The organism is Methanosarcina sp. KYL-1, from assembly GCF_024372725.1.
Classification (GTDB): Archaea; Halobacteriota; Methanosarcinia; order Methanosarcinales; family Methanosarcinaceae; genus Methanosarcina.
In genome coordinates, this window is record NZ_VOUA01000014.1 from 1 (window position 1) to 56766 (window position 56766).

General features: G+C 47.0%; 55 protein-coding genes, 2 tRNA genes and 1 other RNA gene. 32 read left to right on the plus strand and 26 right to left on the minus strand.

Annotated features, from left to right (window positions below):
• Positions 1–343: 343 nt before the first annotated feature.
• From FTO70_RS10415 to FTO70_RS10450, 8 genes are all read left to right on the plus strand, one after another.
• Positions 344–727 (plus strand): ferritin family protein, encoded by a 384-nt coding sequence (locus tag FTO70_RS10415; RefSeq protein WP_255335694.1) that lies wholly within the window; start codon positions 344–346, stop codon positions 725–727.
• A gap of 478 nt (positions 728–1205) precedes the next feature.
• A complete protein-coding gene (tnpB, locus tag FTO70_RS10420; RefSeq protein WP_255335695.1) occupies positions 1206–2318 on the plus strand; it encodes an IS200/IS605 family element RNA-guided endonuclease TnpB in 1113 nt (370 codons plus the stop codon).
• A gap of 216 nt (positions 2319–2534) precedes the next feature.
• The gene (locus FTO70_RS10425) at positions 2535–3194 is read left to right on the plus strand and encodes an NAD(P)/FAD-dependent oxidoreductase (protein WP_255335696.1); all 660 of its coding nucleotides are present in this window, start codon (positions 2535–2537) and stop codon (positions 3192–3194) included.
• Between the two features lie 420 nt (positions 3195–3614).
• Positions 3615–4397, plus strand: coding sequence for a dihydromethanophenazine:CoB--CoM heterodisulfide reductase subunit HdrE (gene hdrE / locus FTO70_RS10430; protein WP_255335697.1), 783 nt, complete (start codon positions 3615–3617; stop codon positions 4395–4397).
• Between the two features lies 1 nt (position 4398).
• Positions 4399–5628, plus strand: coding sequence for a dihydromethanophenazine:CoB--CoM heterodisulfide reductase subunit HdrD (gene hdrD / locus FTO70_RS10435; protein WP_255335698.1), 1230 nt, complete (start codon positions 4399–4401; stop codon positions 5626–5628).
• Positions 5629–5752: 124 nt separating this feature from the next.
• Positions 5753–6388 carry a DUF116 domain-containing protein gene (locus FTO70_RS10440; RefSeq protein WP_255335699.1) on the plus strand — a complete coding sequence of 212 codons (636 nt, stop codon included), beginning with the start codon at positions 5753–5755 and terminating at the stop codon, positions 6386–6388.
• Positions 6381–7001 (plus strand): DUF116 domain-containing protein, encoded by a 621-nt coding sequence (locus FTO70_RS10445; RefSeq protein WP_255335700.1) that lies wholly within the window; start codon positions 6381–6383, stop codon positions 6999–7001. The genes FTO70_RS10440 and FTO70_RS10445 overlap by 8 nt, the downstream gene beginning before the upstream one ends.
• 333 nt (positions 7002–7334) lie before the next feature.
• Complete coding sequence (locus FTO70_RS10450; RefSeq protein ID WP_255335701.1) at positions 7335–8459, plus strand: geranylgeranyl reductase family protein; 1125 nt, start codon at positions 7335–7337, stop codon at positions 8457–8459.
• 43 nt (positions 8460–8502) lie between these two features.
• Here the strand turns inward: FTO70_RS10450 and rnpB are convergent.
• Positions 8503–8865, minus strand: an RNA gene (rnpB, locus tag FTO70_RS10455) — RNase P RNA component.
• 371 nt (positions 8866–9236) lie between these two features.
• Between rnpB and FTO70_RS10460 the strand changes: the two genes are divergently transcribed.
• The 5 genes from FTO70_RS10460 to FTO70_RS10480 all read left to right on the plus strand — a co-directional run bounded on the left by FTO70_RS10460 (position 9237) and on the right by FTO70_RS10480 (position 14388).
• The gene (locus tag FTO70_RS10460) at positions 9237–10376 is read left to right on the plus strand and encodes a methanogenesis marker 9 domain-containing protein (protein ID WP_255335702.1); all 1140 of its coding nucleotides are present in this window, start codon (positions 9237–9239) and stop codon (positions 10374–10376) included.
• Entirely contained in the window at positions 10363–11454 is a 1092-nt protein-coding gene (locus FTO70_RS10465; RefSeq protein WP_255335703.1) for a triphosphoribosyl-dephospho-CoA synthase, read from the plus strand. Before FTO70_RS10460 ends, FTO70_RS10465 begins: the two co-directional genes overlap by 14 nt.
• 110 nt (positions 11455–11564) lie before the next feature.
• On the plus strand, positions 11565–12188 hold the full coding sequence (locus FTO70_RS10470; RefSeq protein ID WP_255335773.1) for a DUF447 domain-containing protein: 624 nt from the start codon (positions 11565–11567) through the stop codon (positions 12186–12188).
• 164 nt (positions 12189–12352) lie between these two features.
• Positions 12353–13072: a dihydromethanopterin reductase (acceptor) gene (locus FTO70_RS10475; RefSeq protein ID WP_255335704.1), complete on the plus strand. Its 720-nt coding sequence runs from the start codon at positions 12353–12355 to the stop codon at positions 13070–13072.
• Between the two features lie 242 nt (positions 13073–13314).
• The gene (locus FTO70_RS10480) at positions 13315–14388 is read left to right on the plus strand and encodes a transposase (RefSeq protein ID WP_255335705.1); all 1074 of its coding nucleotides are present in this window, start codon (positions 13315–13317) and stop codon (positions 14386–14388) included.
• 470 nt (positions 14389–14858) lie between these two features.
• On the opposite strand, the gene FTO70_RS10485 is transcribed toward FTO70_RS10480, so the two are convergent.
• The 7 genes from FTO70_RS10485 to FTO70_RS10515 form a co-directional block, all read right to left on the minus strand.
• Positions 14859–15551, minus strand: a complete 693-nt coding sequence (locus tag FTO70_RS10485; RefSeq protein WP_255335706.1) for an ATP-binding cassette domain-containing protein — start codon at positions 15549–15551, stop codon at positions 14859–14861.
• The gene (locus FTO70_RS10490; RefSeq protein ID WP_255335707.1) at positions 15542–16579 is read right to left on the minus strand and encodes an ABC transporter ATP-binding protein; all 1038 of its coding nucleotides are present in this window, start codon (positions 16577–16579) and stop codon (positions 15542–15544) included. Before FTO70_RS10490 ends, FTO70_RS10485 begins: the two co-directional genes overlap by 10 nt.
• Positions 16576–17550 carry an ABC transporter permease gene (locus tag FTO70_RS10495; protein WP_255335708.1) on the minus strand — a complete coding sequence of 325 codons (975 nt, stop codon included), beginning with the start codon at positions 17548–17550 and terminating at the stop codon, positions 16576–16578. The genes FTO70_RS10490 and FTO70_RS10495 overlap by 4 nt, the downstream gene beginning before the upstream one ends.
• Positions 17550–18497, minus strand: a complete 948-nt coding sequence (locus FTO70_RS10500; RefSeq protein ID WP_255335709.1) for an ABC transporter permease — start codon at positions 18495–18497, stop codon at positions 17550–17552. Before FTO70_RS10500 ends, FTO70_RS10495 begins: the two co-directional genes overlap by 1 nt.
• Positions 18498–18664: 167 nt before the next feature.
• On the minus strand, positions 18665–20482 hold the full coding sequence (locus FTO70_RS10505; protein WP_255335710.1) for an ABC transporter substrate-binding protein: 1818 nt from the start codon (positions 20480–20482) through the stop codon (positions 18665–18667).
• Between the two features lie 19 nt (positions 20483–20501).
• Entirely contained in the window at positions 20502–20981 is a 480-nt protein-coding gene (locus FTO70_RS10510) for a hypothetical protein (RefSeq protein WP_255335711.1), read from the minus strand.
• A 380-nt stretch (positions 20982–21361) separates the two neighbouring features.
• Positions 21362–22369, minus strand: a complete 1008-nt coding sequence (locus tag FTO70_RS10515) for a PHP domain-containing protein (protein ID WP_255335712.1) — start codon at positions 22367–22369, stop codon at positions 21362–21364.
• Between the two features lie 340 nt (positions 22370–22709).
• Between FTO70_RS10515 and FTO70_RS10520 the strand changes: the two genes are divergently transcribed.
• From FTO70_RS10520 to FTO70_RS10535, 4 genes are all read left to right on the plus strand, one after another.
• On the plus strand, positions 22710–23177 hold the full coding sequence (locus FTO70_RS10520; protein ID WP_255335713.1) for a hypothetical protein: 468 nt from the start codon (positions 22710–22712) through the stop codon (positions 23175–23177).
• A gap of 391 nt (positions 23178–23568) precedes the next feature.
• Entirely contained in the window at positions 23569–23925 is a 357-nt protein-coding gene (locus FTO70_RS10525; protein WP_255335714.1) for a hypothetical protein, read from the plus strand.
• A gap of 55 nt (positions 23926–23980) precedes the next feature.
• Entirely contained in the window at positions 23981–25345 is a 1365-nt protein-coding gene (locus tag FTO70_RS10530; protein ID WP_255335715.1) for a DNA double-strand break repair nuclease NurA, read from the plus strand.
• Positions 25311–27416: an ATP-binding protein gene (locus FTO70_RS10535; RefSeq protein WP_255335716.1), complete on the plus strand. Its 2106-nt coding sequence runs from the start codon at positions 25311–25313 to the stop codon at positions 27414–27416. The genes FTO70_RS10530 and FTO70_RS10535 overlap by 35 nt, the downstream gene beginning before the upstream one ends.
• A 288-nt stretch (positions 27417–27704) precedes the next feature.
• On the opposite strand, the gene FTO70_RS10540 is transcribed toward FTO70_RS10535, so the two are convergent.
• The 5 genes from FTO70_RS10540 to FTO70_RS10560 form a co-directional block, all read right to left on the minus strand.
• Positions 27705–28133: a hypothetical protein gene (locus FTO70_RS10540; protein ID WP_255335717.1), complete on the minus strand. Its 429-nt coding sequence runs from the start codon at positions 28131–28133 to the stop codon at positions 27705–27707.
• Between the two features lie 226 nt (positions 28134–28359).
• Positions 28360–28434 (minus strand) — tRNA-Pro (locus FTO70_RS10545).
• Positions 28435–28662: 228 nt separating this feature from the next.
• Positions 28663–29214 (minus strand): UbiX family flavin prenyltransferase, encoded by a 552-nt coding sequence (locus FTO70_RS10550; protein ID WP_255335718.1) that lies wholly within the window; start codon positions 29212–29214, stop codon positions 28663–28665.
• Positions 29215–29595, minus strand: coding sequence for a hypothetical protein (locus FTO70_RS10555; RefSeq protein WP_255335719.1), 381 nt, complete (start codon positions 29593–29595; stop codon positions 29215–29217).
• 203 nt (positions 29596–29798) lie between these two features.
• Positions 29799–30995 (minus strand): HD domain-containing protein, encoded by a 1197-nt coding sequence (locus FTO70_RS10560; RefSeq protein ID WP_255335720.1) that lies wholly within the window; start codon positions 30993–30995, stop codon positions 29799–29801.
• Between the two features lie 117 nt (positions 30996–31112).
• Here FTO70_RS10560 and cofD point away from each other — a divergent pair, with 117 nt between their 5' ends.
• From cofD to pscS, 8 genes are all read left to right on the plus strand, one after another.
• Entirely contained in the window at positions 31113–32036 is a 924-nt protein-coding gene (cofD, locus tag FTO70_RS10565; protein ID WP_255335721.1) for a 2-phospho-L-lactate transferase, read from the plus strand.
• Between the two features lie 371 nt (positions 32037–32407).
• Positions 32408–33532, plus strand: coding sequence for an FmdE family protein (locus tag FTO70_RS10570; RefSeq protein WP_255335722.1), 1125 nt, complete (start codon positions 32408–32410; stop codon positions 33530–33532).
• A 539-nt stretch (positions 33533–34071) separates the two neighbouring features.
• Complete coding sequence (hpt, locus tag FTO70_RS10575; RefSeq protein WP_255335723.1) at positions 34072–34641, plus strand: hypoxanthine/guanine phosphoribosyltransferase; 570 nt, start codon at positions 34072–34074, stop codon at positions 34639–34641.
• Positions 34622–35629, plus strand: a complete 1008-nt coding sequence (dph2, locus tag FTO70_RS10580) for a diphthamide biosynthesis enzyme Dph2 (protein WP_255335724.1) — start codon at positions 34622–34624, stop codon at positions 35627–35629. The genes hpt and dph2 overlap by 20 nt, the downstream gene beginning before the upstream one ends.
• Positions 35630–35711: 82 nt before the next feature.
• Complete coding sequence (locus tag FTO70_RS10585) at positions 35712–36302, plus strand: METTL5 family protein (RefSeq protein WP_255335725.1); 591 nt, start codon at positions 35712–35714, stop codon at positions 36300–36302.
• A 575-nt stretch (positions 36303–36877) separates the two neighbouring features.
• The gene (locus tag FTO70_RS10590) at positions 36878–37801 is read left to right on the plus strand and encodes an exosome complex RNA-binding protein Csl4 (RefSeq protein ID WP_255335726.1); all 924 of its coding nucleotides are present in this window, start codon (positions 36878–36880) and stop codon (positions 37799–37801) included.
• A gap of 78 nt (positions 37802–37879) precedes the next feature.
• Positions 37880–38158 (plus strand): DNA-directed RNA polymerase subunit L, encoded by a 279-nt coding sequence (locus FTO70_RS10595; protein ID WP_255335727.1) that lies wholly within the window; start codon positions 37880–37882, stop codon positions 38156–38158.
• A 270-nt stretch (positions 38159–38428) separates the two neighbouring features.
• A complete protein-coding gene (gene pscS / locus FTO70_RS10600) occupies positions 38429–39589 on the plus strand; it encodes an O-phospho-L-seryl-tRNA:Cys-tRNA synthase (RefSeq protein ID WP_255335728.1) in 1161 nt (386 codons plus the stop codon).
• A gap of 402 nt (positions 39590–39991) precedes the next feature.
• Here the strand turns inward: pscS and FTO70_RS10605 are convergent, their stop codons facing one another.
• Entirely contained in the window at positions 39992–40339 is a 348-nt protein-coding gene (locus FTO70_RS10605) for a winged helix-turn-helix domain-containing protein (RefSeq protein WP_255335729.1), read from the minus strand.
• Between the two features lie 91 nt (positions 40340–40430).
• On the opposite strand from FTO70_RS10605, the gene FTO70_RS10610 reads away from it, so the two are divergent.
• Positions 40431–40985, plus strand: coding sequence for a ferredoxin domain-containing protein (locus FTO70_RS10610; protein ID WP_255335730.1), 555 nt, complete (start codon positions 40431–40433; stop codon positions 40983–40985).
• A 234-nt stretch (positions 40986–41219) separates the two neighbouring features.
• On the opposite strand, the gene FTO70_RS10615 is transcribed toward FTO70_RS10610, so the two are convergent.
• The 3 genes from FTO70_RS10615 to lysA all read right to left on the minus strand — a co-directional run bounded on the left by FTO70_RS10615 (position 41220) and on the right by lysA (position 44736).
• Positions 41220–41882: a hypothetical protein gene (locus FTO70_RS10615; RefSeq protein ID WP_255335731.1), complete on the minus strand. Its 663-nt coding sequence runs from the start codon at positions 41880–41882 to the stop codon at positions 41220–41222.
• Positions 41883–42586: 704 nt separating this feature from the next.
• Positions 42587–43141 (minus strand): hypothetical protein, encoded by a 555-nt coding sequence (locus FTO70_RS10620; protein ID WP_255335732.1) that lies wholly within the window; start codon positions 43139–43141, stop codon positions 42587–42589.
• A gap of 332 nt (positions 43142–43473) precedes the next feature.
• The gene (gene lysA / locus FTO70_RS10625; protein ID WP_255335733.1) at positions 43474–44736 is read right to left on the minus strand and encodes a diaminopimelate decarboxylase; all 1263 of its coding nucleotides are present in this window, start codon (positions 44734–44736) and stop codon (positions 43474–43476) included.
• A 468-nt stretch (positions 44737–45204) separates the two neighbouring features.
• Here lysA and FTO70_RS10630 point away from each other — a divergent pair.
• Positions 45205–45276: transfer RNA gene (locus tag FTO70_RS10630), tRNA-Gly, on the plus strand.
• 57 nt (positions 45277–45333) lie between these two features.
• Here the strand turns inward: FTO70_RS10630 and FTO70_RS10635 are convergent.
• Positions 45334–45738, minus strand: coding sequence for a PaaI family thioesterase (locus FTO70_RS10635; protein WP_255335734.1), 405 nt, complete (start codon positions 45736–45738; stop codon positions 45334–45336).
• 140 nt (positions 45739–45878) lie between these two features.
• On the opposite strand from FTO70_RS10635, the gene FTO70_RS10640 reads away from it, so the two are divergent.
• A complete protein-coding gene (locus FTO70_RS10640; RefSeq protein ID WP_255335735.1) occupies positions 45879–46568 on the plus strand; it encodes a ribonuclease III domain-containing protein in 690 nt (229 codons plus the stop codon).
• A gap of 319 nt (positions 46569–46887) precedes the next feature.
• On the plus strand, positions 46888–47601 hold the full coding sequence (locus FTO70_RS10645) for an isoprenylcysteine carboxylmethyltransferase family protein (RefSeq protein ID WP_255335736.1): 714 nt from the start codon (positions 46888–46890) through the stop codon (positions 47599–47601).
• Positions 47602–47688: 87 nt separating this feature from the next.
• On the opposite strand, the gene FTO70_RS10650 is transcribed toward FTO70_RS10645, so the two are convergent.
• The 5 genes from FTO70_RS10650 to FTO70_RS10670 all read right to left on the minus strand — a co-directional run bounded on the left by FTO70_RS10650 (position 47689) and on the right by FTO70_RS10670 (position 51943).
• Positions 47689–48288: a 4Fe-4S binding protein gene (locus tag FTO70_RS10650; RefSeq protein WP_255335737.1), complete on the minus strand. Its 600-nt coding sequence runs from the start codon at positions 48286–48288 to the stop codon at positions 47689–47691.
• Positions 48289–48567: 279 nt separating this feature from the next.
• Positions 48568–49257, minus strand: coding sequence for a hypothetical protein (locus tag FTO70_RS10655; RefSeq protein WP_255335738.1), 690 nt, complete (start codon positions 49255–49257; stop codon positions 48568–48570).
• Positions 49258–49352: 95 nt separating this feature from the next.
• Positions 49353–50387, minus strand: coding sequence for a phosphotransferase (locus tag FTO70_RS10660; protein WP_369694364.1), 1035 nt, complete (start codon positions 50385–50387; stop codon positions 49353–49355).
• Between the two features lie 139 nt (positions 50388–50526).
• Positions 50527–51018, minus strand: coding sequence for a GNAT family N-acetyltransferase (locus FTO70_RS10665; protein ID WP_255335739.1), 492 nt, complete (start codon positions 51016–51018; stop codon positions 50527–50529).
• Positions 51019–51436: 418 nt separating this feature from the next.
• On the minus strand, positions 51437–51943 hold the full coding sequence (locus tag FTO70_RS10670) for a MarR family winged helix-turn-helix transcriptional regulator (protein ID WP_255335740.1): 507 nt from the start codon (positions 51941–51943) through the stop codon (positions 51437–51439).
• A 221-nt stretch (positions 51944–52164) separates the two neighbouring features.
• Between FTO70_RS10670 and FTO70_RS10675 the strand changes: the two genes are divergently transcribed.
• Positions 52165–52608: a rhodanese-like domain-containing protein gene (locus FTO70_RS10675; RefSeq protein WP_255335741.1), complete on the plus strand. Its 444-nt coding sequence runs from the start codon at positions 52165–52167 to the stop codon at positions 52606–52608.
• A 218-nt stretch (positions 52609–52826) separates the two neighbouring features.
• Here FTO70_RS10675 and FTO70_RS10680 read toward each other — a convergent pair whose 3' ends face one another.
• The 3 genes from FTO70_RS10680 to FTO70_RS10690 form a co-directional block, all read right to left on the minus strand.
• Positions 52827–53369: a cysteine hydrolase family protein gene (locus FTO70_RS10680; protein ID WP_255335742.1), complete on the minus strand. Its 543-nt coding sequence runs from the start codon at positions 53367–53369 to the stop codon at positions 52827–52829.
• 41 nt (positions 53370–53410) lie between these two features.
• Positions 53411–53578 (minus strand): hypothetical protein, encoded by a 168-nt coding sequence (locus FTO70_RS10685; protein ID WP_255335743.1) that lies wholly within the window; start codon positions 53576–53578, stop codon positions 53411–53413.
• Positions 53579–53676: 98 nt separating this feature from the next.
• A complete protein-coding gene (locus tag FTO70_RS10690; RefSeq protein ID WP_255335744.1) occupies positions 53677–54507 on the minus strand; it encodes a hypothetical protein in 831 nt (276 codons plus the stop codon).
• A 379-nt stretch (positions 54508–54886) separates the two neighbouring features.
• On the opposite strand from FTO70_RS10690, the gene FTO70_RS10695 reads away from it, so the two are divergent.
• Together FTO70_RS10695 and FTO70_RS10700 are read left to right on the plus strand one after the other, a co-directional pair.
• Entirely contained in the window at positions 54887–55570 is a 684-nt protein-coding gene (locus FTO70_RS10695; protein WP_255335745.1) for an isoprenylcysteine carboxylmethyltransferase family protein, read from the plus strand.
• Between the two features lie 133 nt (positions 55571–55703).
• Entirely contained in the window at positions 55704–56360 is a 657-nt protein-coding gene (locus FTO70_RS10700; RefSeq protein WP_255335746.1) for a DUF2284 domain-containing protein, read from the plus strand.
• Positions 56361–56766 lie beyond the last annotated feature (406 nt).

Sequence of the window (56766 nt, forward strand, 5' to 3'; positions counted from 1 at the left end):
AATTAGAAAGAATGGCCTGAATGCCATGGATGCTATTATAGCGGCGCTCAATGGAGCGCCGCTGTTATCCTGATAATTGCAGATTTTGCTCAAAAAATACTTTTTTAGCAGTGGGCTGAATAGTTACTTTTATTCTTTTTATTTATCCAGAAATCTTATTTATCCCCCTCAATATATTAGTATTAAGTTCTGCCGGATCACATGGGGAAGTAAACCGCAAACTTCGGGTTTTGCATCTGTCGGCATTGCGGTTTAAATGCAGGTTTGAAAAAAATTATACTCCCAGGTTAATTAGACGCCTGAGTTATATGTATGATTATTTTATAGAAGAAACGGTGATTTCATGAGTCTTGAAAAGATTTTAAAAGACACGTTTAGAGGAGAGACCACTGAAGTTGGGTGGTACCTGGCAATGTCGAAGGTTGCTGAACAGGAAGGGCTTGCAGATGTTGCAGTCTATCTCCGGCAGATCGCCATGGATGAGGCCTGGCACGCCACGGAAGTGGCCGAGATCCTGGGGCTGGTTAAGAGCACGACCCTTGAAAACCTGGAAATGATGCTCGAGGGAGAGAGCAAGGCCGAGGTAGAAAAGGCCGAAGCTGCAAAGATCGCCAGGGACGAAGGCAACACCCGGGCGGCCCTTTTCTTTGAGCGTGCATCCCTTGACGAAGCCAGGCACAAGGCAGGCCTGCAAGGCTTCCTTAAGCGGCTGAAAACTCAGCAGTAATGGCAGAGAATGGATCTTTGGATCCATCTTTTCCATTTTGAGCTCTTGTGCTCGATATAATTATCATTTATTTAATATAACATACAATTATATCTCCCTGAACCTATATTGGTTTGAGTTGGATTAAGTTTGAGTTCGGATATACGGTCTGTTTCCAGAATGTTGCCGAGACGAGGGGTATAGTTTCTGGCTTTCTGGGGTCTGGATTTCACAGGAACCGATTTTATAGGAGCCTGATTAATGTGGAGTTTGAGCTGAATTCCTGATTTTCATAGGGGAATTTTGGGCCAGCTTCTTCTCCTTATGTAAGATCATCCTGTAAGATTTGTTTATCTCTTAAGGCGAGAAGACCCCCTTCCTCGCTAGTTCCGGCTTTGCCGGAAATGGCAGGGAGGGGATGAAAGCCGTCCACTTCCCAGCACTACGATTAGTTAACTTGCCTATATACATATAAATTCGTAAAACGTTTGGTAATATGATGTTAAAAGCCTATAAATTCAGGTTGTATCCTGCCGCCGAACAAAAAACCATGATAGCTAACCATATCGAGAGCTGCAGGTTCGTCTATAACTGGGCTTTAGAACAGAAAATCAAATCTTACGAGCAGGAAGGAAAATCCCTCTCCCAGTATGACCTGAACAAACGGCTTCCTGAACTGAAAAAAGAGCATGAATGGCTTAAGAAAGTAAATTCTCAGTCATTGCAGGGAATGACGAAAAACTTAGATTCCGCTTTTACCAGGTTTTTCAGGGAAAAGAATGGTTTTCCTAATTTCAAATCAAGAAAGAACCCCATACAGTCTTTTCCTATCCCTCAACACTACACTGTCGATTTTGAGAATAACGTTGTCAAACTCCCTAAAATCGGTAAAGTTAAAGCAGTTCTCCACAAGAGGTTTGAGGGAAAACTAAAAACAGCAACTGTTTCCAGAACCTCCACTGAAATCTACTATATCAGTATTCTTGTGGATAATGGTGAAGAGTTGCCTGAAAAACAGGAATTTTCGGCTGATACAACTGTAGGGGTTGACGTGGGTATCAAGGATTTTGCAGTTCTCTCAACAGGAGAAAAAATAGAGAATCCTGAGTACCTGAAAAACTCTATGAAACGCCTGAAAGTCCTGCAAAAAAGAGTAAGCAAAAAACCGAAAGGCTCAAAGAACAGGGAAAAAGCCAGATTAAGGCTTGCCAAACTTCACGAAAAAATCAGCAACCAGCGAAACGATTTCCAGCACCAACTTTCCTCTAAACTTATACGCGAGAACCAAGCAATAGCTGTGGAAACGTTAAACATTTACGGTATGCTTAAAAACCATCATCTTTCACAGGCAATAAGTGATTCTTCATGGAGCAGTTTTGTTACAAAGTTAGTGTATAAAGCTGAATGGTTCGGGAAAACCCTGTTAAGGATAGGGATGTTTGAGCCATCAACAAAGCTTTGTAACGTTTGCGGGTATCACAATTCAAACATAACTCTGGATGTTAGAGAATGGGAATGCCCTGTGTGTAAAACAAAACATGACAGGGACATAAATGCCGCTATTAATATCAAAAAATTTGCACTTCAAGCTCAAAATCTGATTGTAACTTGACACCTGCGGAACGTGGGGAAGAGCCTGTGGACTTGCGGAGCTTACTCCGGGGAATGAAGCAGGAAGCCCCTTCCTCAAAACCTGAGCCGCAAGGCGAAGGTTTTAGGGAGGGGTAGTTCACTAGATTCTGAAAATGATTCAATTCTTAATAGCAATTAATTTCCAAAATTGCGATTAAATTTTAAATTATATAGAATGTTGGGAGGAGTATGATATATGAAAGGCGACATTCCTGAGAAAGGAGCAATTGTACAGAGAGACGGTGAGACCTATGCAATTGCCCCCCATATTCCGGGGGGAATTGTATACCCGAAGACCCTTAAAAAGATTGCTGAGATTGCCGAGAAATACGGGGCTGCAGCCCTGAAGCTCACATCTGCCCAGAGGGTTGCAATCGTGGGGTTAAAGGAAGAAGACCTGGATTCTGCTTGGGCGGAACTGGACATGAAGCCCGGTGCAGCAATCGGGCTTTGCGTAAGGAGTGTCAAGCTCTGTCCCGGGACGACGTTCTGCAAACGAGGTAAACAGGACGCAGTCGGGCTTGGCCTGAAGCTTGATGAAAAATACCACGGCATGCAGCTTCCTTCCAAGTTCAAGATGGCAGTCTCCGGCTGTCCGAATTCCTGTTCGGAACCGATCATAAAGGATGTAGGGATCATGGGCACGGCAAAAGGATACACCCTGACAGTCGGGGGCAGTGCGGGGCCCAGCCCTAGGCTTGGGGACGTAGTGGCAAAGGAGCTTTCGGAAGAACAGGTGCTGGACCTGGTTGAAAAGATCATAAACGTCTACAAAGGGTATGGAAAGCAAAAGAGGCTTGGAAAGGTTATAGATGAGGTCGGGCTTGAAAAATTTAAGCAGGATATCGGACTTTAATTCTTTTCCGATTTTTCCGATCCTTTTTTCATCCTCTTAATTTTTTGGCTATAATCCGGGTACTTTTTTCCTTTTTCCTTCCTTTTCGTGAGTATTCTATGAATTTGATTATATAACTTCTTAATTATAATACTCTATATTTCTGCTGTTTTTTTTCTTTTTTCTTTTCCTTTCTTTTGTAAACGGGCTCCTTATTTTTTGGGCTCCCGAAGGCTTTTCGATCTATGAAAAGTTAAAGATAACGTTTAAATATAATAGATACAAAGACTATGCAAACCTTATGCAGACAGTCTCTACGGCAGTCTCTCTATCTTTACTGTTATCTATATCCTGTAACAATACTAATAACAATTCTAATAAAGCAGTATCAGTTCTCAGTTTTTGACCCATACATAGGAGGAATAAATTATAAGTAGCGAAATGGCTTACTTTTCTGGGCTTTCGGATGCACTCAGGCTCACGTTTGTCCAGATAATGATACTCAGTACAATCGCCATCGTTGTTTTCTTGTACGGCATGATCCTCAACTTCCAGAAATGGGGTGCCGGGGTAACAGGCTATGCCCTTGAACCCGCCCCCGGAAGCAAGGGAAGTGCGATCAGGTTCTTGAAGACCTGGTGGGAACAGGTCACAGAAGAGTCTCACCACGGGCATGGAAAACCCATTCTTGAGGTCCTGATCCTTGATATCGTCTTCCAGAGGCGGATCCTTAAGAGAAGCCCTGTCCGCTGGTTCATGCACTTTACTATTGTTTTCGGCTGGATGGCCCTTTTTGCCCTCTCTGGTTTAATGTTTGCAGTGGAAATGACCGAAAAATTCGGAATCGAACTCCCCTTCACCCCCGCAGAGTTCAGAGAGTTCCTCTCTCTCCCGAACTATATCTTCGGCTACATCCTGCTGGTCGGTGTAATCATCGCAGTGGTCAGGAGACTCCTTGTCTCGGATGTCAGAAACGCTTCTATCATGTATGACTGGGTTCTTCTCGGTGGTGTCTTCATTGTTACGATTTCCGGTTTCATTGCTGATGGTATCAGGACCGGATTTATCTGGAGCTTTGGGCTTGACCCCTCAACAGCACCCCCTGCAGCTCTTTTCCACTCCGTGATTTCCCTGCTTTTCTGTATTGCATACATCCCGTACAGTAAGTATATCCACGTAATCGCCACCCCGCTTGCAATCCTTGCAAACAAGGGAGGAGAATAAAATGGCAAAACGAACCCCCTCTATCGACACCAAGAACCTTACGGCAGTCCAGCTCATGGAGCTCGACTCCTGCACCCGCTGCGGTGAATGTGTGAAGTGGTGTCCGACTTATGCCGCTTCCGGCGAGAAGCCCGGGTTAGCTCCCAGGGACAAGATCCTGCGCTGGAGGCAGTTCATGAACAAGTCCTACGGGCTTAAAGCGAAACTCTTCGGCCCCTCGGAAATCCCCTCGTCCGAACTCGAAGAATTCAAAGACGATGTGCACGGCTGTACCACCTGCGGTATCTGCGCAACTGTTTGTGAATCCGGTATCAACACCGTGGAACTCTGGGAATCCCTCAGGACAAACCTTGTCAAGAAAGGCATCGGCCCCTTCGGAAAACAGGGCATGTTCCCAAAACTCATCGGGCAGTACCACAACCCCTACCTGCTTGACCAGAAAGACAGGCTTGCCTGGGTCCCCGAAGATGTTAAGATTGCAGACAAGGCAAACATCGTCTACTTCACCGGCTGTACTGCAGGGTACAAGCAGCTCGCTCTTGCCTTTGCCACCTCCCGTGTACTGAATAAGCTGGGCATCGAGTTCACAATGCTCGGGGAAGAGGAATGGTGCTGCGGCTCCGCCCTTATCAGGACCGGGCAGGTTCATGTTGGTGACGTGGCCCGCGAAACTGCAAAGCATAACGTGGAAGCAATTAAGGCAAAGGGTGCCACTAAGGTCCTCTACGCCTGTGCAGGCTGTTTCCGTGCCTCCAAGGTTGACTGGCCGAGGCTTATCGGAGAAGAACTGCCCTTTGAGGTAATCCACATCACCGAGTTCCTGGCTGACCTCATCAAGAAAGACAAGGTTAAATGGGAAACTTCCATTGACAAGACCGTCACATACCACGACCCCTGCCACCTTGGCCGCCACGTAGGCGTCTACGATGCTCCCAGGTTTGTGCTTGAACACATCCCCGGCGTTAAATTTGTTGAGATGGGCCGGGTCAAGGAATTCCAGCGCTGCTGTGGAGCCGGCGGTGGTGTGAAGGCAGGTATCCCCGATCTTGCCCTGGGGGTTGCCGAGTCCAGGGTTAAGGATGCCCTTGAAACCAACGCAGACATCCTTTCCAGTTCATGCCCCTTCTGTAAGAGGAATCTCATGGACGGCCGTGACTCCCTCAAAGCCGACATCGAGGTTGAGGACGTAATTGTACTGGTTGCACAGGCCCTGGGCCTTAAAGTAGAGTAAACAAAATATATGAGTAATGATGAGGGATGGCTGATTCTCAGTCCTTCCTCATTTCTATCTTTTTTAGTTCGTTTTCTTAATTTGTAGTAACGCTTAAATATAGTATTTGACCCTTTCTGAATATATGCAGATCCCTTACGAATTTCTCGGAAAAGTATTCATCTATATGTTGCTCTTTGCCCTTGCCGGTACGGGGCTTGCCCTTATCATTGGGGCCTATTCCTTCAAAAAGCACAGGATCATTTTTCCGAGCTTCGTGCTGTTTACTCTCTACCTTTTCTATTCCCCCGCAAAATTGCTCTGCAGGGCTTTTCGGATCCGTGACACCCTTGTTGATGATATCCTTATCGATGTCCGGAATGCGGTCATGCTTGAGGATTTCGTGCATGTAAAGGACAGGAGGGTTGTGTTTCTTCCCCAGTGCCTGCGTCATCCTAACTGTAAAGCTCGCTGTGACCCTGTTCATGGTTACGAATGCAAGCGCTGCGGGCTCTGTGATATTGCAAAGGTATGTGAGGCAGGGGACATGTATAACTTCAAAATTTTTGTGATTCCTGGGGGCAGTTTTGTCAAAAAGATTTTCAAGGAGTACGGGCCGAAGGCCTGCCTGGGAGTTGCCTGCTACAACGAGCTTTCTGAGTCAATGCAGGAGGTCTCTTTTATCCCCGTCCAGGGGGTCCTTCTCCTCAAGGACGGCTGTTTCAATACGGAAGCAAACATTGAGGAAATAATTCAAAAAATGGAGTTGTGCGATGTATAACTACATTGGAAAGGCATTGTTTTTCTTCATCATCATATCCCTTGTCCTCTCGACCACAGCCCTGGTTGTCAGCCGCAGGAGCCTTTCCGGGAGTGTCTGGCTGGCAGGCTTTTTTGCAAATGTGCTCGACTTTTTTTATTTACCCATCAGACAGCTTTTCCTCAAGTTTTCGGATACCCGCATCCTTGACAAGTGGATGTCTTCTCTTAAAAATGAGGCACATGAATCTGCTTTTGCAAAAACAAGACGGAGGATCATCCTGGCTCCCCACTGCATGCGTGCCCTTGACTGTCCGGCCTATTCAACACAGACCGGAATACAGTGCAAGTCCTGCGGGAAATGCGTTTTTACGCAAATAAAAAAAGATGCTGAAAAATACGGGTATAAGGTGTTTATCCTCACCGGCTCTTCCTATGTAAAGCGCATCCTGCAGATGGAAAAAGCCGATGGTGTGCTCCTGATAGCCTGCGACTATGAGATCAACAAGGTCATGAGAGCCCTGAAAGGTAAAAAAGTGGTGACTTACGGGGTCCCCATGGAACGGGACGGCTGTTTCGGAACAGAGGTTGATTACCAGAGTGTCCTTAATGTTTTCGAAACTTTTAAAAATTGAATCTTTGTCCCGTATGGAAAAGCTTTCATTCTTTTTCTTCTCTTCTTCTCTCTCGTTTTTCTCTTCTTCTCTCTCGTTTTTCTCTTCTTCTCTCTCGTTTTTCTCTTCTTCTCTCTCGTTTTTCTCTTCTTCTCTCTCGTTTTTCTCTTCTTCTCTCTCGTTTTTCTCTCCTTTTCTCTTGTTTTTCTCTCCTTTTCTCTTGTTTTTCTCTTCTATATCTTTTTTACTCGAATCGTTATTTTGAATTAAGATCGACACTTTAAATTAGCCCCTTGTCAATTAGTATGAAACTCATAATTTAGTTGTAAATCTTTTTAAAAAGGTGTCCTTCTCATGTATGACGTAATCATTGTAGGTGGCGGCCCTTCCGGAGCCTCGGCCGGAAGGAGGGCGGGAATGCTCGGCTTGAATACACTGCTGCTTGAAAAAGAAGATTTTCCGAGGTACAAGCCCTGCGGAGGGGGGCTTTCAGACCATGCAATTTCTCTCCTCGATTTTGAACTTCCGGAAGAGGCCATAGAATGGGAAATCACGGGAGCAAAGGTCTTTTTCAATGGCCATATGATTGAGGCCCACAAAGATTACAGGCTATCAGTCCTGGTTTCCCGTGACGTGTTTGACAATCTCCTGCTCGAAAAAGCAAGGGAAAGCGGTATAAATGTCCGTACCAGAGAAAAGGTCATTGGCTGCAGGGAAATGCCTGACTGTGTGGAAGTGGAAACCGAGGAGAATACTTACCTGGCCAAATTTGTGATTATTGCAGAAGGGGCTCACGGACTCCTTAAGACCTGCGTAAGGCCTGCGGATACTAAAGAGGAGTATGGGATCTGCATGGTCACCGAAGTCCCTGCAGAGGAAAAGGAGATCGAAGAAAGGCTGGGGAGGGCAATTGAACTGCACTTCGGTGTTGCAGGTGGGGGATATGGCTGGATCTTTCCACATAAAACCTACTATTCTGTCGGAATTGGCGGAGTCGTTAAAGACTTGCCCCACCCAAAAGAGACAATGCTTGAGTTCCTGAAGGCAAACGGCTTTACAGGGAAGTACAAATTGCACGGGCACAAGATCCCCTGGGGCGGGATTAAGCGAAAAGTTTCTGATTCGAGAATTCTCCTTTGCGGGGATGCAGCCGGGTTCGTGGACTCGTTTTCAGGAGAAGGCCTGGCTTATGCCATCCGTTCAGGGCAGCTTGCAGCCGAGGTGCTCGCAGGAGTTTGCCTGGAAGGGGGAAAGATAAAAGATCTCAAAAAATACGAATCCCTATGCCAGGCCGATTTCGGGACCCACCTTAAGTATTCCCTTATGTTTTCAAGGGTAATGCACCGCTTCCCGGAGAGGACTTTTAAGGTCTTCACCTCAAGTGAAAAAATGATTGACAAATACCTGGAAGTAGTGGATTTCAAGATGGATTATAAAGACTACCTGCGGTGGGCACTTCTGAATTTCAAGCTCAGATAACTTAAAGAGTAGTATTTGAAAAACGGTTTAGTAATTTTGATGCGAGTGAGGCACGTAAGCTCCCTTCTGTTCCTGCAATATTTCCCTGCCACCCGTCAGTGGTAGGGACGGTCCCGAAGGACTCTTGCAGTGACGGCATTCGGCTAAGCGTTACCAAAACCAATCGGGACGATTCCGGACTGCTCGTTACTTCCCGATTTCCAACTTGCACCCACGAGGGTTCACCGTTTCATCCGTTCTCCCTGCGACCTCAGCTTTTGGCATCATCGCATTTGCAGGGTGCGGTTTTCGTTTCTGTGCCAGAGCCCGGGCTCTCGCCCGACACCCTTCACAGGTGTTCGTGTGTCCGGAGCGGTGGGGAGACTTTCCTCAGACTCGAAGGTCCGGCAGCCGTCCAGCCTCTCTCGCATGTTAATATTGATTGGGGTCTCTATATATTTTTTAAAGCTATATATATTTTGGGGTACGCTGTCTCTGCAAACTGGTGAGACGGTGGAAAGCCCGGAATGGCCGGAAATTATTTCCTCGATAAGGTTTCAGGAGCCTTATTTCCTTAATTCCTGCTCTGCAGGTGAACGTTTTCCTTCTGCTTCTTTTATTTTTTTTGAATTGGGCATGCGCCCAAATATTAATATATATGCATTGTAATCGATAACCTGTGGAAGGTGTTTTGTTTCGCTTCCCGTGATTATCTGGAATAAATTATCGTTACTTTAATATGTGACTATAAGTATCATTTTTGTATTCAGTTTCCAGGCTTATTTTAAGAGGTAAAACATGAGTGATGATCTGTTCAATCTGCATATTGGATATGTTTGTTTTAAGAATCCTATCGCACTGGCTCCCATGGCAGGGATTGTCGACAGTGCGTTTGCCAACCATTATGCAGGTGATGCCGGGCTGGTAGTGCTTGGGGCATTTAACATTGATGAAGGCTCCATTTCAGTTGCATCCCAGCTTGCAGCCCGGGGTAGAAAAGAATTCATTTCCGATGAGCCCATGGAGCTTATAAAAAAGGAAATCCGGGCTGTTACGTCCGGGAGTGCAGTTGCTGTCAATGTGAGGAGCACCACGCTTGACCCCCTCATCGAACTTGCAAAGCTCGTCAGGGATGAAGGTGCGATCCTTGAGTTAAACGCCCACTGCAGGCAGCCCGAGATGCTTGAAGCAGGGCTGGGGGAAGCTCTCCTCCGCGACCTTCCCAGGCTTTCCAAATGGATCCGGGCGATCAAGGAAACGGGGGTTGTGCTTTCCGTAAAGGTCCGTGCAAATATTGTTGACGATGCCGAGCTTGCCCGGGTTATAGATAAGGCCGGGGCGGACATCATCCATGTGGATGCCATGCTGGAAGGATTCGGTCCGGACATGGACGCGATCCTGACCTACAGGGACGCCACCAGGCTCTTTCTCATAGGGAACAACTCCGTTACGGATTTCATAGCTGCAAAGGAGATGTTTTCCCGGGGTGCGGATATGGTTTCCGTTGCCAGGGGAGCTATGGATGACCCCGAACTTATCCGGAAGCTTGTAGAAAGTGTGAACTCTTACCAGGAAATCATAGGCTGGTATAATGCCCCAAAGCATGTCTGCAGTGATGGGGACTTCAGGGCCCTTGCTTTCTGCTGCATGCCCGTAAAGCCCTGCCCTGTTCATGAGAAGTTCAAGAAACTTGGGTACACGGCCGAGGAGTTTGCCCGGACAAAAATGGAATTCGCAAGGGGTACCTTGCTTGAATTTGGGGAGGACACCTGTTTCGGGAGCCTTGTCTGGTGCTGCAAAATCACAAAGCCCTGCTGGATCAGGGACGGGGCGTTAAATGCGCTTGATCTCTCTGATTCGGAGTATATGAGACTCAAGGAGCAACTGGCAAAATATATATTGGACCATGCGAGAATCCCGGTAAATGAATCCCGATAACGCAGATATCCCCGGCTTTTTGCCCTCAGGAGCTTTTGCTTCTCCCGCATCCAGCCATATCGCCCGCTGTGCCCAGCTTGCCATGCTACTTGAGGTCTCGGCCTCCCCCAAGCCCGGGAACGTGGACCGGGAACATGACTATCCTGATACCTGTTTTGAGCATTTCGTGGCTTCCTCCGTGGGAGTTTATCCGGCGCTTGAATTTGCTGCAAGGAGCAGGGAAGGGGTAGGAGCCCTGATTAAAGCGGCGGTATCCGAAAGTTCGGCATGGCAGCGGGGTGGAAATACCCATTTCGGGGCTTTTTTGCTTCTGGTCCCACTGGCAATGGCTGCAGGTGAATTCTTTGGAATAAAGGCTTCCGGAAACGGAAGTTTTGGCCAGGAAAGTTTCAGCCAGGAACGTTTCGGATACGAAAGTTTCATACTCAAGGCCTCGGACTTTGAGGTTCTTGCGTCTCGAGCCCATGCTTTTGTCCGGGCAACGGATTCCGAAGACGCTGTCGAGTTCTACCGGGCATTCGGGGCTGCAGGAGTCCGGGTAAACAGCGTGGAAGAGTTCGACCTGGAAGACCCCGAAGCAACTGCAGAGCTCAGGGAACAGAATATAACGCTTTACGACCTTATGGAAATTTCAAAAGGTTACGACCTTATCGCAAACGAGTGGACCTCGGGCTTCGGGCGCTGCCTTGAAGGGGCAAGGTGCATCCTCGATTTCATGCAGGCCCGGAATGGCGGAGCGGAAAGTTCCGTTCGAGGCTCTTCTCCGGACTGTTCGGGCACCGGGATCAATGAAGCCGTGGTTTATGCTTTTATTAAGCTGCTTTCCAGGCACAGGGACACCTTCATTCAGACCAAGTTTGATTCAGAGACTGCAGATTACGTCTCTTCCCGGGCCCGGGAGATCCTTCTTGCCCGGGAGGACGGCTCAGGGCCTGCGAGCCGGGCTTTTTCCTCATTGATCCCTGCGATAAGGGAGTTTGATTCCGAGCTTCTTGAAAAGAGGATCAACCCAGGTTCAACTGCAGATATCATTATTGCCGGGCTTTTCATTGCCCTTCTTGGGGGGCTGCGCTTTTGACCGAACCTCTTATTGAATGCAAGGAATTAAATGAAGATAAGGAATGCAAGGAATTAAATGAAGATAAGGAATGCAAGGAATTAAATGAAGATAAGGAATGCAAGGAATTAATGGAAGATAGTGGGTGCAGGAATACGGTTCTTGATATCGATCTCTCCTCTTTCGGAATTCTTGAAGGGATTTCCGAAACAATTGTCAGCACGGGCTTCGAGTTCCCGAATGCGGCCCCCATAGGGATCATACGGAAAAGCGGAAGGCCTTTTGTCCGGCTCTTTAAGGGCAGCCATACTTGGGCAAATGTCTCGAAAGAAAAGTACCTGGCCGCAAACGTGGTGTACGACCCCCTGCTCCTTGTGCGTTCCACTTTCTTTGACCTCGCCATTTCCGAGTTTGAGTTCGTTCCCGCAGGTGGGCGAAGCTTTCCGGTCCTGAAGGAAGCTTCCGCTTGGGTGGTCTTCAAATGCGTCAACATAAAGAATACGGACCAGGCCCTGGTGGCAGAACTGGTGCCGGTAGAAGCGGGCTTTAACGAAGCGAATATGAAATTCCTTCCTGTCCCCAACCGGGGCTTCAATGCCGTGCTTGAGGCCACTGTCCACGCAACGCGCTACCAGCTTTCCAGAGATGAAAAATACCTGGAATGGATCCTGCACTACGAAGAGCTTGCTTCCAAGTGTGGAGGCGAAAAAGAAAAGCAGGCAATGGAACTGCTTTATAAGGTTCTGGGGCTCTGAATCTTTTTTCCAGGGCTGGGAATTTTTCATCATGTCTGGTTCTACACATTTCCATTTTTTTCTCTTTTAACCTTTTTTTGTTCCTCTTTCAGTCCTCTTTTAGCCCTCTTTTTTGCTTTCTTTTTAGAAAATTATATTATCCCCCTTGGGCATGAGTTCTTTCTATGACTTTTCAGAGAATTGCATGGGGCATTACGGGAGCCGGGCATTTCCTGGACCGGAGCTACCAGGTCTTCAAGGAGCTCAAGTTAAGAGACTCCGAGCTTTCCGTAAACACTTACGTTTCCAGGGCTGCCGAGGAGGTGCTGCGGATGTACGGGCTTGAGCAGAAACTTGTGAAAATCTCAGGCGGGGATTACCTGGAAGAGGTCTTCAGGGAAAGTGAGCAGGGGTCCAGTTCCCCAAAAGTCGGGCGCTTCCTCCTTGAAAGATACGATGCCCTCTTTGTTACGCCCGCAACCTCTAATACGGTCTCGAAAATCGCCTATGGGATCGCAGACTCCCTGGTTACGAATGCCGTTGCCCAGGCCGTGAAGGGAAGGGTCCCGGTCTATGTGGTGCCTGTGGATATCGAAGGCTCGATAGTCTCTGAGATGCCCTACAATATAGACCGGAAACAGTGCCGGCACTGTGAGGACTGCCCTCCGCGGGAAAACTGCCCCCACGGCGCAATCACCGAAAGGAACGGTGCAACGGACCAGATCGAACTCCTTAAATGCAAGGGATGCGGGATCTGCAAGGAACTCTGTCCCTACAATGCCATCAAGGGCGGCCCTGTGGAGGTCCTGGTCCGGGATGTTGACATGCGCAACGTTGAGATCATGAAAAGCCTGCAGGGAATAACCGTGCTTGAAAGTCCCGAAGCGATCCTGAATCTTTTCTAAGTTTTTCGGTTTTCGGCACCTTTTTTCCTTTCATTTTCTTTTCCTTTCCTTTCTTCTTCTCTTTCTTCTTCTCTTTTTTTAATTCGGAAGTTAAGCAAACTTTCAGATGGAGCTTCACGACCTATAAGGCAGGATGCTTGCCACTTTAGTGGCGAGAGGAATGCCGTCCACTTCCCCTAATACTTGTTATTGAGCACATAGTATATAAAATCCAGAACATATTCTTCTACAGGGGATGTTATATGCTTCTAACGGTAAAATCTAAATTAACTACAAATCATGAACAACATGATAGCCTATTGAAAACTATGGAAAAGTTCAATGAAGCATGTAACTACATCTCTGTTTTTGCATTTAAGAAAAAGACTTTCGGTAAAGTCAGAATTCAAAAAGAACTTTATTATGAAATCAGAGAAAAGTTTGGATTATCTGCTCAAATGACTGTTAGGGCAGTTGGAAAGGTAGCAGAATCATATAAGGTAGATAGAAAAACACTTCATGAATTTGAACCTCATGGAGCTATTGTTTACGATCAAAGAATTCTGTCTTATAAATCGGCTGATGAAATCTCCATATTAACCCTTGATGGCAGGATAGAAGCAGGTGTCCAATATGGAGAATCTAGAAAACTCGAAGCTGACAGGGTAAAGGGGCAGGCCGACCTCATCTATAAAAATGGAACTTTCTATCTAATGATAGTGGTTGATCTGCCAGATGCAGAACCAATCATTCCTGATGATGTATTGGGTATAGATCTGGGAATTGTTAATCTTGCTACTACATCAGATGGAAAAGCATATTCAGGTGAAAAATGTACCGAAGTTAGGCAGAGATATGCTAAAATTAAAGCTTCTCTACAATCTACAGGTACATATTCTGCAAAAAGACACCTGAAAAAAATTAGTGGTAGAGAACGCAGATTCAAAAAAGATACCAATCATTGCATTTCAAAGGAAATAGTACAAACAGCTAGAGACACGAATCGAGCTATTGCCCTTGAAGATCTTTCAGGCATTAGAGAGAGGGTTACGGTTTCAAAGGCTGCTCGGGAATCTATTGGAAAATGGGCTTTTTTGGAATTAAGGAACTTTATTGAGTATAAAGCAAAACTGGCAGGAGTTCCTGTATTTCCAGTCGATCCTCGAAACACTTCAACAACTTGCTCAGTATGTGGGTACACAAACAAGAAAAACAGAAAGAATCAAGCATCTTTTGTTTGTCTTGCTTGTGGTCATACTGAAAACGCTGATTTCAATGCAGCAAAAAATATCGCTTTCAGGGCAGCCGTCAATCTGCCTATAGTCCTCTGCTCGTAAGAGAAGTTGAAGGACAAGCCTGTGACTTTAGTCGGGGGTAATTGACTTTGATATGGTAATTTTTCCATATCTTCCGGTAAACAAACTTTCAGCTCCAAGAAAGTTGAAAAAAATAAAAAAGAAGTGTACTGTGTGGATTATTCGTTTTTCCGTGGAAATGGTGGAGATTTCCAATGGCAAAACACTCTATAATCAAGTTAAGTTGTTTTGCCAATAATTGGTATTCCTTTTTTATATATAAATATGTTGTTAACGCCGTTATGTCTTAGGGCCTTCATGCCTTCTTTTTCCTTTACTCCTCGATGTGTTTCCTGGTTCTCATTTTCTATCTTCCTGATTCTATCTGTTTTTCAATTTTCCTTGCCAAACTTTCTTCCTGGTGCAAATGCAAAGAGACCTTTACTTTCATTCTCTTCACCTTTTATCATAATCCGCCTGATCCGGAATCTTTTCCGGAATCTTTTCCGGTATCATGCTTCAATCACGTCCAGTTTCCCGTTTTCAAGCATTCCCAGGCTGTCCGACATGAAGCGGACAACGGCTTCGTCATGTGAGATCAGGAGGTAACCGATTCCCTGCTCGTCCTGCACCTTTTTCAACAGGTGGAGGATCTGGGCCTGGACTGAGACGTCAAGGGCTGAGGTTGGCTCGTCAAGCACAATGTATTCCGGTTCGAGCAGGAGGATCCTGCCGAGGGCAAGGCGCTGTAGCTGGCCGCCTGAGAGCTGGGCCGGGTAGCGGGCAAGCACTTCTTCGGGGAGGCCTGTAGTCTTCAGCATTTCTTTTGTGCGCCGGATACGCTCGGTTCCCGGGGTATCGAGCAGTTTCAGGACTTCGGAAACCGAATGCTCGATCCGCTTCCCGGGGTTAAAGGCATCTGTGGGGTCCTGGAACATCATCTGGACCCGGCGGCGGAAAGTTGCATATTCGGCTTTTTTCATCCCGGAAAGTGGACTCCCCTTAAAATGAATCGCTCCCGCCGTGGGACTTTCAAGTCCTGCAATTATTCTTCCGAGCGTGCTCTTTCCTTCCCCCGAGGGCCCCATCAGCCCGAAAGTTTTCCCGGGTTCAAGTTCAAACGACACGTCCCGGAAAATACATTTTCCTCCTCCAAGCAATCCGGACCCGTATATCTTTGAGAGGTTTTCGGCTTTCAGGGACACAAAAAACACCTCACTGCCCTTCCGTTACTTTCTTTAAGTTTGGGGTGTTCCTGCATGCAGCGTTTTTCCTTAACGTTGCATCTCGGATGGAACCTGCAGCCAGCGGGCGGGCTGCTGAGGGGCGGGGATAAACCGGGTATGGGTACAAAACCCCTTTCAGGCAGGCTGTTCAGGAGCCCCCTGGTGTAGGGGTGGCGCGGGCTTTCAAATAAGCTTGAAGTGTCAGCAATCTCTACGATTTCCCCTGCATACATTACTGCAACCCTGTCCGCAAGCCGCCGCACAAAGCCGAGGTCGTGGCTTATCAGAAGCAGGGCGGTTTCACTCTTCTCTTTCAGGCCTTTAAATTCGTTCTCCAGTTCGGATACGCGGTCCCTGTCGAGCCCTTTGCTGGGTTCATCTGCTATAAGGAGGACCGGGTCAAGTATGGTTGAAGCCGCAATCAAGAAGCGCTGGTTCATTCCGCCGGAACACCATGAGGGGTAGTATCCCATGTATTCATGAGGATTTGAAAAGCCCACTCGTTTAAGGGCTCCTGCGACTTTTGAGAGAGCTTCAGTTTTTTTCTTTTCCTTCCCTTTCCCTTTTTCCTGTCCGTGTATTCGGAGGGGTTCTGCAAGCTGGTTCCCTATTGAATATACGGGATTTAAAGCGAGAGAAGGGTTCTGGAAAATGATGGAGATTTCTTTTCCCCTGAGCTTTGCCATCTCTTTTTCTCTCAGTCCGAGGAGGTTTTTGCCTCCGAATTCTATTGTTCCCCGAACTCTGGATTCCGGGGGCAGAAGACGCATAATTGCATGTGCAACGACGGATTTCCCGCAGCCTGTCTCCCCTACAAGGGCCAGGGTTTCTTTTTCCCTGATAGAAATCGAAAGGCAGGAAACTGCGGTCACGGTTCCGGTTTCATTTTCTTTTTTAGTTTCGTTTTTAATTTCTTTTTTATTCTCTGATTTATTTTCGTTTTTGTTCTCGGTTTCATTTCCCTGGAAAGAAACATTGAGATCTTTTATTTCCAGCAGTATGTTCATTCCGCATCCACTCCCCTTTTTCCGTTTTCTTTCTCTTTTCCTTCGAACCCGAACCCTATCAGTGCGATGGACATTACACAGAGAGTGATACAGATTCCCGGGGGCAGGTACCACCACCACATGTCCCTGATAAAACCGCCCCGGGAAAAGGCAAAGGAAAGCATGATTCCCCAGCTTTTCATGCTTATGTCCCCGAGTCCCAGGAAGGAGAGTGAGGCTTCCGAAATCATTGCCGAAGCCGTCGCCAGCATGAACTTGGGCAGCAGGACGTGGAAGAGGTTAGGGAAGATGTCCGATGCCATGATGTGAACTGAGGAGAAGCCCATGCATCGGGCACTTTTGACATAACCTGCTTCCCTTATCTGGAGGGTTTTTGAGCGGACAACCCTGGCAATGGACTCCCAGGAAAGAAGCCCCAGGACAAGGATAAGGGTCCAGATGCTCGGGCGGAGAAATGCTCCCAGGATTATGATCAGGGGGATCTTCGGGATTATCAGGACAACGTCGGTAAAGCCCATAAGCAGCTCGTCAAGCGTCCCCCTGAAGTATCCTGAAAATAGCCCTATCATGAGGCCTATTAAGGTTGAGATGCAGGCCGAAGCAAAGCCCACCATCATCGAGATTCTGGCCCCGTAAACCAGTTCCGAGAGTATGTCATTTCCGATATCGTTTGTCCCCAGAAGGTGGGCAGTCGACGGGGCTTCATAGGGCATGAAGCGCTCGGTTGGTGAGTAAGGGGCAAAAAGGACGGGTAAGAGGGCAAGAATGAGGAAAAAAGTAAAGAGAAAAAGCCCTCCTCTATTGAATCTTTTCAGGTTTCTTTCGTATCTCCGGATATCAAGGTTTATATTGTGGGCTAGAAAACCTTTCCACTGCCGGGCATTTTCCTGGATGATATTTTTCCGGATGGTATTTCCCTGGATTGTACTTTCCTGAATTGTACTTTCCCGTACGTACGCTTCCTCCTGCATCATGCCGGCCTCCTGACTCTCGGGTCGGCAACTTCATACAGCAGATCCGCAAGCATGTTTGCGAGCAGGACTGCGAGGGCTATTACCAGAAACGATCCCTGAAGAACCGGATAATCTTTTCCGATTATTGCATCATAGATAAGGGTCCCCATTCCGTTTAAGGAAAAAACGATTTCAGTAAACAGGGCTCCGCTGAAGAGAAACCCGAAATCAAGGGCAAGCAGGGTAATGATCGGAAGGGAAGCATTCTTTATGACGTGCCTGAAAAGGATGGATGTGTCGTAAAGGCCTTTTGCCCGGGCATAGAGGGCGTAAAGCTGCCCTTTTTCCTGTATGACACTCCCACGCATTATCAGGAAGTTCCTGGAGGCGGAAAAGAGGGCCATCACAGTTACCGGTAAAAACATGTGGTGCGCGATACTTCCTGGGGTCGGGACGTCATAAAACCCCTTGAAAGGAAATAGCCCGAGCTTGAAGGCAAAGATCTCAAGGCAAAGCAGGGCAAGGAAATAGGGGGGTGTGCAGGAGAGGGTAATAAACCCGCAGCATGCCAGGCGGTTTGCCTTTGTTTCAGGTTTCCAGCCTGCATATGCCCCAAGAAGGGTCCCCAGTGCGGTTCCCAGGAGTACGGATACTCCCACAAAAAGGAGGGTCCAGCCAATCCTGTCCCTCAAGATATCGGCCACGGGGCTGTGGAGGTGATACGAATATCCCAGGTCAAGCCGGAGTAGGTCTCCGATGTAAGCTGTAAACTGCTCGTAAAGTGGCCTGTCCAGCCCCATCCCGGCCCTCAGCTCCTCCATTACTCCCTCCGAAACGTAGACGTCCTCTCCTATGAGGTTTTTTACGGGGTCTCCTGGCATGAGCCTCGGGAGCGCAAAGTTGAGAGTAACTATGAGGAAAAAAGAGGCCGCATACCTGACCACTTTTTTTAGCCCTTCACGCATTGTATCACCTTCCCGTTTTCAAATCTCTTTGCCTTTTTCAAATCGTTTTGTCGTTTTCAAAGTGTCGTAGAGGCTGCCCTTTCCTCATACCTGGCCTCATACCTCATGTACGTTGAGGAAGGTGAAGCTGTACGACGAAATGAAAAAATATGGGGTCATGCGGTGCCTCAGATCCCATGTACATTCAAAAAGTTGTCCAGGTTATAGATCCCGTAGAGAGGGTCTGCATACCAGCCTTCGAATTCCCGGTTGAACGGCGTTACCACATTGTTCCAGTAGAGGGGAATTGCCGGCAACTCTTCTGCATAGTAGTCCTGAAGCTCGTGGGCACAGGCCTCAAGTTCTGCGGGGTCAGTTGTTGCCAGGGCCTCGTCACAGAGCTGCAGGAACTTGGGGTCTTCCACGTTGTGCATGACTCCCTGCCCGGTCCTTCTGGAATCGAAATAGCCGCTTCCCCAGCTTGCGTGCATAAGCATGCCCCAGGGGGTTGAACGGGTGACGGTCAGGTCATAGGCATAGCTGTCCTTCATGGTGATCCAGGTATCTGCGTCCACAGTCCTCAGGTTGGCGGCAATGCCCACCTGTTCCAGGTATTCCTTCAGAAGTTCCCCGGTGCGGGCATAGTCCGGCCTTATCAGGATTTCAAGTTCGATGTCTTTCCCGTCTTTGCCTTCAAGGATACCGTTTCCGTTGCTGTCCGAATATCCTGCATTTTCCAGGATTTTCCTGGCCTTTTCAGGGCTGTACTCAAGCTTTTCGGTTTCCTTGAAAGCCTCCATGGACGGAGGCACAAACCCGTGGTTCGGGACGTCTCCGTACCCGAGGGTCTCGAGCCTGACGATTTCCTCATAATTTACGGCATAGGAAAGTGCTTCCCTGAATTCAAGGTCCGAGAGGGGGGCTTTCTTCAGGTTAGGGGCCAGGAAGACAAGCCCGATGTTTGTCTTTTCCAGGAAGTCGAAATCTCCGGTCTTTTCAAGCTGCTCTATGTTGGGGTAGGGGTATGACCCTGCGTACTTGTAATAAGTATCAGCATCCCCGTTTTCAAGGGCCAGGGTGGCTACGTCCACATTGGAATAAAAGTGGACCTCCACGCTTCCGAATGCCGGGGCTTTTCCTTTCCAGTACGGGTTTTTCTCGAATACGAGTTTTCCGGCATTGAGGTCTATCTGCTTGAGGTAGTAGGGACCGCAGCCAACGTATGGGCCTTCGTTTAAGTATTCCATGGGGTTCTCGATTGATTCCCATACATGGGCGGGCAGGATGTCGTAAGTCGCAAATTCAAGGTTGATGCGGGTGTAGGGCTTGTTGAATTTGAAGGTCACGGAGTTGTCGGCATCCGAAACTGCCGAACTTTCCAGGGTATCGTTGATCCACCTTGCCCAGGGGGTTTTTTCTCCGTAGTAGCGGATGGAAAACTCAATGTCTTTTGGGGTTACCTTTTTCCCGTCGCTCCAGTAAAGGTCATCTTTCAGGTAGAATGTCCACTGCGTGTTATTTTCCGAAACCTCGTAGCTTTCTGCCAGCTGCCCTACAAGGTGCCCGTCAGCATCCATTTTCATGAGGGGCGGGTTTGAGAGGTGGGCAAAAACCCCCAGGTTGGAATCCCCTATGAAGGACGCGGACTTTATCACGTTAGGGGTTGCGATTTTCAGGACCGAGCCGTCGGATTCAGCAGCCTGCTCCAGGTATGCGGCTGCTGCCCCGGTGAGAAACTCAGCTTCGGGCAGCTCTCCTTCCTCTCCCAGGTACAGGATTTTCATGTACAGGATGATCGTATCCGAAAGCTCACTTTTTGACATCTGGAGGCTTTCTCCTGCAGCTCCGGCTCCTTCCGCTCCTGCTGGAAGCATGTTTGAAACGAGCATGAGAATGAGCACGGTGAGGGCCAGTCCATGTTTCGATCCCCCTTCCACCTTCTTCAACCCCTGTCTTAATTCCCGTTTCAATCCCTGTCTTATGGGCTGTTTGATCTCGTGTTTCATTTTGTCGCCTCTTTTTGCTTTAAACGCGTTTTCCATAAGCCGAAACTGCAAGAGCAGCCGCCATAACTCCGGATATCACCGGGAAAATTCCTGCAGGGCTTTTTTCGGTTTCTGCTTCCTGTTCTTCCGCAGCTTTCGAATCCGGATCTACGGAAACTTCCGAAGCTTGTATTGTGCCTTTTTTCTGGTTCAGGATGTCATTCCACTGGCCTTCGAAGTTCCCGCTGCCTGAAACCGGGGCCTTTACCCTGTAGACAATTTTCCTGTCGTCCAGCACGGAGAATACAAGGTTCTGGCCTGAAACGCTGACTCTTCCGTCTGCAGGGTATGAAGTCGAAACATAGGTGAACCCCTCAGGAATACTTTCCACAATTCCTGCAGCCCTGAGCCCGGAAATTGTGAGAATCACTTCAAACTCCTCGTTCGGGGCCGGGTTCTCTTTCGAAAAACTTCTCGTTATGCTGCTATCCTCTGCCGCTGCGGGCGATGTGAGAAGCACGGTGCATGAAATTATGAATAAAATAAATAATAGTGTCCTTAATGTTCTTTTTCTTTCCATTTTGTTTACACCTTTTAATAACATTAAGTAATATAATAGTTAAAAATCATACTAATTTATCATTTTTTATGTAATAGGAACTAAACAATTTCGTGATATAAACCTTTTGATTTTTTTATAATATGCGTAAAAACCAGATTCAGGGCAAACCTTTGATCTTTTTAGATGCCGAATTGAATGGAAATGGGAGAGTGGGAAAAAGAAAAATGTTAAAAAAGAAGGTATTTACGAATCTTTAAGGCCTGTTTTTTATGATGCTTTTTTGTGCCGTTTTTTGCTTCTGCTTTTTGATGCTGTTTTATGACTCTGTTTTTGCGTTTTCATTTCCATGTTTCATTTTCTATCTGTTTTTCAATTTCCCTTGCCAGGTTCTCTTCCGAATGGAGGTAGAAAGAGGCTGGAAGGCCTGTATTTGAAATCATGTAGAGCAGGTTCATGGTTGTCCGGTTAAGCCCGGGGAAGCAGTTCAAAAGGGCACTCCTGGAGAGCCTGACCATTGTGTCGAGGGATTTTATTCCTGTCAGAAAGGTTTTGATTTCCTGGCTTTTCCGGCTTTTTTCAAAAATAAGGTCGATCCAGGTGTTCATTTCTTCAATCAGAAACTCTCTTGTCAGGTCTTCCGTGACAATGTAGTTTCTTCCTTTCTCGATATTCCTGAAGTACTCCCTGAAACTCTCTCCCTTTGCCAGGGTATAGACCTGCCCGAATTTCCCTGTATGCGAATCTGTGGTCGCGACTATTCCTTTTCCTAACGTTTCCGCAATGGAGATTGTTAGCTCGTTTTTCAGTTTCGGTTCGTGCATGTTATATTCCAGTACCGGGAAGAGCTTTGCAAGCCCGGGCACCACTGAAGGGTTTGGTTCCTGATGGAATTCAAACCAGAACGGGTGGTTGTATATGAATGGAAGCCTGTTTTTTTTCAGGTAGTGGACAAAGCTTTTCAGGCTGTGTTCGATTTCCGCAATCTCTCTGAGTTCCTCAAACTCTTCCCGGTCCAGGTCAAAGACGTTCACATGGAGCGTGTGTCCTGCCCATTCCGGGTCGTGCACCATCATTTCAATTCCGGTGACCAGCTTTTCCCGTTCCCAGCCCAGGATTTCGTACGCTTCAACGGTATCGTGGTCTGTAAAAGTAATGAAATCCAGCCCCTCACCAAGGGCCTTTTCATAAAGTTTCTCAGGGTGCAGGTTTCCGGCTGGCAGCACGTCAAAAGAGCAGTTCGTGTGCACGTGCAGGTCCGCCCGCTTCCAGCCGCCCTCTTCCATGAGCTCCGCTGCTCTTTCCGGTGTTATGAGCTTCTCTGTGTAATTCCCCTGCCTTTCCCCCATAGGCATAGAATCCTGAGATTTTAATATTTTCTGATATTTGATTGGGTTTTATATCCCTATATGTATATATTATACCCTCTTTGAGATTAAGTTTTTCCGGGAATACCAGGGCATCAGTTTAAGTACCCGGAATATGAGCCCTTGAGTGGAGGTGCTGCATTTTTCCTGATATAATCTACTTTGAGGATTTTTTCCTTTTTGAACTCTTATTAGGCCTTATTTTTTTCTTCTCTCCGACCACCACATTTTATAAATATGCTCGAATACTTTCACATCTTTGCAAAAAACAGAAACTGTAGGATGGTTGTCTATGGGGCTGCTCAGAAAATTATCAAAAATCATGGATGTAATGCATGAAAACGAGTCCGAGGAAAAGGGAAACGACTTCGAGAGGTATGTGGTAGACCTCTTCGACGAAAAAACCTTTTCCCTCATCCAGTGGACCACGGACATGGGAAGAAAACATACCCGTTTTGTCGAATCGGACTGTGGCCCTGACCTTGTCCTGCGCTACAGGCCCACAAACGAAGTCTTCTGCATCGAGTGCAAGTTCAGGTCTTCCCTCTACAAAGACAAGCTCCAATGGTCCGAACCCGCCCAGATTGAACGCTACCGGACCTTTGCCCGGGATAACGAGGCCCCCTTTTTCGTGTTAATAGGCCTCGGGGGAAAAGCCAGGAAACCGAAAAGGATGTTTTGCATCCCTCTCGAGGAAGCGTGGTACCCGGCACTTTACCCCAGCGTGTTTGAAAGATTTGAGCGGGACCCGAAGAAGAAATTTTCATGGAGAAAGGGGGATTTGAATTAAATTTCTCAGGCCTGAACTTTTTTAAGGATTCAGGTTTTTGGCTTCTCCAGGTTATCCGGTTTTAAGCTGCAGATCTACCCCACGTTCTCACCGGTTGCGCTTGCGCAACCGGCCTTTCCCGAAAAAGGTTTGAATTATACATGAAATCAGATTTATTTTTTAAGTAGTTCTAAAAATATTTCTAAACATATATAAATCTATATATTTATGCAGAAACTTCCTCTTTTTCTGGAATCACGGAGGTTTTATCATAGGGTTTCTAACTAAACTAAGTAAAGTAGTTGATGTATTACTGGAAGATGAATCCGTGGAAAAAGGGGATAATTTTGAAAGGTGTGTAGTAGACTTATTTGATAACAGGTATTTTTCCGTCGTCCAGTGGAGCACGGACATGGCACGAAAACATGACCGATTCGTCGAGTCAGATGCCGGGCCGGATATTGTCATGCGCTACATGCCAAAAAATGAAGTTTTTTGTGTAGAATGTAAGTTCCGGTCAGATCTATATGAGGGGAAACTTCAGTGGTCCAATCCCCAGCAGTTAAGGCGTTACCAGGATTTTGCCGCTGAAAACAGGCTCCCTTTCTTCGTTGTTGTAGGGCTTGGCGGGGACCCTGACAGCCCGGAAAGGATGTTCTGCATCCCTCTGGAGGAAGCAAGGTATCCGGGGCTCTATCCGAGTGTGTTTGAAAGGTTTGAGCGGAACCCTGAGAAGAACTTTTTCTGGAAAAATGGTGTGTTGAGTTGATATTTCAGTTACCCACTCAATAAATATATATCACTCCTGAAAGTATCTTCTGTTCATGACCCTTGAGCCCGTGCACATGCGGAAGATCTCGGAGCTGGCAGAGAGGATTGACCGGTCTTTTGAGTTTGAGGAGCCGAAGACTGCGGCTGATATTTATAAGCTTCTCGAGGAGTTGAAGGTAGACGGGAAGGTCATCCTGAAGGCTGTGGACCGGCTCTTCAGGGGGGTGGTCAGGACCGAGCTTATGGCGGAGTGCGAAGACCCTTACCCCGTGACCTATGCCTGCGACAGCGGGAGCACGAACCCGAAGACCTATGACAGCGGGCTTTTTGTTGACTTCTGCCACTGCGGGCTGGCTGCAACGCCTACTGATCTTGATGTCCAGAGGTACAGGACGATTGTGTGTGCGGCTTATTCTTCTTCCCGGAGTGTGGCCATGCAGGCGACTTCCGGGTGGGAGGAGTTTGATGAGGGGATGGGACGGGCAAAGCTTGTCAGGATTGCGCCGGACGAGCTGAATAAGAAATTTCCGGACATGGTGCACAGCCTTGCCATGTACCTGGCGGAGTCGGAGCACATTCTTTTCATGAAGGACAGGGTGGACCCTTCAGGCTTTTTCATCATGGACGGGACGGTTTACCCGAAACAGCTCATGTACTGGCTGGTGCTGGATGACGAGGACGTAAAAATCCGGCAGAATGAGGATGCCAGGAAGGTCCTCCAGAACTACATCGATATCGTGGACCATTTCCTGGAAAAGCGGGTTCCGGTTATCGGGTTTGTGAAAAATCCCATTGACATGCAGATCATGGACAGCGTCCGGAAAAAGAGCGAAGGCTTTGACCTGCCCTGGACGCTTGACTCCCAGTTTTTCCGAAACCTCCTATCACCTGAGAAATGCGGAAGCGAGGGCTCTGGACAGGGCTCAGGAGATTGGTATTCGGGGAATTCCGGTAAGAATGGTAAAAATGGAAGGAATCCCGGCAAAAATTTCGGTTCCAGAAGCTCTTATATTACCTATACGAACTGGTTCTTGCAACCCAACAGGTTTTACGAGAAGCTGTTATCTGGGACATCTCCCCTTGCGGCAGGCGACAGGCTCCGGCAGCAGCTTCGGCACAAATTCCCGCTGGAAGATTACGCTTTATGCTTTTTCATGCTCTACGTCCCTTCCACGGACGTGGTCTTCAAGGTCGAGTCCCCTTACGGGCTCGTAAAAGACGATTTCCTGCGGATGCAAATTACCAAAAAGGTGCTCTTCGACCTTTCCCTTCATGGTTTTCCCCTCACTTTAACGAAGGCGGACCACCTGGCAAAAATCCGGAAGGTGGAAAGGCAAGAGATTGACAAATTCTTTGAAAACATGAGTCCTGATAAAGATTATAATGACACACGTTGGGGTAAGATCAGTGAAGTATGAAGATGCCGATATCCTGGCTTTTGCCTCTGGCAAAGGAAAAAAAGCCCCGGTTCCGGATGAGGGCCCGGGGACCGAAAAAAGTCCCGAAAACAAAGCTTCAAAAGCTGCTTCAGCAGCCGGGCCCGACCCGGGTCCTTCTCTTAACCCTGTTTCAGACTCAGTTTCAGACTCAGTTTCAGACTCTGTTTCAGACCCTGCTTCAGGCCCTTTTTCAAACCCTGTTTCAAACTCAAGTTCTGCGTCGGGTTCTTCTTCGACAGGCTCAGGCAGGCCTGCGGCTTTTGAAGACCCCCTGGAGTCTCTGGGTTCCCGTGCTCCCGAAAAGGCTGATCTTCCTTTTGAAGCCTTCCCGGCCTATGATAAAGGGGTCTCGAACATCCGGGCCCCGGTGGGAGAGGCTTTCGGGATCGTGACCACCGGGATTGACCCCCTTGAAATAACCTCTGCAGGAGCAACGATTACCGGCTACATCACTTCTTCCCACCGGAGTGAGATCCGGCTCGGGACTTACGCTGTCGTGCCTTATGAGGGAGGAGAAAAGCTTTTTGCAAGAATCGGAAAGCTCCAGTACCGCCAGGAATTCGCTGTGGACGATGCAACGGAAATCCATTCCCGGCGCATGCTCAATACCCGCTCAAGCCCCGTAAACGAATCTGACTACAAGTTCCTGGCCTACCTTGACCCCCTCTGCATCCTCTACCGGAAAAATGGGGGGACAGCACTAACTCGAAGGATGGCGGACAGGATTCCCCGCCCGAACACCCCTATCCTGCCTGTCCGGGACCGGATTGAGGTCCAGACAGGGCTGAACATCCCGGAAGAAGGAATTTTCCTCGGGCACCTTAGTGTGGGAGGCGAGCTCGTAAAGACTCATTCCGAGCCTGAAACCGTTGCCTACTACCTGAGGAACGACTACTCCATGGGCGACCCGCTAATCTTTCGGCATATGCTGGTCTGCGGGAGCACCGGGACCGGAAAGACCTTCCTTTCCAAAAATATCCTGCGCCAGTTCATGGCCGAAAGCAACCGTTACAGGCTGCGCAACTCTCCTGACGGGGCCCGGAAAAACCCCTGCCTGGTGATCATGGACCCTCAGGACGAATACTCCCAGATTTTCGAGGACAACGAGACCCTGAGTGAGGACGACAGGTTCAGGTTCGAGTCCGAAAAGGTGGCATACGGCCGTGTCCAGTCCACAAAGGCTTTCGTAGCAAAGGTGGAAGGGCAGACCTATCCCGGAGACAAGTCCAGAGCCGAGCAGGTAGAATTTACCATCCCCTTCTCTCTTGTGGAGCACAATTCCTGGCTGATTGCCGCAACCGGGATGTCCGAACTCCAGTACATCGGGCTTGAGGTGCTCCTTGGGGACTTCTTCAAATCAAGTGTGCCCCACACCTACCTGAACTTCATCTCCTACATTGACAATGAAGGCACACGTTCCCATTACGTTGACAGCGGGAAGCTCCACGAGTCCTCTTACGACGGGATCGTGAGGAGGGTAAAGAGCCGCTTCTTCTCGAAGGTCTTTGACCAGGCTGCTACCCCGATCACGGAACTCCTGGACCGGATCTTCAGGCCGGGTCAGGTCTCGGTCTTTCCCACCGAGTACATCAGCGCTCCCCGGATCCGGGACCTTATAGTGCTTACCATCATGAACCTGATCGTAGACAACAAGCTCGGCACCACCGGGACCGAGGCCATCAAGGAAACTCCTATCATCCTGGCACTGGACGAAGCCCACCGCTATCTCTCCCGGGCAAACGGGGAACACTCCCGCCTGATCATCTCACGCTTTGCAGATGCAGCCCGCCAGGGCCGAAAAGAGGGCCTCGGGCTCTTTTTGATCACCCAGGATCCCCAGGACATCGATGATACGGTCATAAAGCAGATAAACACGAAACTGGTCCTGAACCTCAACAACGATGCCGCAATCAGTTCCTTAAAAGTCCCGAAAGAATACGAGCGCCGGATACCCTACCTCAAGAAAGGGCAGATGATCGTGCACTCCCCGGACAACAGCGACATCGTGGAAATCATCGGGCTTTCAAACTGCGTCGTAAGGCACAGATAAGTTCCTTCAGCAGTTTAAGCTTGAGTATAAAGAGTAAAATGCAAGAGTAAGATGCAAGCGTAAAAAGCAAGCGTAAAAAGCAAGAGTAAAAAGCAAGAGTAAAAAGCAAGAGTAAAAAGCAAGAGTAAAATAGCATACAAAATTCGATTCAGGGCAACCTGATTGGGGTTGTTTGCACATGCCAGGTTTGAAGCAGGCATGTGCTTTATTACTTTATATCCGGGCAGTTTTTATGCCGCGGGATTTCTTTATGTTTTCAGTTCTTTTCTGCTTTAACTCATTCCCGTTTCAGAGTTCTTCAAAAAGCAGTATGTTGTCCAGAACAGCCTGGATGTTCCAGTAAACGAAGGTCTTGTAGGCTTCTGGATTCTTTATGTCATAGATTGCCATTCCCCCTACATTCCAGGAGACTTTTGTGATGAGTTCGCTCTTTTCCAGTTCGTCAACAAACCCTTTGAGTTTGCTGAAGTCGTCGATGCTTTCTCTCCAGTCCGCTGCTCTCAGTCCGCTGTCACTGTCCGCTTCTGCCATCTCCAGCTTTTGCAGGGCAAAGGCATATATCTCGAGAAGGTCGATGTTTGCAGGCGAGACATTCCTGACAATCGGGGTTCCTTCCCGCCTGCTGTCCTTCAACTTGTTCGTGAATACGAAGAGGTCAGCGGATGTCAGGGTGTTATCTGTTATTTTACATTTTAAATCGTTTATTGTCTGTTCCATGGTATTTTACCCCTACATAAAAACGGCTCAAATAATATGATTCTAAATGGGTGATAAGGGGGGAGTAATCCATTTACTCCTTGATAAAATAAGATAGTAAGTTTTCTGTATTAAAATTACCCGTCATTTATAAAGATATTACTTAAAAATTAATATTTTTAAAATGTTATGCAGGCGCTGGCACTCATTTTGGGTTTTAAATCTCATAAAAAAGTGTAAAATTTGATGGGATAGCGCGGATTTGAACCGCGGTCCAAGCGTCCCAAACGCTCGAGGATGGACCAAGCTACCCTACTATCCCATGAAGTGCTTCCTCTCAAAGGCGATTATTATTTATATAGTTTTCGTTAGAGTCAGGGGCTGTAATCCTTCATCACCTCTTTGAAAACCTTTTTTACATCTGAATATTTTTACTCATATTCACTCATATTTACTCATTTTTACTCACATTTACTTTTCATATCTTTTTCATATCTTCTTTATTCTTCTTCATTTTTGATTCTTCTCAGCCTGTTTTTTTCTTTTCCGTTCATTCCCAGCGCCGATATATCTCGTTTTCAATCCCGAGAAGGTCAAGAGCCCTTCCTGCCATCGTATCTATAAGGTCATCAATTGTTTTCGGCCTGGAATAGAAGCCCGGACATGCCGGGAGGATGCTTGCCCCTGCCCTTTTGGCCCTGAGCATATTTTCAAGGTGGATAAGGCTGAGGGGGGTTTCCCGGGTCAGGAGGATGAGTTTTCTTTCCTCCTTCAGGCAGACGTCTGCGGCCCTTGTCAGGAGGGTATCCGAGATCCCGTTTGCGACTGCTCCCAGGGTTTTCATGCTGCAGGGGGCGATGACCATCCCTCCGGTTGCGTGGGACCCGCTGGCTATGGGCGCTGAAAAGTCTTTCTGGGCATGGTTCCAGGTCGCAAGTTTTTGAACTGCTTCAGGTGAGTAGTCAGTTTCGATTTCTATAATCTGTTTTGCAGCTTCCGTCAGTACCAGGTGGGTCTTTACCCCTTTTTCTGCCAGCACTTCAAGGAGGCGGATTCCGTACTGGACCCCTGAGGCCCCGCTAATTCCTACTATTATTTCCATTTATTCCTCTCTCTCTTCCGTTTTGTTGGCCTTTTCACAAAAGGCTATGAACTTTTCTATCATTTCCCCGGATATCGAGACGATCTCCCTTATCTCTTCGGGGCTAATGTCGTCCAGATGGATCCCGGCGACAAACACGCTTGTGCCCCGGGTAGCCCTGCTAACGAGCCTTGCGCCCTGTAGGGCGAGCTGCTCTTCCCGGTGCCCCGGGAGGCAAATCACAGAAGAGCTTGCACGCTGGCTTTTCTCATCGAATAACCCCACTGCAACAGCGCCAGCATGCTCTTTTCCCCCCGTAAGGGTCAGCAGGTAATCGTCTCCCAGTTTTTTCGCATCGAGTAGGAGTTCGATTCTGCCGACTTTCCTTGTAATCTGAAACAAAAATCTTCCCTCTCAACGTTTTCTCTCAACGTTTTCTCTCAACGTTTTCTCTCAACGTTTTCTCTCAACGTTTTCTCTCAACATTTATTCTGACCCTATAAACTTATTGAGTTTTTGTGCATAAAAACCTAAGTCCTGAAAGGGGCGCAGCCTCAAGCGGAGAAATCCCCTTTTCCCTGCTTTACCTTTTCCCTTATTTATTTTCAGAGGTCGCTCAGCTTAAACTGTTTTATCGTCTTCTTGACATCAAAAAAGTCCCTGGCAGCTTTTCCCACGGCTTCACAGTGTTCTTTCGGGCTGTAGACCCCAAGCCTCCAGTTGTCCATGTGGGCTTCTTCCAGAATGGATACAAAGTGAGAAGCCTCGTTTAAGTGGATCATCCTGTGGTCGGTTTTTATCAGGGCCCGCATTTCAGACATCTCCGGCATCTTCGGGATATCCACGAGCACGTCTTTTGGGTCCACGCCTGCAAGTTCGGCGATCTCTGTTTCCACCCTCTGGACCTTGCCCCGGTGCTTGAGCACGCCTTTTCCGACTGCATCCAGCCCGGCGTAAAGGGCCCTCTTGTAGAGCCTGCGGGTGTCAAGCCTTCTGGATAGCTCTTCTCCGTGTCCGCTTGCACGGCGCATGGCTGCCACGAGGTCTATGTCGTCCATCTGCCTGAGCTTTGAGGGGTCAAGTTCCCCGTTTTCTATCATGTATTCCACGGCTTTTGAGCACATGGCTTCTGAAATCCTGCCCACGTGGTGATAGTAGACAGAGGTGTTCATCCAGAAGCGCGAGACCAGCAGGGACTCGGCGGCTTTGAGCCCTCCCTGGCCGACAACGAGCCTGTCTTCATAAAACTGCATCTGGTTGATCAGGCGGTTGTAGTCCACAACCCCGAAGGCAACGCCTGTGTAATGGGCATCTCTTACCAGGTAGTCCATCCTGTCCACATCAATTTCACTGCTCAGGATCTGCCCGATAGAAGTCTCCCCTTTGATATGCTTTGCCAGGTTTCCCGGGGAAATCCCGTACTTTTCCAGAACTTCCTTAAGTTCCCCTTTCCCCAGGATCTCCCTCACATCATCGTGCCTGCGCCGGGTGTATTTGTCTATGATGTTCTCGGTCACGTGGGAAAAAGGCCCGTGGCCCACGTCATGCAGGAGGGATGCGGCTTTAAGTTCTGTTTTTTTCTCCCCGTCGATGGAGTCTAGGTTTTTTATGAGCATGGAAGCCAGGTGCATAACCCCCAGAGAATGCTCAAAACGAGTGTGGTTTGCCCCCGGATAAACGAGGTTGGAAAAGCCAAGCTGCCTGACCCTCCGGAGCCGCTGAAGCTGCGGAGTGGCCAGAATTTCCTGGACAATTTCGTCCAGTTCGATGTAACCGTGCACAGGATCAAGGACGACCTTCATCATCTTTTAGACAGATGTCATTATATATTGCTGTTACTATTACTTTGATGCTGAAAACTTTGCAGTGAAGAATACCTGCTACCCGAAAGATGAAGTAATCCATAACAAGGTATCATCATGATCATATTTTCAGGCGGCACCGGAACTCCGAAACTCCTTGACGGGCTCAAGGAAATCCTCCCCCATGAGGAACTGACCGTTGTAGTGAACACTGCCGAAGACCTCTGGGTCTCGGGGAACCTGATATCTCCCGACCTGGATACCATCCTATACCTTTTCTCAGGCCAGATCGACCGGAAAAAGTGGTGGGGCATCGAAGGCGATACTTTCCTGACCCATGAATACATGCAGGCCCTCGGGGTAGAAGAAAGCATGAAACTCGGGGATAGGGACCGGGCAACTCATATAATACGCTCGGACCTGCTCCGGGACGGGGCAACCTTAAGCGAGGCAACCGAAAAGCTTGCGTCCCTCTTCAAGATCAGGGCAAAGATCCTGCCCATGTCCGATGACCCTATTTCCACATATGTCGAAACCCCCGAAGGCCCCATGCATTTCCAGGACTTCTGGGTCGGATATCACGGGGAACCCGAGGTGGAAGGAGTCGATATCTTGGGAGTTTCCGAAGCCTCTATCGCAGAAAAGGTATTTAATGCCCTTGAAAACGATGACCGCGTCCTTATCGGCCCCAGCAACCCCATAACTAGCATCGGCCCGATAATCTCCCTCCCCGGGATGAAAGACCTTCTTAAAGAGAAAAAAGTCGTTGCAGTCAGCCCTATCATCGGCAACGCTCCAGTAAGCGGTCCTGCCGGAAAGCTCATGCAGGCCTGCGGGCTTGAAGTCTCTTCCATGGGAGTTGCGGAGTACTACCAGGAATTCCTGGACGTTTTCGTTTTCGATGAAAGGGACCGGGCAGATGAATTTGCCTTCGAGAGGCTCGGCTGCCAGGCCTGCCGTGCCGATACCCTGATGACTTCCACCGCAAAGAGCATCGAACTGGCAGAGTTTGTAACAGGGCTCTTTGACACGATTGTCTGATCCTTAAATTTTAATTTTCTCTTTTTTCACTTTTTTCTTTTTTCACCCTTTTCTCTCTACTTTCCTTCATTTTTCTCTCTACTTTCCTTCATTTTTCTCTCTACTTTCCTTCATTTTTCTCTCTACTTTCCTTCATTTTTCTCTCCACTTTCCTTCATTTTTCGATGTTAACAAAATTCGAAAGTTTTATGTATTATTTTTTGTATTTTTTTTAACACTAAACATTATTCTATATTAATTTTATCTTAATTTTTATTCCATATCTTTCGGAAATGTATTCTCTATACATGCTGAAGGGTGTACGAACTTAATTTGATTGAAGAAATCTGGAGAAATGATGCGTGATGAATAATATTGTGACAAGGGCAAAAATGATCCTTTTATTATGTCTTGCAGCGCTGGTTTTTTCCCTGGGTTCGGTTCCGGGGATGGCGGCGGAATATGAGAATTCGGGATTGATGACTCAGGTTTTTGCTGCAGCCGAAACAGAGTTAGGTGACATGGGGCCGGAAAATACCCTCATCATAACGGATATCGGGTCTCCTGCGGAATCTTATGTTTACCTGGATGATTTCTATGCAGAGTTCTATGGAAGGGATCTGCAGTACACGAAGAATCTCCTGGTTCTCCAGAATTCCAGGAACAGCCCTCTCTGGTTTGCTTTCTTTGACAGGGATTCCGGGAACTGTACTTATATTGAGGTTTCCTATGGAGCCGGGGAAGAGATCAGCTACAAGGTAACGGAAAACATAAATTTTGAGGATCTTGTATCTGATGACGATTCCAAGGCATCCTGGAATGAAAAGGTCGGTGCAAAGGTATTCAATGGCCGTGAGTTTGCAATTCTCACAATATCCAACGCCTGGGCTACCGGGGAGTTTGATTACGAACTTATGCAGTGCCTGGAAGTGCATAACCACTTCTGTCCCGGAGTCTCAAGCGGTTATGTGATTGCAAACTGGATGGAGGAGAACTATCCGCTTGAGGCCGGAGTAAGTTATACTGTTTTCTCCTGCCCGAACTGGTGCAAAGAAGATGTTTTCGTGAAGCGCTGGGATACAACCCCCGGAAAGGGAGGAATCTGGGTATCCGCACTGACAGATGAAGAAAAAGTAGCTCTTGGAGTGGCTCCGGCCGGAATCTTCGTGGTCACGAACAGGACTGCAGGAACAATGCAGGCAGTCGTACTGAGTTTTGACTTTGCACCTGTCAATGCAAAATGCGGGGCTCAGGAAGGAGATCCTGCCTGGGTTTCAAAGTACCTGATGGACCTCTGGCTTATGGATAAGGACAACTGGGACGAGGAAGGGATGGTCTCGGAAATTGCCGTCATTGACATTAACGAAGCCATCCTGAACGAAATGAAGCAGGCAGATACCAACCCATATGTGGTCCTTGGACTGCTCAATCCTGCAGGGGCAGTCAATCCTTCGAAAAACGGAATTCCAGGAATCGGGCAGTGGATGAATAATAACAAAATCAAGCAGAATGCCTGAACAGGATGCAGCTGAAGCCAGGGTAATAAATCTTTACCCTGTCTTTTCTATTTTTTACTTTGTTATCCTTACTTTGTTGTGCTTCCTTCATTTTTCCATTCTGTTATCCGTTTTTCCATCATGTTGCCATATTTTTTCCGGAATTCTCCCTGGGGCATCTTTAAATTTATTAACACTGAAATAATTATTTAATATAAGTTCCTTGCAATAGGGAAAGTCTGATCTGGAAATCCAAAATTATATTAAATACTTTGATGTTTCCCTGAATTCGGTTTGTTTTTCCCTGACAGCTATCCGTCCTGCCGTTTATGTGGCTGCCAGCGGGAAGGCAATACAACTGACATGATACTGGCATAATACCTCTGACGTAATACTGACATAATGAATACTGGCATAATGATATGTTTTGAGATCTTAAAGGGCAATAGATTTAAAAGGGTATTTTATAGGATAATATCTCAGATTCACTAATTCACTATTTCCCGGAATACTTCAACAGCCTTATCTAAATATTAAGACAGCCCATAAAGGTTAAAACCATGCTTGAAAGACTGAAAAGCTCACTTGTAAATGCTCCTGTGATCAAGCGGGGTGAATACAACTACTTCATCCATCCCATTTCGGACGGCGTGCCATCTATCGATCCTCGCCTGGTGGAGGAAATCTCCGATTATATCCTGAAGATTGCAGAGCTGAACGTGGACACCATCCTTACCGTGGAAGCCATGGGCATCCCTGTGGCAAACGCCCTTTCCCTGAAAACAGGGATTCCCCTTACTATTGTCCGGAAGCGCCCGTATTACCTTGAAGGGGAAGTGGAGCTTTCCCAGAGCACCGGCTATTCCAAAGGTGTCCTTTACATAAACGGGCTCAAGAAAGGAGACCGAGTCCTGCTTGTGGACGACGTTATCAGTACAGGGGGAACCCTCCTTGCGCTTGTGAAGGCCCTAAAAGGTATGGGCGTTGAAGTCCTTGACGTTGTTTCCGTTATTGGGCGCGGGGGCGGCTCTTTAAAAATGAGGGATCTCGGCGTTGAGCCCAAGATCCTCGTTACCATTGATGTTAGCGAGAAAGGCGTGGAGATCAAGGATGTCTTTGGGGATCAGTGAAGCGTTTGATCTCAGGCTCGATTATCTGATCGACGTTGTAAGGAAAACGGGCGCAAAGCTTGTGGGTTTCCAGTTTCCCGAGGGGCTCAAGCGAAAAGGCCCGGAGCTTGCAAAAAGGGTTGAAGAAGCCACCGGAGCGGAGGTCCTGATCTCAGGAGACCCCTGTTTTGGGGCCTGCGACCTGGACCGGACCCTGCTCGGGCACGTGGACCTCCTCTTCCATTTCGGGCATGCGGAACTGGAAGACACGAAACTTTCCGAGAAAGTCTATTTCATCGAAACGCGCTCTGCAGTGGACGTCCTTCCTGTGGTCGAAAAGGCTCTCCAGGAACTGAAGGGCCAGCGGATCGGCCTGATCACCACAGTCCAGCACGTCCACAAGCTTCAGGAAGCCTGCAAACTGCTCGAAACCCGGGGGAAGACCTGCGTGATCGGGCGCGGGGATTCCAGGCTTGCCTATCCGGGGCAGGTGCTCGGCTGCAATTTTTCGGCGGCAAGGGCTGAAGCCTGCGATGAGTACCTTTACATAGGAAGCGGGGATTTCCACCCCCTGGGTGTTTCCCTTTCCACAAAAAAGCGAGTCCTTGTGGCAAACCCCCTCTCAGGGGAAGTCCGTGAGGTTGACCCTTCAAGGGTTCTCCGCCAGCGAAGCGCGGTTATTGCCAGGTCCCTGGACGCTGAGGTCTTCGGGATCATCGTATCAAGCAAAAACGGGCAGAAGAGGATGGAACTTGCTTCCTCCCTGAAGGCCCTTGCAAAAAAGCACGAGAAAGAGGCGCATCTCATCCTGATCGACCTTGTGACCCCTGACCAGCTGCTCCAGTTCAAGGTGGATGCTTTCGTAAATACCGCCTGCCCCAGGCTTGCCATCGATGAAGTGGGCCGTTTTCCTGCTCCCATGCTCACTCCCCAGGAGTTTGAGATCGTGCTTGGGGAGCGGGACTGGGAACATCTTGTGCTTGACGAGATCACGGAAGAGCCGGTGTGAACCGGGCAGTTCAGGAAAAGGCAGACCGGGAAACAAAACCACTTCTTATTCAGGGATTGAAGCAGGGAAATGAAAAAAAGAAATGAAACAGAGAAAACTTGAAATTTTGCTGGAGGAAGTTGAAGGTTTTGAGAAGCCCGAGCTTGAGCTTGAGCAGTACCAGACCCCTTCCCTCCTGGCGGCTGAAATCCTGCATTTTGCTTATATGCAGGGGGATCTGGAGGAATCTGTCCAGGACCTGGGCTGCGGGACCGGCATCCTTGCAATCGGGGCAAAGCTTCTCGGAGCAAAGCATGTTGTGGGGTATGATGCGGACCCAAAAGCCCTTGAGCTTGCAAAAAAGAATGCAGAAAAACTTGGGGTCGATGTCGATTTTGTGTGCACCGATATCGCGGAGATTTCCGGGCATGTCAGGACCACGCTTATGAACCCTCCCTTCGGGGCCAGGGTTAAAGGCAGGGACAGGCCCTTTCTTTCGGCAGCGTTAAGAACAAGCGAGATAATATATTCCATTCACAACCGCGGAAGCCTCGCTTTTATCCAAAAGTTCATTAAGCCTGCGGTCATTACACATTCTTACGTTGCGAAATTTCCTATTAAAAAGACCTTTGAATTCCACAAAAAGGAGCGAGAAGTAATCGAGGTAGAGATTTACAGGATGACTGTTCCCTGAATCGAAACCCTGTATTCCTGAGCCGTTTTACAGCGGCATACATGGGACTTATGGATGTCCTCAAAACTACAGGCCCGCAGGCCTTCACTTAAATATGCCTTATGTATTAAACCGTACTCTGCAATTAGAGGGAAGAAACATATAAAATTTCCACCCGTAAGGATATGGTTATTTGTGGGGAAAATCACTCTTAAATATCTACTAAATATTCATTAAGTATCTATTAAATATCCATTAAAATACCTATTAAATGTCCATTAAAATACCTATTAAATATCCATTAAAATACCTATTAAATGTCCATTAAATATCTGTCAAATCACTATTAAATGTCTCAAACATCTCTTAAATATCGTCAAATCGCTCTTAATAATCTATCAAATCACTATTAACGATCATTTGAATGAGGGATTAAGATTAGAATCCGAAAAAATAAGACTACCAGAAAGAAATTAACCGGGCCTAGCGAAGGAAAACCAGTTGCCGAAAAAGCGGAGTCAAAAGAAGCCTCCGAAAATAAGGATCAATTTAAGGACCAGGGCAAAAGGAGGTTCCCTTACCCGAAAAAAGCTCCCATGGATCAAAAAGAATCCGGTTTTTCCAGGGAGAAGAGGGAGTCCGGCTTTTCCAGAGATAAGAGGGAATCCGGTTCTCCCAGAGATACCAGGGAATCCGGTCCTTCCAGAGATCGTAGAGATTCCGGTCCTTCCAGGGATCGTAGAGATTCCGGTCCTTCCAGGGATCGTAGAGATTCCGGTTCTTCCAGGGATCGTAGAGATTCCGGTTCTTCCAGGGATCGTAGGGATTCCGTTTCTCCCAGAGATCGTAGGGATTCCGGTTTTTCCAGAGATAGGAGAGATTCCGGTTTTTCCAGAGATAAGAGGGAAACATCTGCTTCTCCCGTGTCTCCGGAGGTTGGGATAGCAGAAGAGGATTTTGAAATGGGGTCTTTTGTCCTCCCGGGTGAACTTGTCGGGACCACCGAGGAGTTCAGGTCCGGAACCGGGACTTCCGTACTTTCGGGGGACATTTACTCCACTGCTACAGGCCGCGTAAGGATCTCCAGGAAAGCCAGGGTAGTCTCTGTCCTGCCTTCCACAAACGTCCCGAACATCCTGAAAGTAGGAGACGTCGTTTTCGGGAAGGTCACGGACGTCCGGGAGTCCGCGGCAATGGTGGAAATTGCAGGAATTGAGGGCAAAATCGGTCGGGAAATCGTTAATGTAAGGCTGGGAGACCTCCATGTTTCAAACGTGCGGGACTCCTATGTCAAGAGGCTGGCTGATGAGTTCAGGCCCTCTGATATCATACGGGCAAAAGTCATCGACGTTGAGAGAATGCGCCTCACCACATCTGAGGATTCCCTTGGGGTCATGAAAGCATACTGCTCGAACTGCAGAGGAGAACTCGAGCTGGACGGGAAAAAGCTTAAATGTCCGGTCTGCAATAAGACTGAAACCCGCAAAATCTCAACCGAGTACGGGAAAGGAATCCAGTAAAGTTCTCTTTCCCTCTTCGTACCGAACCCAGGTTTCGGTAGAGTTGTTTATATAACTCACCAATCACAGGTGATCACGATGGAACTGAATATCCTTTCCAAAACAGAGAACGAACTCGAAGTCGAACTCAAGGGCGAAACCCATACCCTCCTTAACATGCTCAGGGACCTCCTGATCAAGGATGAAAGGGTTGAGATTGCCTTTTACGACATGAAGCATGTGAGCATCAGCGATCCTATCCTTTACATCAAAACCGATGGTTCGGACCCTATTCAGGTCTTAAGGGACGCAGCTTCAATCCTGGTTGCTCAGTGTGTTGAGTTTTCAGATGTCTTCAGCAAGGCAGTAAACGCCTGAAGGCTTGAACGCGAAGCTCCGAAATTAAAAAGCGGGACGCCCTCTTAAGAGGCGTTTTGCTCCAATTTTCCGGGTTTATTAGCTTTTTTAGTTTTTCCCGGATCTTTCGGTTATTTTTCAGCCTTTTTGAAGCCTTTTCTGCTGCGGTGGACTTTTGCCTGGCAGAGCTCATTTTCAGCTGCGCTTTTTCTCTTTTAAATACCAGGGGGCTTTTGCAATACGTTTTTATGAATTACCAGTGATAATTAGCATTTATGAGGTGTAAGGAAAATGACACTTGATGACTCATCCCTTCAGAAATTCGGTTTTATTCGGCGTGAAACATTGGGCAGCATCAACATCGACCCCCTCCAGACAGGCGGGCTTTTAACCGAAGCTGCCAGGCAGACCCTCGTGGAGTGGGGAGACGGTTACTCGGTCTGTGACTTCTGCGGAGGGGTCCTGGACCAGATAAAAAAGCCTCCTATTCATGACTTCGTACACCAGGCACTGCCCGAATTCCTTGGCTGTGACGAAGCCCGCGTCACAAACGGGGCACGAGAGTCCAAGTTTGCTGTCATGCATTCTATGGGAAAGCCCGGGGACTGGATCGTGCTTGACGGGCTTGCCCACTACTCATCTTACGTTGCAGCCGAAAGAGCCGGGCTGAATATCAAAGCCGTGCCCCATGCAGGCAGTCCCGAATACTACCTGGACCCGGAAGGCTACGGGACGGCAATCGAAGAGGTCATCAGGGAGAGCGGAAAACCTCCTGCTCTTGCCCTTGTAACCTATCCTGACGGGAGCTACGGAAACATTCCGGATGCCGGAAAGATAGCCTCAATCTGCCATGAATACGACGTCCCCCTTCTCCTGAACGGGGCTTACTGTGCGGGAAGGATGCCCGTATCCGCCAAAGAAATAGGAGCAGACTTCATTGTGGGCAGCGGGCACAAGTCCATGGCAGCGTCAGGGCCGGTCGGGGTGCTCGGGGTAAGTGGAGAGTATGCCCCAATAGTGTTCAGGAAATCCGTACACAGCAAGGTAAAGGAAGTCGAACTTCTCGGATGCACTGCCCGCGGGGCGACGGTCATGACCCTGATGGCTTCTTTCCCTGAAGTTGTAAAGCGAGTCCGTAACTGGGACCAGGAAGTCGAAAATGCCCGCTGGTTCTCTGCAAGGCTTGAAGACCTGGGCTTTATCCAGCGCGGGCAGAAACCCCATTCTCACGACCTTATGTTCTTTGAAGCCCCCGGCTTCTACGAGATCTCCCAGAAGGTCAAGAATGGCAGGTACTTCCTCTACCGGGAACTGAAAGAAAGGAACATCCACGGAATCAAGTCAGGGCTTACGAAGTATTTCAAGCTCAGCACCTTCGGGGTCGGCAGGGAAAAGCTCGGTGTTGTTGCGGAAGCCTTCGAGGATATCCTGAAAAAGTACGAGGACGTTTAAAATCCGCTAAAATCAGATCTTTTTTGATGCCCGGGAGTAATCTTACAGTCTTTTTTGGACCCTGGGCATCCTGAATACTTTTTTGAATCTACTTTTTTGAAACCGATATGAGGCTTTCATTCCGAATGACGGATTTCATTGAAAAGGTTTCATTCCGAATGATGGATTTCATTGAAAAGGTTTCATTCCGAATGATGGATTTCATTGAGATGGTTGTTTTCATTGGATGGATCCATTTTTCTCTTCCAATTATCAAGAAAAACTTGCCATCTTTTTTGAATTCGCTGCGATAGCCCTGGCTAAAAAAGTGATTACAAAAAAAGGTTTTAAGGTTGTATTTTTTTGTTTTTTAGCGTTTCTGGGAATAAAAACAAATCCGTGTTTTAAGGAGGCTGCCTGCTTTTACTTCTTCAACTCCACGTTTTCCACGTACCCTTCTCCCCGCGGGGTCAGGACGTAATACATAGCCTCTTCGCTTTCCTCTTTTTCGATACAGAGGGTGCTTTCGAGCATGTTGAGGTTGTAGCTTGCCTGGGAGTCCGTGAGCTTGAATTCCGCTTTAATTTCTTCAAGGGACATCTTCTGCTTCCCCAGGGCTTTGAGGATGTTTCTCCGGACAGGGTTCTGGAGGGCGTTGAGGCAGGACTTGTGGTCTTCGGTCATGTCCTCTTTCATTTTGCCTTCCCGCTTCATCTTTGCGACCCATTCTTCTTTTCTTTTTGCAGCTTCCTCGGGAGTCATGGTGATCATTAATATATTTACTTGAATATGTAAATAAGTTTTTGAAACGCAGCCGTTGCCGGATTCAAGTTATAAATAGCAGTGTCTCCAATTTCTTTCCATGAAACTGAACCCTGAACTCGAATCCGTCGAATTGCTTGCAAAGGTCATCCTCACCGCAGCCCGCACCGCCCCTAAGGGCAAGGGCATCGACGACATCGTGACCTGCCTCCTTGGCCCCGGAGAAAAAGCCGAACTTGCAGACCGGATGGAAGAGCTAAGTAAAATCAAGGGCCTCAAGTTCCTCCTTCGGGACGCAAAGAACGTAAGGGATTCTGACGCTATCGTCCTGATCGGGCTGAAGTCCACCGGGGTCAGCAGCCTGGACTGCGGAGCCTGCGGGTTTGAGACCTGTAAAGCGATGCTCGAGCACGAAAAGGTGCAAAAGGAATTTCTCGGCCCCCAGTGTATGATCAAGTACCTGGACCTCGGGATTGCGGTGGGCTCGGCAGCGGCAAAGGCAAAGGACCTGTGTATCGATAACCGTGTGCTGTATTCAGCGGGGGCGGCAGCCTGCTATTTTGAGATGATAGATGCAGATGTGGCTATGGGGCTTCCTTTGAGCGTCAAGGGGAAAAATATCTTCTTTGATAGGGAATCTCCAAGAAAAAGTTAAGCCTGCAAATGAAAATGAAAAAACAAGTCAGATTTCTCTTAACCTGATTAAATTCCAGCAGGAGCTGAATAGGAACTGAAATCAGAATTGTCCCGGCTCCTGCTTCAAATTGACTTTCCAATTTTATGTTATGTTTTGGGCCTTTCATTTAAATGAAATCTTTTTAATGTTTGATTCCCACGAGAAATGGGAAGCAGAGAATTCTAGCTCTACTGAAGTTAATTGGGGTTTCTTTCAGTACTTGCCTTTACCAGTACTTCCCTTACCTTTTGAGCTTCCCTTACCTTTTGAGCTTCCCTTACCTTTCGAACTTCCTTTTCCAGAAGCTACCTGTTCTTCATCCTGTCCTGTTCCCGATCCTTTTCCAGGTGAAAGTCCCGGTCCCTTATCAGCAGGTCTTTTTGACTTCTCTCCTCCTTTACCTCCTTTGTTGCCACCTTTTATCATTGTAGTTTTGGCAATGCAATTTGCCGTGAAGTCTTTGCCGGCAACTGATCCCTTCGCTCTAAATTCCAGACCTGAACCATCATATGTGAAATCTGTGAGTAACAGCTTTTTTGCTTCATAGATCAAAACAAGTTCTTCGGTTCCATCGTTATCGGCATCTGTTATCTCTGTCCGATCGTATTCACCTACCTTGATTTCATTCGTATTCACAGGATTTGCATTGTCATCGATTTCAAGGGTAATGGATGCAGGATCGATATTCTCCGCTTCATAGCCTGTATTTTCCACATGGAAAACTACTGATATCCATTTGGCATTAGTTCCGATCACCAGGTTTTCCGGTGAAACCGAAAGACCCAGAGTTTCAGTTGCTGCTGCAGTAGATGCAAACATTCCCATCAAAATCAGCAAAGACCCAAAACAAATTGCTATATTTCTTTTAGTTCTCATTTCATCCTCCCCTATGTCTTTCCCACTCGATAGTTTACCGTTTTGTTGTTTGAATTATTCCTTGCAACGATATAATTTTGGAAATTATATTTAGGACGAATGGTCCTGATTGTGTTTCTCTTGCGTAGTTTTTGATGTAATTTCAAGCTCGCTCTTATTTCGAAAACTTCTTATTTTCGGTGCACTCCGCCACAATAATTAGAGATAACTCCTGCATCGTTCCCGATCTTCTTGAAGAATGTAAAAAGGCCCGGCGTGAAGACAATAATAGAAGAGTTATCAGCGTCAACAGTTTATGATTCATTTACTGTTTGTTAAACAAAATAAGAGTGTCCGGCAGCAGATGCTTTATTTTCCTTAGTTCTCCGGGGTTTCAAATGCATTCTTTTGATGCATGCTGTTTTTTGATATCATGGCAAATTCTATGTCTCTAAAAAATACAAAATGATTCCCTTCTTTCCGGTCAAAAGGTCAGGTTCTTTGAAACCCAAACCTCAAGGAGACGTGTTGCGGCAAAGGGAAAGGGATCTGCACTTCGGCAACTATGTTCTATATTCGACTGTGGATAAGGTGTTTTATCTTAAAATTGTTGGCAAATGAAAAGTGAGGCTTCCTGAAGTGTGAGTGGGAAATTTTTTTATCGGAAGCCCTAGAGGCTGAATCCTTACCCTATTATTTTTACATGTTTCTCCGGTGTTTCTTTCTTAATTCTTGTCCGGTTTATTTTTCCCTCCGTGATCTTCTGTTTTCCCTGAGCATTTGTGCAGTATCGGGAGTTTATCGTATCCGATGAAGCTTCTTTTGTCGTTAAAGTCCCCGGTGACTGTAAAATACAGGGCGTCAACACACGAAAGGTCTACCGGATTTGTACTGTCAGTTTCCAGAGGCAGGTTTTCTTCACTCAGGAATGTGCTTCTGTAGAACATCATCACCAGCTCGACTGCTCCGTCCCCGTCTTCGTCCGGGTTCTCCGAGCGTACGGGCAGCTGGGTGTATGTTTTCTTGGGAGCATCGGTTCCGTCCCCGAATTTGATCTCAATATTGATGCTGCTTATGTTAACATCTTTTACATCGTAGTCGGTGCCGTTGTCTATTACCAGTGCCATGTAAGGAGAATGGGAATCCAGCATCATAATCTCCGGGGACACGTACATCCCCACTGTTACGTCGTATTCTTCTGCTGTCGCAGGAGGCGCAAATATGTTAATTAAAGCCAGCAAAATCCCAAAATAAATTGCCATGTTTCTTTTACTTTTCATCATATCCCCCCTTTGGTTTTTCCGAAAAAGTCATTTCGGGCAGATTTTCCCTCCTATGTGATTATTCTTTTTGGTAATATAATTTTGGAAATTATTTTTAGTAAGAATTATTCTGATTTATGCCCATATGGGGGATATATCTCCCTTTTTATGCTGCCCGGAATTCATCCCGGCATCAGGTGGGGGTTGATGTTCTCTCCTGCAATGAACCCAAAAATCAGGTAAGGGTGAGCATCCCGAAAAAGAGACGGTAAAGGGTTAAAAACCGAAGTTGAAAAAAGGAGAATATAGAAAGTTTCAGGCACCTGGCCTGTTTTTAAGCTTTTAAGCTTTCACCTGAAATCTTTCAGTTCCTCGAAATCGAGGGTTGCAAAATAGTCCTCGATGGTCTCTGCCCGGCGGATCTGCACAACGCTTCCGTCTTCTCTCAGCAGGAGTTCGGCTGAGCGGAGTTTTCCGTTGTAGTTGAAGCCCATTGCGTGCCCATGGGCGCCGGCGTCGTGGATTGCAAGGATGTCTCCTCTTTCTATTTCGGGGAGCATCCGATCGATTGCGAACTTGTCGTTGTTTTCACAGAGGGAGCCTGTTACGTCGTATTTGTGGACGAGGGCTGCGTTTTCTTTTCCGAGGACGGTTATGTGGTGGTATGCCCCGTACATTCCCGGGCGCATGAGATTTGCCATGCAGGAGTCCATGCCCACGTAGTCCTTGTAAGTGCTTTTGAGGTGCCTGACCTGGGAGATGAGGTAGCCGTAGGGACCGGTGATGACTCTTCCGCATTCCAGGAAGACTTTGAGCGGAGCAAGCCCGCTGGCTGTGATGGTGGCATCGTAGGCTTCTTTTACGCCTTTTGCCACGGCTTCCAAGGAGACCGGCTCCTGCCCGGGCCTGTAGGGGATGCCGATTCCGCCCCCGAGGTTTACGAATTCGAACCGGATCCCGAGTTCCTTTGATATTTCCACGATGAGCTCGAAGAGGATCCGGGCGGTTTCCACGAAGTAGGAGGGGTCAAGTTCGTTCGAGGCAACCATGGTGTGCATCCCGAACCGTTTTACGCCTTTGTCCCTTAGGATCCTGTATCCTTCAAACATCTGTTCCCGTGTAAAACCGTACTTTGCCTCTTCCGGTGTTCCGATGATGGCGTTTCCTTCTTTCAGGGGTCCGGGGTTGTACCTGAAGCAGACGATTTCCGGAAGCCCTGCATATTTTTCCAGGTAGGGGATGTGGCTGATGTCGTCAAGGTTGATGAACCCGCCAAGCTCCTTTGCCTTTACGAACTCTTCGGCAGGGGTGTCGTTTGAGCTGAACATGATATCGTCGCCCGTCATCCCTGCTTTTTCCGCAAGGACCAGTTCGGGCAGCGAACTGCAGTCCGCACCAAACCCTTCTTCTTTGAGAACCTTAAGGATGAAGGGGTTCGGAAGCGCCTTTACGGCAAAGAATTCCTTGAATCCGGGCACGTCCTTAAAAGCTGTTTTCATTCTCCGGGCGTTTTCCCTTATGGCTTTTTCATCGTAGATGTGAAATGGGGTCGGATATTTTTCAATTATCTTGAGAATTTCTTCTTTTGTGAACGGCAGGGTCTTTGAAACCATTATTATAACCTTTGTGGGATTTTCTGTCCTGATGGAATTTTATTAATTATTGGATTTTCCTTCTTATTGGACCTGTACCCATTTGAATTTTTGTTCCCTTATTAGCTTTTCTCCGTGGGTGTTTCTCACAGGAGATTTTCTTTTTCACAACTTCAGATAACATTTTCTACATCCGTATTTGCCCGGGAAGCAAACTGGCTGAAGAAGCCCTGCGTTCCAGGATTAACAACTCGGGCCCCAGGTTTCCTCTCCCGGATACAAAGGGTCCTCCCCTCCGGGACTGTTGTATTAAATTTTTGATTGATGGGCAGGTAATTTTTTTCTTCCTGAATAATTTGCCTGTTTCACTTTCCGTTCGCCCTTCAAAACCTTCTTTATAATAACAAAGTTGCAACGCACCACTACATCCCCCGTACCAAAAACTATTTTAACAAAAAAGAACATGTAAAGCAAATACTGAGCATCTGCGCGACCGTGGTTTAGTGGCTATGACCTGAGCTTCCCAAGCTTAGAACCCGGGTTCGAATCCCGGCGGTCGCATTCTAAGCTTTTTTAAAACTTCTTTTCTGATGAAATGAGAACAATGTCTTTTTATCTTTAATCCGAAAGCTCAAGTGGAACTTTTTTCCTGTAGACCATTCCCTGAAATATCGCCACGAGGTCTCCTTCATCATCAGTGATATTTACGGTATAGGTGGCAAGTTTTGGGTTTATTGAAGTTTCCTTTGCTTCGGCTGTGAGAATCCCTTTTTTCCCGGCTTTTACATAGGAGATGCTTGCATTGATCCCGACTGCAGCAGTCCCGTATGCATTTGAGGCGGCGGCAAAAGCAAAGTCTGCAAGGGTGAATATTGCCCCTCCCTGCACTGCCCTTAAAGCATTAAGGTGTTTTTCTTCGATTTTCATTCTGGTTTTTGCGTGTCCGGGAGAAACTTCCAGCAGTTCTATTCCCGAATATGCAGCGAAATTATCTTTTTTAAGCAATTTTTTGAAATTTTCCATACAGTAACTCCGTATAACTTGTCGTGTTATTCTAAGTTTTTCACTCAATTTATTTACTATTGATGTTACATAAAAAGAATAACAATAAAAGCTAAATAACTTATTCCTATTTTTTATTTTTAAAAGGTGTGAGACAATAAATGAACAATAAGATGGGTGAATCGTATTTTAAACTAAAATGGAATGTTCAGGGAATTTTTGATAATTTTTCATCAATAGAAAAAGAATTAGAACACCAAATAGATCTGCTTCCTGAAAATAACCTCAATGATCGGAAGAAGCTTACTAATTGGATAAACCAGCTTAAAGAAATTGATGTAAAACTTCAAAACTTCAAAACTTCAAAACTCATTGAGTTAGAAAAACATGTCAATTATCATTTTGCTGAACCAGATTTAGTCGTTTTAACTTTAATTCAACCCAGCATTAAGAATTTGTTTAGTGAATTATATAGTTACTATTCAAAAGCTGGTCTTGAATACAATTTTGAACCGTACTTAAATTTGGATGAGGCAGCTAAAGTTTTAGCATTGATTGGGGATGCTGTGATTGATTTAGCGTTAGTTCAAATTCTCTGGCAGCCTAACATTTCTAATGTTGGTGGATTATCTGAAAAACGAGCAGATCTAGCATCAAATAAAAATTTAGCACGGATATGTGATAAATGGGATTTGTTCGATTTTAGAATTCCTTCCAATCCAAATCAACAAGAGGCTAAAGCAGAAAAAGTCAATCATGTGAAGGGGACTATAGTCGAGGCATTGTTTGGTGTCATGTATGTCGAATCGGGTCTCGATCAAATAATTTCTTCAACTGTTTTATTGAAGTGATCCTTGAAGTTTCTGAAGGGCAGAATCACATTCGTGTTTACCATTCAAATTATTTTTTAAACTTCTCCTTTGCTGATGGCTTCTGTATGGGATACTTCTTTACATATTTTGCAGCTTTATTTGTGAAGTTCTTTATTTTCATGTAGGGACGGTATTTTTATGCCCTGAAGTTAGCCATCAAAATCCTTATGAGCATCAAAAATCATTCCTTCTTTTTGGGGAAACGGGGACAAAAATGCGATTTGGAGGAAGTGGACTCTCTACTTGAAGCCGTCCAGGTTTCCTGGCTGATGCCATAAGGTTCTAGCTGGTGATTTTCATGGTTGAAGTGGTGGAAAAGGATGCGGCATTCTGGAAGGCGTTTCTCATGAGGGCTGTGCAGGTACTTGCAGGCTTATTCCTGATGGTGGCAGTTTTCTTTCTCTCCGCCGGCCGGACCGATTTGCCCAGGGCATGGAGTTTCTTCGGCCTTTATTTCGTTTCTTTGCTCTTAAATACGGTTATATTCCTCAGGTTCAATCCGGAGGTCATCCGGGCACGGAGCAAAATGACCAGAAAGGAAATGAAGTGGTGGGATAAGGTTTTTGCGATTCTCTACATCCTGTTCCTTATCATGATGTTTATTGTGTGCGGGCTCGACGCCGGGAGGTTCCGGCTTTCAGACCCGGGACCGGGGTTTCTGCTTGCCGGCATGATAATTTTCGTTGCAGGCTGGCTGCTTGTGGCATGGGCAATGGTCGAAAACAGGTTCTTTGAGACCACGGTCCGCATCCAGGAGGACAGGGAGCATAGGGTTGTTTCCACCGGGCCTTATGCCATCATCCGGCATCCGGGATATGCAGGGATGATTCTCTTTTACGGCTGTGCGCCGTTCATCATTGGGTCCCTTTACGGGCTGGTCCCAGCCCTATTACTTGCTTTTGCTTTCGTTTTCCGCACACACTTTGAAGACAGGATGCTCTCTGAGGAACTTTCAGGATATAAGGAGTATAAAAAGAAAGTAAGGTATCGGCTGGTCCCATTCATTTGGTGAGGATTTGGCGGGGTTCTATCAGGTTGACAGAATATCCCGGACAGTTTCCAAGATAGACCTAAACGTTTTTGAGGGCATAATAAAAAATCAAAGCCCTGAAGCAGGTTCAATTGCCTCATTCGGACAGTTTTCGTAACACCTGCCGCATTCCTGGCACACAGAGCCGTCGATTTTGTAAATATCTCCTTTACTGATTGCTCCCTTCGGGCATACCTCTTCACATGTTCCGCAAGCCTTACATTTTTCCGTGACTTTATATCCGGGATCTTCGACTTTTGCTCCTCCGAAGGCGAATCTTTGCCTTTTGGGGGGGACAACCGATAAGTCAAATACCTCTCCTGCCCCGGCAGATAATCGGAAAACCTCCAAACTTTCTTTTGTTTTTCCCGGGTACACCCCATCAAGAACGGGGTTTGCCTCGAATATTTTTTCCAGGTAACTTTTATCGACGAATTCTATTTTTCCTTTGACCCGGATCGTAACATGGTTTTTGCCCATACCCATAATGGCAATTTCCGGATTTTCCATCAATTGCTTATAATACGGTTTTCCCCTTGCCGTGATAAAATATAGTTTTTCATTTTCAACCAGCATTATTTCGCTCTTTCTAACTGCCGGTTTTCCCTGAGCAACAGTTGCAACAGCTACTGATCTGATGTTCCTTAAGAATTCAAGTGGATTCTCCATTTTCTCCCCTTCTCTCACTTCTCACTTTTAACCTGTAGATTTGTTTAGTGGCAAGCATCTAAATGAATTTGTTAATTATTGATTGATTATTGACCGATTATTGATCGATTTGTTGTCGTTGAGTGCTTATATCGAAGTCTGCTAATGCTTCCTTCAACAACAAAATTTCCCCCTCTCTTATAATATGTTTCTTTATATTTACTTAGGGGTATTCGAAAGCGATATGTGAAATAAAAATCTATCCACCTTTTCTACTATCAATGAAATTGATCAGTGAGTTCAATAATAGATCATCGGCCAGATAACATGCCATAAACTGTAGTCCGTAAGTCTCCATACCACCGGGGCTAGGAATCCGTATTTCCGAAAAAGTGTGATTGGGATAAGGTTTCCTGCAAATATGAAGATGAACAGCCCTGCTCCGAAAATAATGCTCAGAAGCATGCCCATCCGGTACATTCCCGTTATTTGCATGGCTGGTTCCCACAAACTTGCCAGGACGGCAACAACCACAAAAACCTCTTCCTGCCGCTTTCCTTTCAGGAGGACATTGGAGGCCAGCCAGACCAGGAAAACGGTGGGAATAAGGTGGTAGAGGATCTCAAGAAAGATCCCGCCTGAAAGGTAAACGGGAATGGAAAAAGGAAAGGGCACATGGATATTTGGAAGGTCCATTGCCAGGCCGACCAGGATTTCTATTATTGCAAACCCGAAACCCAGGAGGACCGGATATAAAAACCGGTGTTTGTTAGAGGCGTTCTCATCCCATATGTCCGGAAAACCTGTTTGTCCGGCAAGTTTTATGGCAATAAATCCGAAAAAAGCTGCCAGGATTATTGCTGCCCAGGACCCCGTCCAGTTTTGTACGATCGGATGGTCCACCCCAAAATATGTCCAGATAGCTTTTCCAAGCAGCATCAATAAAACGAGGGCTAGAAAAGTCTTATCTGATCTGGTTAGTTTGTCCACAATATGATTTTTGTTAGAAACTTTTACATAAAGTTATCTGCCAGAAAAAACCTTCAGGATAAAACTTTCAGGATAAATTCCCGGTATTTCATTTTTCAAAGGCCCGGTTTCCCCACCAGTTCCACAGCTTTGTATATCAGGTATTCCCGGTGTTTTAAGTCCTTACTTCTCCAGGCGACCCTCAAAAGGCCGTAGCTCATGTAGAGGGGTAGGACCTGCTTTATCCGACGGTATTCATTTTCGTCCCGGCTGTAGCTGCGGAGGAAGCGTTTGATGTGGGGAATGGAGGCGTCTGCCTCGCCTTTTTTTGCGAAATGGTGGAAGACTTCGGCGGACAGGATCCCGAGGTCGTGAGCGCAGTGCCCGTGTTTTGTAGCAAGTTCGAAGTCTATGGCATAGGGCCTTCCCCTGTGGAAAAGGTAATTTGCGGGAGTGGCGTCGTGGTGGACCATACAGCCCTGGTTTATGTCAAGGAGAGGGCTTTTCTGCCATTTTTCCAGTCTTCTTTCGTATCTTTTTCTGGTGGATTCCCGGAGGGGCATGCGGGCCAGGCTTCTTCGGATTTTCTCAAATTCCCTGTCTTTTTCGTAATGGTTCCTTGTATTTTTGTGGAGCCTGCGCAGCATGCGGGCTATGGCTTTGAGCTTTTCGTCCAGGTCTTCGCCGTTTCTCAGGTGCCGGGAAAAAGGTGTGCCAGGGATGTATTCGGTCACAAGCACGCAGTCGAAATGGGAGTTTACTGCAATTGGCCGGGGGATTTCGATTATTCTTTCAAGTTTCCTGAGTTTATAGTATTCGTTCAGCATGGCTTTCCTTGCATCATAACTCTTTATTTTCCCTGTGGGTTTTGCAAGGAATTTCGCAATAACGCTGAAACCCTCCCCATCAAACTCATACCTGCAGACTTTATGGGATGCAGGCCTGACCCTGAATTCCCGGATCTTACAGTTTTTATTCCGTATCCTGTGCCCGAGCTCCTTTACAAGCCAGTCCCTGAAAGAGTCTCCAGGTTCCAGTTTCCTGACATATTCCTGTGAAATACAAACCCCCCATGTGCCATCCCCGATGTATCGAGACCATTTATCTATATCATGTATCGGAGTCCCTAAAAGCCCCTGGAATCCGCTAATCCTTTTCCCCTACTCAATTAGATTTGAAGAATATAAAAGAACACCGGGTCTCACCTGATCGGAAAAACTGCAGAAATCAGATAGACGGAATCAGATGGACGGAATCAGATGGACGGAATCTCAAGGAGGGTCCGGCCTTTTACAGGAACCTTTGCATCCACACAGTATCAAAGAGCTTCCCGTTCTTTTTCCCGACTTCCCTGAACCTCCCGCATTCCTTAAACCCGTGATCTCGGTGGAAGCGGATGCTTCCTTCGTTAAGGGAAGATATGCTGGCAAGGATGCAGTGAAGCCCCTTTTCCCGGGCTCCGGCCATGAGTCTTTCGAGCATTGAGGAGCCTATTCCTTTCCCGGTGCAGTCAGGCCTGATAAAATAGGTGATCTCTGCGGTGCCCGACAGCGTGGGCATGGGAGAGTGGGGGTGGAGCATGCCAAAACCGACGACTTTTTTGTTTTCATCCTTTGCAAGGGTTGTCGGGTATCCGGCAGTGGCCTGGAGGAAGAAGTTAAAAAATTCGTAGGGGACTTTTTTTTCGGGGTAGGCGGCGAAACTGTTTTCGATATAGTGGTTGAAAATATCTATCACTGCTTCCCGGTCTTCCGGGGAGATCGGAACAAGGTCGTATTCCATTTTATGCACCTATTTTCCATGGTTTTGAGGTTTCTATTTTCCTTGATTTGGGGGTTCGGTTTTCTTAGATTTGTGGATTCTGCTTTCCTTAATTAGAGGATTTCTTCTTTTCGGTTTTTTGTTTATGAATTCAAATATTGTATATCTACTAAACTATTTTAATTTAGCTGCTATACAAAATTTCCTGCCGTCTTTTAAGGGCATTTGCTTAAGAAAATTGGCCTGCTGGTATAGTTCTGGTATAGTGCTGGTATAGATAGGACTATACCGGGGCCGATAAAAAGAGTAATCTCCGGGGCTTATTCGAGCTAAGGTCTATAAAATGTGAAATAGCAGGATTTTTCCCTGCCTTATTTTTTCCCTGCCTTATTTTTTCCCTGCCTTATTTTTTCCCTGCCTTATTTTTTCCCTGCCTGATTCATTCGTAGCGTTCCAGGCAGCGGTCAAGCATCTTTTCAAAATAACCGTAGACCCTGAGCATCTTTTCTATCTCTGCGTTGCTCATCCGGGCAAGTTCTTCCCGGACCCCGGTTTCCAGGGACTCGTGGAGGGCTCTGTGCCACTCGAAGGCTTCCTGCCCGAAACCGGTCAGTTCGAGCATTATATTCTTTTTGTTTTCAGGGGTGCGGACTTTTTTCACAAGCCCCTTTTTTTCGAGCTTTCGCACCATCTGGGAGATGGCCCCCTTCGTCACCCCGAGGTGGGAGGCGATTGCTGTCAGGTTTTTTTCAGGGTACTTTCCCACCACCTCAATGACATGGAACTCCGAAGGGTAGAGGAGCACGCCGTTTCCGAGGTCCACCGGCTCTTTTTCGAGGGCATAAGCTTTGTTCAGGGTGCGGATCCCGGCTTCAAGGAGGGAGTCGACCTTTTCATCCAGGTCCGATCTCTCAACCTCCCGTTTCTTATCTGTAATTTTTTTCATGTGGACGAATTCAGGTTTGTTTCCTTTCCTTATATTCTTTTTGAGGTAAGAGATGGGTACAGCTATAATGGGTACAGCTATATCAGGTCTGAATTCAATACAGGAATATTTAATAAAAATAAGTCAGGGTATTCAGTAAAAAGAAGCATGGGCATTCAACAAAAAAAGCCGAGGTAAAAAGATAGCTTTTAGTGCAGCAAACGCATCAGGGGGGAGCCAGCTTGAACAAACAGAATTTGACGTACATCGCCCTTTTTTTCTTGCTTTTGATAGCAGTATTGATTTTTACATCACAGCCGGAAGCCAGTCCACCCGGGTTTGAAACCGTGAGTGTGGACGAAGCCAGGGGAATGATTGAAAAAGGCGATCTTTTCTTGCTTGACGTCCGCACGCCTGCCGAGTTCGACGAATCACATCTCGAAGGGGCAGTCCTGATCCCGCTTGAAAACGGCTATGGGTCAAATCTGGGTCCGGACCAGCTTTTAGAAGCCCGGATAAACGAAGTCCCCAAAGGTAAAAAGGTACTTGTATACTGCAGGACCGGCCGCAGAAGCGCTGTCGCAAGCCAGATGCTGGTAGATGCCGGCTATACTGATGTTTATAACATGGGGGGCGGCATCAATGAATGGACAGCAGCAGGGTATCCTGTCGTAACCGGTCCTTGAAGGTTATGGACGCAAGGGGAGAAACGAGTCAAAAAAGTAAACAGTAGGAAAAGTCCGGGCAAATAAACAGTGGCTAAATTATGTAACTATGTGGTCCTTTATTTCGTCGGTATTGAAGCTAAATTGCGCTCAACCACTTCCATTGTTTTGCGGTATTCAGCCATGGTTGTAGAATCTTCCAGGTCCTGTCCCCATTCCGGAAAGGATGTATTACGGCTTCAGGAAAGGTATTCTTCTGCCTTCTTTACTGTTGCAAACATGCCGTCAAGCGCCGCCATGAACGCCGCATGAACGGAACGGGCAGGCACCGTTTCCTCTTTGAATTTGAGGTTGCGGGTGGCACAGGCATCGGAAATCAGGGTGCAGGCAAACCCAAGTTCCTTTGCCGCCCGGACTGTCGTATCGACGCACATGTGGCTCATTGCCCCACAGACGACAAGGTCCGTAACTCCGGCATCTTTGAGCCGGGAAAGGAGGTCGGTCCGGAAAAAGCTGTTAGGGTAATTTTTCTCAATGATCGTTTCTCCCGGAAGGGGTCTTATGCTTGTATGGATGTCTGCACCTGAGGTCCCGGGTACGAAGAAGGCGGCCTCTGGCCTGGTGGAGAGGTGCCTGATAAAAAAGATAGGCTTCCCTTCAGTGCGGAATTTTTCGAGCACGGCGGCTGCTTTTTCTGCCGCGTCCTCCATACCTTCAAGTTCCATCTTCCCGCCGGGGAAGTAGTCATTCTGGATATCGATAAGGATGAGAGCTTCTTTCATGCTTTTGAATAGAGCATAAAGGGTAATATGTCTGGTGGTTTTTAGATGTCAGGATCCCCTTCGTGGCCCAGCAGTTCTTTATTTGCCTTCTTCTGGGCTGCTATGTCTCCCCGGGAAGCTCCGTTCTCGACCATTTTGTCTATTATCTTGTTTGCGTTTTTTTTGCGCCTTTCATCCATTTCTTTTTCTTTATCCTGTTCTCCGCTCATTTTATCTCTCCTCTGTTTCTCCTTTATTTCTCTCTTGCTGTGGTTTTAACATGAATTTTATGTGTTTTCTGTGTTTTATTTGAGGTCTGTTGTGATTGTTAAGGATTATAATTTCTCAGATTCCATCGGGAAACTGCCTGCTCTTTGTCGTTTTTATAAGCTTTACGAAACTCCTCATGGGTAAAGATCGCTATTTTGCCTTTTCCAGTTGAAGCCCATATCCAGTAAGGAGTGTTGTCCCCTTTTTTCTCCCTGTAGCGCCCCAGAAAAACCGTGGTATGAGGCAGGTCCTTTATTATGCATAGGTCTCCAGGTTTCAGTTCCAGGCAGGGGTCTGTCATATCCGCAGGCCTGACAGATGTTTTGACCTTTTCGGTATACGGGTATTTTCCTTCGTATTTGCCGAGGGAGAGGGCGTTTGTATCCGGGATCAATGTGTTATTGTGATAGACCATTTCCAGGGCGTCCCTTATCGCCTCAATCGCAAGAGCTGAGCAATCGACTGCGTTTTCCTTCATCCAGACATCCCAGGCTTTTTTGAAACCGTCTTTTTTGATGTCGTTGAATAAGATATGAAGCAGGTCATCAATTCCGGTGCGCTTGCCCTGTGCTCCCATTATGAAATCCATGCCTTCGTACATAAACAGGCGATTCACGTATATTTCCATAATTAGTGAATTAATAAAGGCTTTATCCCTGTGGTGATACGAGCAGATAGGGATGAGTTCCCCGCTCCCGTCTTCTATAAGAAAATAACGCCCTTTTGAAGGACATAAAGGAGTAGGGTTGAGGTAAGCCGGAACAAGTATATTGACAGGGTGCCAGTTTTTTGACCGACATCCGTCAAGCCCTCCCTCAAGATCGGCCAGTTCAAGGGCTGTTTCAACGGACCGCAGGTTCAGGGAGCAAAGGGGGTCTAAAAAATCCATTATTCTTCAACCTCTTAATAATGTGGCAGATGGATCTCTGAAATAAATTGAGGATCTCTGAAACGAATTATGTTTGAATTAATTTCTTATGTCTATAAAATTATTGCATATGTTGCAATAAAAACATTTCTGTTCAGTTTTTCTACCCTGCCAATTAATTCAATAACGCTGCTCCCTCATCAATAATCTATAAAAGAATATCAACATCAATATCACTATCAATAAATTAGGTATTGATTAGTTTTGTTAACTGTATGTGAACAGGTTAACGGTTTATAAGTAAGTTAATAGATATCTTCAGTAAATCAGGGATGCAGATAAATGGGCCGGAAAACAATTCCGGGAACGGCTCGCTAAAAGAACTTTCAGGAAATAGGCTATGAAAGAACCCTCTGAAAAATCGGCACGGGAAAAGGGTGCATGGGTAAGCTGGGGTACAGGTCTCCTGATGCTTTTGCTGGCAGCCGAAACCTGGAAAGCCGTGGACGGGAGATGGGGTTATATTGGCCACATGCCGGTTTACATTTATGCAGGAGTCCTGACTCTTTATCTGGGGGCGGAAAGAATTGCATACCGGGGCTCGGGAAGTAAGGGAAAACAAACGAAGATATGGACTCGCCACCTGCTTTTGCTTTTCTGGTTGCCGCTGTTAATTGTCCCGGTTCTTGAATACAGCCTCTACCCTCGCTATGATTTTACCGTCACAGTTATTGGGGCTGCCCTTACCCTGCTCGGGACCGGCCTGAGAGCCTGGGGTTTATGGACGCTGGGAAAATATTTTTCAGCCCACATAGAGATTAAGGCTGACCATGAACTGGTCGAAACAGGCCCCTACAAATTCATAAGGCATCCGGCTTATGCAGGCAACATTCTGCAGGCTGTGGGAATTCCCCTGATCCTGAATGCTTACTTCTCTATGTCCATCTCGGCAGTTCTTATTGCCCTTTTCCTTTATCGGTTGAAGCTCGAAGAAGAGGTTTTAGCCCGGGAAGTGAAAGGTTATGGGGCTTATATGATAGGACTTACAGGCTCATACCGAAGATATGGTAAGCTTGAGTCTTAATTTCTTTTTACCCACCGGATAATTGTGCTTATTTAAAGTACTCTATTTTTCAAGCACTGCCCTTTTCTCGAAACTGTTTCTTTTTATTTTTTCCCTATAAATCTATATTTATTGTGAAATATTATTTGTAATTATGATGATACCTGATGAGGATTACAGGCTTTTTGAAGAAAAGGCAGGGGAACTGGGGGCAAGAAGTGTCAGGTTGATTCCTGCAGAGTACATCGTTGTCGAGAACCGGACTGTTTTGAAGTGCATCTTCGGCTGCAACGGTTACGGAAGCCGGGTCTGTCCCCCCTTTATCCCCACGGTGGATGAATTCCGGAAAATGCTTGCAGAATACGACAGGGCTCTCCTGGTAGAATGGAAATCAGAAAACGTTTTCTCCAGAGAAATCAGCGAGAATTTCGTAAAATACAGTGTCTCCCCCCCCGAAAACGAAGAGATAAGAAAGCAATACCAGGAAAACTTAAAAACCGTGATGAAGGACCGCAAGGAAACCATACAGCCGGGAGTCCTGGAACTTGAAAAACTCGCCTGGACCCTTGGGTATAACACCGCCCTTGCGACTTTCCCGGGCATGTGCACCTGGTGCGCGACCATCGACTATTCGGGGGTAAACTGTGCAGGCGATAGGGCGCCCTGCCACCACCCGACACTCCGCAGGCCCTGTCTCATGGGCCTTGGCATAAGGCTGGACAAAACACTCGATAAAATGGGGATCCCCTTCCAGAAATTCCCTCTGGAGGACGTTGCTCCGTCTCCTTATACCCTTATGCTGCTGGACTGAAACAAGTGTCAGTTCAATAATCGGGTCTTTTTATAGAAACAGGGTTTTTAAAGTACCGGGGGTCTTTAAAGAACCTTTTTTTAAAAACCCTGGGGTTTTTCAGAAAACTTCATTCAATTCCCTCTTACATTCAATTCCCTCTTACATTCAATTCCCTCTTACATTCAATTCCCTCTTACATTCAATTCCCTCTTACATTCAATTCCCTCTTACATTCAATTCCCTTTTACATTCTCTCCCCTTTTATCGCCTGCTCCGGTATATTTTTGAAGTGGTTGTCTGTTACCCGTCTTCCTGCCGAAATTCTTATATTTTTACAACAACTCTCCCCCCTGGTCTCAAAAATATGGGCCTGGAATTAAGAGAGGCTTGCTAAATGGTGTTTCGTGGCTTATCCAATTTCTGC

Bases quoted from the DNA above. Each gene is read 5' to 3' on its own strand.
- FTO70_RS10415 (WP_255335694.1), top strand. From the start codon at position 344: ATGAGTCTTGAAAAGATTTTAAAAGACACGTTTAGAGGAGAGACCACT.
- tnpB (WP_255335695.1), top strand. From the start codon at position 1,206: ATGTTAAAAGCCTATAAATTCAGGTTGTATCCTGCCGCCGAACAAAAA.
- FTO70_RS10425 (WP_255335696.1), top strand. From the start codon at position 2,535: ATGAAAGGCGACATTCCTGAGAAAGGAGCAATTGTACAGAGAGACGGT.
- hdrE (WP_255335697.1), top strand. From the start codon at position 3,615: ATGGCTTACTTTTCTGGGCTTTCGGATGCACTCAGGCTCACGTTTGTC.
- hdrD (WP_255335698.1), top strand. From the start codon at position 4,399: ATGGCAAAACGAACCCCCTCTATCGACACCAAGAACCTTACGGCAGTC.
- FTO70_RS10440 (WP_255335699.1), top strand. From the start codon at position 5,753: ATGCAGATCCCTTACGAATTTCTCGGAAAAGTATTCATCTATATGTTG.
- FTO70_RS10445 (WP_255335700.1), top strand. From the start codon at position 6,381: ATGTATAACTACATTGGAAAGGCATTGTTTTTCTTCATCATCATATCC.
- FTO70_RS10450 (WP_255335701.1), top strand. From the start codon at position 7,335: ATGTATGACGTAATCATTGTAGGTGGCGGCCCTTCCGGAGCCTCGGCC.
- FTO70_RS10460 (WP_255335702.1), top strand. From the start codon at position 9,237: ATGAGTGATGATCTGTTCAATCTGCATATTGGATATGTTTGTTTTAAG.
- FTO70_RS10465 (WP_255335703.1), top strand. From the start codon at position 10,363: ATGAATCCCGATAACGCAGATATCCCCGGCTTTTTGCCCTCAGGAGCT.
- FTO70_RS10470 (WP_255335773.1), top strand. From the start codon at position 11,565: ATGGAAGATAGTGGGTGCAGGAATACGGTTCTTGATATCGATCTCTCC.
- FTO70_RS10475 (WP_255335704.1), top strand. From the start codon at position 12,353: ATGACTTTTCAGAGAATTGCATGGGGCATTACGGGAGCCGGGCATTTC.
- FTO70_RS10480 (WP_255335705.1), top strand. From the start codon at position 13,315: ATGCTTCTAACGGTAAAATCTAAATTAACTACAAATCATGAACAACAT.
- FTO70_RS10490 (WP_255335707.1), bottom strand. From the start codon at position 16,579: ATGAACATACTGCTGGAAATAAAAGATCTCAATGTTTCTTTCCAGGGA.
- FTO70_RS10495 (WP_255335708.1), bottom strand. From the start codon at position 17,550: ATGCAGGAGGAAGCGTACGTACGGGAAAGTACAATTCAGGAAAGTACA.
- FTO70_RS10500 (WP_255335709.1), bottom strand. From the start codon at position 18,497: ATGCGTGAAGGGCTAAAAAAAGTGGTCAGGTATGCGGCCTCTTTTTTC.
- FTO70_RS10505 (WP_255335710.1), bottom strand. From the start codon at position 20,482: ATGAAACACGAGATCAAACAGCCCATAAGACAGGGATTGAAACGGGAA.
- FTO70_RS10515 (WP_255335712.1), bottom strand. From the start codon at position 22,369: ATGGGGGAAAGGCAGGGGAATTACACAGAGAAGCTCATAACACCGGAA.
- FTO70_RS10520 (WP_255335713.1), top strand. From the start codon at position 22,710: ATGGATGTAATGCATGAAAACGAGTCCGAGGAAAAGGGAAACGACTTC.
- FTO70_RS10525 (WP_255335714.1), top strand. From the start codon at position 23,569: ATGGCACGAAAACATGACCGATTCGTCGAGTCAGATGCCGGGCCGGAT.
- FTO70_RS10530 (WP_255335715.1), top strand. From the start codon at position 23,981: ATGACCCTTGAGCCCGTGCACATGCGGAAGATCTCGGAGCTGGCAGAG.
- FTO70_RS10535 (WP_255335716.1), top strand. From the start codon at position 25,311: ATGACACACGTTGGGGTAAGATCAGTGAAGTATGAAGATGCCGATATC.
- FTO70_RS10540 (WP_255335717.1), bottom strand. From the start codon at position 28,133: ATGGAACAGACAATAAACGATTTAAAATGTAAAATAACAGATAACACC.
- FTO70_RS10550 (WP_255335718.1), bottom strand. From the start codon at position 29,214: ATGGAAATAATAGTAGGAATTAGCGGGGCCTCAGGGGTCCAGTACGGA.
- FTO70_RS10560 (WP_255335720.1), bottom strand. From the start codon at position 30,995: ATGAAGGTCGTCCTTGATCCTGTGCACGGTTACATCGAACTGGACGAA.
- cofD (WP_255335721.1), top strand. From the start codon at position 31,113: ATGATCATATTTTCAGGCGGCACCGGAACTCCGAAACTCCTTGACGGG.
- FTO70_RS10570 (WP_255335722.1), top strand. From the start codon at position 32,408: ATGATCCTTTTATTATGTCTTGCAGCGCTGGTTTTTTCCCTGGGTTCG.
- hpt (WP_255335723.1), top strand. From the start codon at position 34,072: ATGCTTGAAAGACTGAAAAGCTCACTTGTAAATGCTCCTGTGATCAAG.
- dph2 (WP_255335724.1), top strand. From the start codon at position 34,622: ATGTCTTTGGGGATCAGTGAAGCGTTTGATCTCAGGCTCGATTATCTG.
- FTO70_RS10585 (WP_255335725.1), top strand. From the start codon at position 35,712: ATGAAACAGAGAAAACTTGAAATTTTGCTGGAGGAAGTTGAAGGTTTT.
- FTO70_RS10590 (WP_255335726.1), top strand. From the start codon at position 36,878: ATGGATCAAAAAGAATCCGGTTTTTCCAGGGAGAAGAGGGAGTCCGGC.
- FTO70_RS10595 (WP_255335727.1), top strand. From the start codon at position 37,880: ATGGAACTGAATATCCTTTCCAAAACAGAGAACGAACTCGAAGTCGAA.
- pscS (WP_255335728.1), top strand. From the start codon at position 38,429: ATGACACTTGATGACTCATCCCTTCAGAAATTCGGTTTTATTCGGCGT.
- FTO70_RS10605 (WP_255335729.1), bottom strand. From the start codon at position 40,339: ATGATCACCATGACTCCCGAGGAAGCTGCAAAAAGAAAAGAAGAATGG.
- FTO70_RS10610 (WP_255335730.1), top strand. From the start codon at position 40,431: ATGAAACTGAACCCTGAACTCGAATCCGTCGAATTGCTTGCAAAGGTC.
- FTO70_RS10615 (WP_255335731.1), bottom strand. From the start codon at position 41,882: ATGAGAACTAAAAGAAATATAGCAATTTGTTTTGGGTCTTTGCTGATT.
- FTO70_RS10620 (WP_255335732.1), bottom strand. From the start codon at position 43,141: ATGAAAAGTAAAAGAAACATGGCAATTTATTTTGGGATTTTGCTGGCT.
- lysA (WP_255335733.1), bottom strand. From the start codon at position 44,736: ATGGTTTCAAAGACCCTGCCGTTCACAAAAGAAGAAATTCTCAAGATA.
- FTO70_RS10635 (WP_255335734.1), bottom strand. From the start codon at position 45,738: ATGGAAAATTTCAAAAAATTGCTTAAAAAAGATAATTTCGCTGCATAT.
- FTO70_RS10640 (WP_255335735.1), top strand. From the start codon at position 45,879: ATGAACAATAAGATGGGTGAATCGTATTTTAAACTAAAATGGAATGTT.
- FTO70_RS10645 (WP_255335736.1), top strand. From the start codon at position 46,888: ATGGTTGAAGTGGTGGAAAAGGATGCGGCATTCTGGAAGGCGTTTCTC.
- FTO70_RS10650 (WP_255335737.1), bottom strand. From the start codon at position 48,288: ATGGAGAATCCACTTGAATTCTTAAGGAACATCAGATCAGTAGCTGTT.
- FTO70_RS10665 (WP_255335739.1), bottom strand. From the start codon at position 51,018: ATGGAATACGACCTTGTTCCGATCTCCCCGGAAGACCGGGAAGCAGTG.
- FTO70_RS10670 (WP_255335740.1), bottom strand. From the start codon at position 51,943: ATGAAAAAAATTACAGATAAGAAACGGGAGGTTGAGAGATCGGACCTG.
- FTO70_RS10680 (WP_255335742.1), bottom strand. From the start codon at position 53,369: ATGAAAGAAGCTCTCATCCTTATCGATATCCAGAATGACTACTTCCCC.
- FTO70_RS10685 (WP_255335743.1), bottom strand. From the start codon at position 53,578: ATGAGCGGAGAACAGGATAAAGAAAAAGAAATGGATGAAAGGCGCAAA.
- FTO70_RS10690 (WP_255335744.1), bottom strand. From the start codon at position 54,507: ATGGATTTTTTAGACCCCCTTTGCTCCCTGAACCTGCGGTCCGTTGAA.
- FTO70_RS10695 (WP_255335745.1), top strand. From the start codon at position 54,887: ATGAAAGAACCCTCTGAAAAATCGGCACGGGAAAAGGGTGCATGGGTA.
- FTO70_RS10700 (WP_255335746.1), top strand. From the start codon at position 55,704: ATGATGATACCTGATGAGGATTACAGGCTTTTTGAAGAAAAGGCAGGG.